Origin of the sequence: Flavobacterium tegetincola DSM 22377 (assembly GCF_000425485.1) — a bacterium.
Lineage (GTDB): Bacteria > Bacteroidota > Bacteroidia > Flavobacteriales > Flavobacteriaceae > Flavobacterium > Flavobacterium tegetincola.
In genome coordinates this window covers 115,344-156,379 of sequence record NZ_KE384387.1, presented here as the reverse complement: position 1 = coordinate 156,379, position 41,036 = coordinate 115,344, and the positions used below count along the sequence as shown (strand labels likewise).

The 41,036-nt window shown below is 36.7% G+C and carries 24 protein-coding genes and 1 pseudogene (1 of these 25 only partly in view); 22 read left to right on the top strand and 3 right to left on the bottom strand.

Going from position 1 to position 41,036, the window contains the following annotated elements; all coding sequences use genetic code 11:
• The first annotated feature begins 94 nt into the window (after positions 1-94).
• The 17 genes from H602_RS0115780 to H602_RS19020 all read left to right on the top strand — a co-directional run bounded on the left by H602_RS0115780 (position 95) and on the right by H602_RS19020 (position 24,149).
• Positions 95-1,933 (top strand): glycoside hydrolase family 13 protein, encoded by a 1,839-nt coding sequence (locus H602_RS0115780; RefSeq protein ID WP_026978886.1) that lies wholly within the window; start codon positions 95-97, stop codon positions 1,931-1,933.
• A 99-nt stretch (positions 1,934-2,032) separates the two neighbouring features.
• Complete coding sequence (locus H602_RS0115775) at positions 2,033-3,445, top strand: alpha-amylase family glycosyl hydrolase (RefSeq protein WP_026978885.1); 1,413 nt, start codon at positions 2,033-2,035, stop codon at positions 3,443-3,445.
• Between the two features lie 667 nt (positions 3,446-4,112).
• Positions 4,113-4,739, top strand: a complete 627-nt coding sequence (locus H602_RS0115770; RefSeq protein ID WP_026978884.1) for a hypothetical protein — start codon at positions 4,113-4,115, stop codon at positions 4,737-4,739.
• Between the two features lie 317 nt (positions 4,740-5,056).
• Positions 5,057-6,358 (top strand): DUF11 domain-containing protein, encoded by a 1,302-nt coding sequence (locus H602_RS20430; protein ID WP_157505116.1) that lies wholly within the window; start codon positions 5,057-5,059, stop codon positions 6,356-6,358.
• Between the two features lie 10 nt (positions 6,359-6,368).
• The gene (locus H602_RS0115760) at positions 6,369-9,389 is read left to right on the top strand and encodes a DUF11 domain-containing protein (RefSeq protein WP_026978883.1); all 3,021 of its coding nucleotides are present in this window, start codon (positions 6,369-6,371) and stop codon (positions 9,387-9,389) included.
• 79 nt (positions 9,390-9,468) lie between these two features.
• A complete protein-coding gene (locus tag H602_RS0115755; RefSeq protein WP_026978882.1) occupies positions 9,469-9,981 on the top strand; it encodes a hypothetical protein in 513 nt (170 codons plus the stop codon).
• A 496-nt stretch (positions 9,982-10,477) separates the two neighbouring features.
• Positions 10,478-11,161, top strand: a complete 684-nt coding sequence (locus H602_RS0115750) for a hypothetical protein (protein WP_157505114.1) — start codon at positions 10,478-10,480, stop codon at positions 11,159-11,161.
• A gap of 209 nt (positions 11,162-11,370) precedes the next feature.
• Complete coding sequence (locus H602_RS0115745; protein ID WP_157505113.1) at positions 11,371-15,360, top strand: beta strand repeat-containing protein; 3,990 nt, start codon at positions 11,371-11,373, stop codon at positions 15,358-15,360.
• Between the two features lie 80 nt (positions 15,361-15,440).
• The gene (locus H602_RS0115740; protein ID WP_026978879.1) at positions 15,441-15,953 is read left to right on the top strand and encodes a hypothetical protein; all 513 of its coding nucleotides are present in this window, start codon (positions 15,441-15,443) and stop codon (positions 15,951-15,953) included.
• 733 nt (positions 15,954-16,686) lie between these two features.
• Positions 16,687-17,355, top strand: coding sequence for a hypothetical protein (locus tag H602_RS0115730; protein WP_157505111.1), 669 nt, complete (start codon positions 16,687-16,689; stop codon positions 17,353-17,355).
• A gap of 258 nt (positions 17,356-17,613) precedes the next feature.
• On the top strand, positions 17,614-19,335 hold the full coding sequence (locus H602_RS0115725; RefSeq protein WP_026978877.1) for an autotransporter outer membrane beta-barrel domain-containing protein: 1,722 nt from the start codon (positions 17,614-17,616) through the stop codon (positions 19,333-19,335).
• A 76-nt stretch (positions 19,336-19,411) separates the two neighbouring features.
• Complete coding sequence (locus H602_RS0115720) at positions 19,412-19,924, top strand: hypothetical protein (RefSeq protein WP_026978876.1); 513 nt, start codon at positions 19,412-19,414, stop codon at positions 19,922-19,924.
• 253 nt (positions 19,925-20,177) lie between these two features.
• On the top strand, positions 20,178-21,191 hold the full coding sequence (locus tag H602_RS0115715) for an SPFH domain-containing protein (RefSeq protein ID WP_026978875.1): 1,014 nt from the start codon (positions 20,178-20,180) through the stop codon (positions 21,189-21,191).
• The gene (locus H602_RS0115710) at positions 21,188-22,111 is read left to right on the top strand and encodes an NAD(+)/NADH kinase (RefSeq protein WP_026978874.1); all 924 of its coding nucleotides are present in this window, start codon (positions 21,188-21,190) and stop codon (positions 22,109-22,111) included. Before H602_RS0115715 ends, H602_RS0115710 begins: the two co-directional genes overlap by 4 nt.
• A 56-nt stretch (positions 22,112-22,167) precedes the next feature.
• Entirely contained in the window at positions 22,168-22,506 is a 339-nt protein-coding gene (locus H602_RS0115705; protein WP_157505109.1) for a hypothetical protein, read from the top strand.
• 35 nt (positions 22,507-22,541) lie between these two features.
• Positions 22,542-22,985 carry a hypothetical protein gene (locus H602_RS0115700; RefSeq protein WP_026978872.1) on the top strand — a complete coding sequence of 148 codons (444 nt, stop codon included), beginning with the start codon at positions 22,542-22,544 and terminating at the stop codon, positions 22,983-22,985.
• 21 nt (positions 22,986-23,006) lie between these two features.
• Positions 23,007-24,149 carry a T9SS type A sorting domain-containing protein gene (locus H602_RS19020; protein WP_051224598.1) on the top strand — a complete coding sequence of 381 codons (1,143 nt, stop codon included), beginning with the start codon at positions 23,007-23,009 and terminating at the stop codon, positions 24,147-24,149.
• Between the two features lie 34 nt (positions 24,150-24,183).
• On the opposite strand, the pseudogene H602_RS20580 reads toward H602_RS19020, so the two are convergent.
• Positions 24,184-24,324: pseudogene (locus H602_RS20580) on the bottom strand (VapC50 family PIN domain-containing toxin); the annotation flags it as partial.
• 71 nt (positions 24,325-24,395) lie between these two features.
• Between H602_RS20580 and H602_RS0115685 the strand changes: the two are divergent.
• The 5 genes from H602_RS0115685 (at position 24,396) to H602_RS0115660 (ending at position 38,094) form a co-directional block, all read left to right on the top strand.
• Positions 24,396-25,082, top strand: coding sequence for a glycerophosphodiester phosphodiesterase (locus tag H602_RS0115685; RefSeq protein ID WP_035759842.1), 687 nt, complete (start codon positions 24,396-24,398; stop codon positions 25,080-25,082).
• Positions 25,079-26,290 (top strand): BaiN/RdsA family NAD(P)/FAD-dependent oxidoreductase, encoded by a 1,212-nt coding sequence (locus H602_RS0115680; RefSeq protein ID WP_026978870.1) that lies wholly within the window; start codon positions 25,079-25,081, stop codon positions 26,288-26,290. The genes H602_RS0115685 and H602_RS0115680 overlap by 4 nt, the downstream gene beginning before the upstream one ends.
• Positions 26,291-26,610: 320 nt before the next feature.
• Positions 26,611-32,781, top strand: coding sequence for a DUF7619 domain-containing protein (locus H602_RS0115670; RefSeq protein WP_026978869.1), 6,171 nt, complete (start codon positions 26,611-26,613; stop codon positions 32,779-32,781).
• Positions 32,782-32,932: 151 nt separating this feature from the next.
• Positions 32,933-36,943 (top strand): choice-of-anchor L domain-containing protein, encoded by a 4,011-nt coding sequence (locus H602_RS0115665; RefSeq protein ID WP_026978868.1) that lies wholly within the window; start codon positions 32,933-32,935, stop codon positions 36,941-36,943.
• Positions 36,944-37,104: 161 nt separating this feature from the next.
• Positions 37,105-38,094 carry an LLM class flavin-dependent oxidoreductase gene (locus H602_RS0115660; protein WP_026978867.1) on the top strand — a complete coding sequence of 330 codons (990 nt, stop codon included), beginning with the start codon at positions 37,105-37,107 and terminating at the stop codon, positions 38,092-38,094.
• Positions 38,095-38,304: 210 nt separating this feature from the next.
• On the opposite strand, the gene H602_RS0115655 is transcribed toward H602_RS0115660, so the two are convergent.
• A complete protein-coding gene (locus H602_RS0115655; protein ID WP_026978866.1) occupies positions 38,305-39,672 on the bottom strand; it encodes an NADH-quinone oxidoreductase subunit N in 1,368 nt (455 codons plus the stop codon).
• 15 nt (positions 39,673-39,687) lie between these two features.
• Positions 39,688-41,036: the 3' portion of a complex I subunit 4 family protein gene (locus tag H602_RS0115650; protein ID WP_026978865.1), read on the bottom strand. Its footprint extends 88 nt past the window's final position; 1,349 of the gene's 1,437 nt are visible here — the last part of the coding sequence; its start codon lies beyond the right edge, outside the window; it ends in the stop codon at positions 39,688-39,690.

The following is a 41,036-nucleotide window of genomic DNA, read 5'->3' as shown; positions in this document are numbered from 1 at the left end:
TTTAAGCATAAAAAAAGCAACTACTAAAGCATCTAGCCGTATGAAAGTTCAGCTGAATTTTCTTAATAGCTTAATGGTTCAAAAAAATAAATATATGAAAAAGACACTCCTATTTCTGCTTATTTCCCTTTCCTCTTTCGCACAGATTGACAAAATGGAGCCGCCGTTCTGGTATGCAGGAATGCACAATCCTGAATTGCAAATCATGTTCTACGGAAAGAACATAGCGCAATATCAAGCTTCGGTTTCGAATAACGTAATTATTAAAAACGTGGTCAAAACTGAAAACCCTAACTATATTTTTATCACCATTGACACGCGAAATCTTCCCGCTTCGGAATTTGTTTTTTCGTTTAAAAACAAAAACAAAAACAAAGTAGCCTTTACAAAAAAGTATGCGTTGAAAGAAAGAAGAGCCAACTCGGCCCAGCGAAAAAGTTTTGATGCTTCAGATATGATGTATCTCATCATGCCCGACCGTTTTGCCAATGGAAACCCAAAGAACGACAGCAATGCCGAATTAAACGAAAAAGCAGACCGAAGTTTGCCTGGAGGTCGTCACGGTGGCGACATTCAAGGAATCGAGAATCACTTGGATTATTTGCAGGAATTAGGCGTTACCGCACTTTGGAGCACGCCACTTTGTGAGGACAACGATAAAGGATATTCCTATCATACCTACGGACAATCGGATGTGTACCGGATTGACCCTCGCTACGGAACTAATGAAGAATACGTACATCTTTCTGCCGAAATGAAGAAACGCGGCATGAAGCTAATCAAGGATTATGTAACCAATCACTGGGGTTCCGAACACTGGATGTTTAAGGATTTGCCTTCGTACGATTGGTTTCATCAATTCCCGGGTTATGCCCAATCGAATTACAGAATGACCACACAGTTTGACACGAACGCCTCAGCAATTGACACGAGATACTGTATGGACGGCTGGTTTGTCCCTTCGATGCCCGATTTAAATCAGTCCAATCCGTTGGTGTTAAATTACATTACGCAAAACGCCATTTGGTGGATTGAATATGCCGATTTGGATGGTTTTAGAGTCGATACCTATTCGTATAACGATAAAGTAGCGATTGCTAAGTGGACGAAAGCCATTACCAATGAATATCCTTATTTCAACATCGTTGCAGAGGTGTGGATGCACGACCAAGCACAGATATCCTATTGGCAGAAGGACAGCCCCATCAGTGCAATCCAGAGCTATAACTCCCATGTGCCAAGTGTTATGGACTTTACGTTGCACGATGCTTTTGGCAATGTGTTCAACGAGGATAATGCTTCGTGGAACGACGGAATGATTAAGATATACGACAATTTTACGAACGACTTTCTCTATGCAAACCCAAATAACCTGCTAACTTTCGTCGAAAATCACGATACAGGTAGGTTCAATCAAAATTACCGCAACGATTTCAAAAAATACCAAATGGCGATGACCCTCTTGGCAACCGTTCGTGGAATTCCACAGTTGTATTATGGCTCCGAAATTGGTATGGCAGGTGATAAAGGCAAGGGCGATGCAGACATTCGTCAAGACTTTCCAGGTGGTTGGGACAGTGATGCAAATAATGCTTTCGCAAAATCAGGACGGACTGCCGAGCAAAGTAAATTCTTTGATTTCACAGCTAAGTTGTTTCAGTGGAGGAAAAATAAAGAGGTCCTGCACTTTGGAAAAATGACGCATTACATCCCAGAAGATAATGTGTACGTTTATTTTCGCCACAACGATAAGGAAACGGTGATGGTTGTCATTAATAATGCTGCTGAAGCAAAGACTATTAAAACCAGTCGTTTTCAAGAAAACATAAAGACATTCACTTCAGGTAAGGACATTCTTTCTGATAAGAAAATTGATTTGAAAGAAACGATTTCTTTAGATGGAAAATCAGTTTTGATTTTGGAATTGAAATAAAAAGTGAAACCATTAAGGTATTAAGGTTCATTAAGCGAAACTTAATTTTCTTAATATCTTAATGGTTCATAAAATAATTTAATATTGTAAATAATACCTATGAAAAAGATAGCCTTATTAGCACTAACGCTTACAATCTTAACCAGCTGTAAAACCGAAAAAGCACCCGAGAAACTCGCCGACTTCACTAACGCTTCCGCAGAAAACGCAGTCATTTACGAAGCCAACATACGCCAATACTCCCCAGAAGGAACCTTCGAAGCCTTCACTAAGGACATTCCTGAATTAAAGAAACTAGGCGTGAAAGTAATCTGGGTCATGCCCATCCAACCCATTTCGATGACCAAACGAAAAGCCACCGATGGTAGAATAGTCACTGAAATTCAAGACGAAAAAGAACGCGCCAAATACCTAGGAAGCTACTATTCCATTTCTGATTACAGAGGCATCAATCCAGACATGGGAACCAAAAGCGACTTCAAAGACCTCGTACAAACCGCTCACGACAACGGCATTTATGTAATCCTAGATTGGGTAGCAAACCACACCGGTTGGGACCACCCATGGATTCAAACCCATGCAGAGTACTACCACAAGAACAAAGACGGCGAAGTAACTGACCCACTAAACCCCGAAACCGGAGAATCATGGGGCTGGACAGATGTCGCACATCTAGACTACAGCAATCCCGAACTGCACGAAGTAATGAAAGAAGAAATGATGTACTGGGTCAAGGACCTCAACATTGACGGCTTCCGTTGCGACGTTGCAGATAATGTGCCTACCTCTTTCTGGGAATTTGCTGTTCCAAAACTCCGCCAAGAAAAGCCCCTTTTCATGTTAATGGAATCCAATAAAGAGTATCTACTCAAAAACAACCTCTTCGATATGGGATACGGCTGGGAGGCACACCACGTTATGAACGACATTCATAAAGGAACAAAATCGGTAGCTGATTTAGATTCTGTTTTTGCAAAAATCAAAAAGGACTACTCCTCAACCGCTTATTTCATGAACTTCACCTCTAACCACGATGAAAACTCTTGGAACGGAACCGAGTACGACCGCATGGGCGATGGAGTAGAAGCCTTCACCGCTTTAACCTACACCATGCCGGGAATGCCCTTAATTTACACCGGTCAGGAATATGAACTCAAGCACAAACTAAAGTTCTTCGAGAAAGACTCCATCCCAAAAACGAAAGGCAAAATGTTCGCACTCTATGAAAAACTAGGTGCCTTAAAAAACAATAATCCAGCGTTAAATGGAGCAAAGAAAGCCGCGTCATTCCAACGCATTGATACTACAAACGATTCAATCGTAATGGCTTTTACCCGAGAGAACAACAACCACAAAGTAATCTACATCGGTAATCTATCAAAGGCAAATGCCGTCTTTACCCTTCCGCTTGAAGGCACCTTTACTAACTACCTCACTAACGAGAAAGTCACCTTCACTAAAGGACAACAGCACACCTTAAAACCCTACCAGTACTATATATTACTACCGTAACCCCATTACTAAAAACACAAACTTATTCAGTTTGTGTTTAATCCATAAAATAATAGTATTCATATTGATTTTAGTTACTTGCTAAAGCTGCTTTACAATTTGTAAAGCAGCTTTTTTATTTGACCTGTAAACTCTTACTTAAAGTGTCAAATCTGAACTTTTACATACTGTGTTTTTTTCGTTGATCAATTTGGCTAATTTTTACCTAGATTGACTGATTTTTTATGTTAAGCAAAGCTATAATTGCCACTAAACTCCCTTTCAAAAGATATTTTCTACTGAAAATAATTCATTATTGTAAGTCGATTCGGACATATTCTAAAATTAGCTGACATTATTTTAAATATTTTAACATTTATTTCAACTTTTAAATGAACGTATGAGCGGTTAGTTTTAAATACACTACGTGCAGTTTCAATGTTTGAGCGGATAAAATTCTCAATAATTTTACTCGTAAATAGTTGACTTTCAAAGTTTTATAACAAAATAATTGAATATTTTTTAGATAAAATTAACAATTGTTTTTAACTTTGAAAACTCAAAGCCACATGTGATTGATGTTAAAATTTTATGTGACTTCTATTAGTAGTGATTCAATAAATTAAAACGCATTATCATTTTTAAACACCAGTTAACATATAACTTTCAATTACTAAAAGAGACAATAATGACCTCTTTTAAATCATTATTGTTGTTTGTGTTTGTAGGATATTCCTTTTTAAGTGCAGTTGCAGCTGCATGTGATCTTCCAGTAGAACCGCAAAAAGATATTATTTACGTTTCCCCTGGAGCACTACTCTCTGGACAAGAACATATTTTCACAAGCAATGTTGAAGTAGAAATACATGTTGCCGAAGGAACCATTATTTATGGTCAAAGTGAAATTTATAAAGCACAAAATATACAAGTTCCTGATGTAGCTGTAGTTCAGTCGGGAGATAGTGTTGAGACTCAACTCAACGCTGTTCAAGTAGAATATACCATCGAAAAAAAAATCGCAAGCAAAAGCGAAAAGAAACTACAGGAGAAAGTTGCGGAAAGAGTTAAGAATACTTTTTTTGCTTGTAAAAAGCAAAAGCAATCCACTTACTTATATCAAGATAAATACAGTAGCGGCATTGTTTCGAGTACTTCATCATTTGCATCTCATTCTTCATGTGCAGTTGTTGTGTTTAATACTGTAGTTTATGTATTGCAACGAGAAAGTCAACAATATTATACTTCACCACAGTTTTTAAATTGTATCAATTTAAATGCTTCTCCTCTTCGTGGACCGCCAATTTTAAAGGTCTAACGTTTGGAGTGAATTTTTCTTTATTTGGCATTTTCGGACAAATAGGTAAAATTCTCTTACACAAAAAGTATTAAAAGGAGCTGATTTTATAAAGTGGTACAAACAAATCTATTTGTTTGTTTTTTAACGCTATACGGAAGTGAGGCTGTCTACTTATGATTTTTAGTAACTCCTCCGATGTTATGCTTCTTCTAATTTTAAGTTTCAGAATGACTAATAGTGATAATCACCCCTTAAATGATGAAGGGAATTCTGCAATCTATTTTATTTTAATTAATTTAATTTTCACATACATGTTTAAACAATCCAATTTAATAATGCAACACGCATTATTTTCAAATTTGCTTTTCCTTAAAAGAGGAAAGGACCGTATTGTTCACTTCAAATTTGAGGAACAAGGCAACGTCAACTTGTTTTGCTCTAGAAGCAAAGCTATATGGACCTTGGTTTTTGCAATGAGTACTATTTTTGCATCTGCTCAAACAGGTACCAATACTATTACGTATCAAGCAACAGGTTCTGCACAAACATTTACAATTCCAGCGGGTGTCACATCTTTGACTGTAGAGGCTTGGGGTGGTGGTGGAGCTGGAGGTGGCGGAAATACCAATGTTGTTCGTGGCGGAGGTGGCGGAGGTGCCTATACAAAGTTTCCACTGACTGTAAGTTCGGGCCAAGTGTATACTATAAATGTGGGACAAGGTGGTTCAGGAGTTTCTAACCCAGGAGGAACTGGTGGTTCATCAAACATTTCACTAGGTAACGTCGTAAAAGTTAATGCAGCTGGTGGTGTTGGAGCAATAGGAACTAGCGGCAGTGCGGGAGGAAATATTAATGCAGCAGTACCAACTTCAGGAACTGGATTAGTACGTTTTTCTGGCGGAAACGGTGGAAGCGGAGACAGAAATGGTGGTGGTGGAGGCGGTTCTGCAGGAGCTGGTGGTAACGGTGGAAACGGTGGAAACGGCGATCCTGGATTTTTTGGCTTTGGTGCTAGTCCAGGAAGCGGTGGAAGTGCTGGTTCTGGGACAGGTGGCAATGCAGGTGCTTCAGGTGGAGAAGGGGGTAATAGACCCTCATTTGCTCAAGGTGAATCTGGAGACAGTGGAAGTATTCCTGGAGCAGGTGGTGGCGGTAGAGCATCTAATACTTCAATAAGTACTCTAAACGGGGGTGCTGGAGGTAACGGACGTATAATTATTAGTTACATAATTAATACAGCCGACTTAAGTATTACAAAAACAGCGAATACAAATGGTCCTGCTGTTGGTGAAACCGTGACATTTACAATTATTGCAAAAAATAATAGAACCAATACTGTCACAGATATTGTAGTAACTGATTTCTTGCCGTCAGGATATACCTTTCTGTCATCTAATATTGCAAGCTATAATAGCATGACTGGAAAGTGGATTGTTGGTACTTTAACTTCAAATGCTACCGCAACGTTAACTTTAACGGCTTTAGTTAAACCTTCTGGTGATTATAATAATACGGCAACTATTCTGTCAGAAACTATGCCTGATGATTCCACTGCTAATAATACGGCAACCGTCAATATTATAGTATGTAAAGCTGGTGCAACCGCACCACAAGTAAAAACTCCAGTTAATCCATAAAATAAAGAGAATGAAAAATATTATAAAAATTAAAAACTGGATTTATACGCTTTTACTCGTACTTCCGCTTACAGTTTTTGCTCAAGAAGGGACAAAGCAAATGTCTCCAGATATAAGTAAATTGTCAGGTCTTTTCTACAATCCTATTTCAAATCACGGATCTTATTTTAATGCTCCAGAAGAAAATCAGGTTAAATTTACGATTAGTAATTTCAATACGGAGAAATTTTATTTCGGATTCAGTTGGACTAATTATACATCAAATACACCTGGAGGAAGCAATGTTTTAAATTATTCAACACAGAACGAATTTATGTACTGCAGAATCTTAGATTCAGAAGGAACCGTTGTTGTTAATCCTACCTTACTACCCAGAGCAGCAAATTCTGCAGGGCAAATTAATTCGTATGCTCAAGCAGTGGCGGGTCCAAGAATTGGCAGTTTCAATACTTCAGGATATAGCCCACTGATTTTTACGCCCAATAAAAATGACGTTTACGTGATTGAGTATTGGAGAGGGACGAGTACAACGAACTCTACGCAAATAGCAGGTACGCGTGCAGTATCGCCTTTATTTGATTTTTCTGTAGCTACGTCTTCTGCTTTATTGCCCGGAAGAGTTTTTGCTACAAAATGGGGTTTGGCTACAACTACTGCTAATAACAGTACTATTCCTAGATACTTTACTTCTGCTACAACGTCAGTTGGGACTCCATCATTCTATGTTTATACAGATAAATTAAATGTCTTAAAATTAGATTTCCCCAATATTGTTCCACTTGCATACACTGTTGGAGCAAATAATTATGGGGTTGAGAATAGTGGAGACTTTTCGGTGGATAGAAAATCAGTTGATAACACTGACCCCACTCTAGCAGGTGGCTTCAATATATTTCTTAATGCACCTGATGCAACTATTTTTCCTTATAATAATAGTACTGCTGCTGCACCAACGTTTGCTAGTCCATTAATTAGTCCTGTTGGGGCGTGCAATGTTGCACCATTTAATATTAATTTTAATGTAATGGAAGCTGGAGATCATCGCATTGTTATTTCTGGATCAGGAATTGTTAGCAGAGTTATTTCGCTTTTTGATTTGACAGTAGGTAGCAAGCAAATTGTATGGGATGGTAAAGATGGCGCTGGAACGTTAATTCCTACAACTACAGCACTAAATTTTCAACTTTCATCGTTTTCAGACCGATTTAATATTCCTGTAGTTGACATTGAAGGTAATGTAGGAGGTATTAATGTAACAGCAATAGCACCGGCAGGATCAATTGTTTCTAATTTATTTTGGGATGATTCAACTATTGCATCAGGAACAAATAATTCAACAACAGGATTGTCTGCTCCTTCTCACGCTTGGTCAGTTGCTTCAAATTTTGGAGATGAACGCACCATTAATACTTGGGGTTATTCTGATCAGAAAACAATATCTGCAACCAGTACGCTCTTATGTGCTGATGTAACGCTGACTAAAACAGTAAACAATGCAACACCAGCAATTGGTTCAAATGTAACATTTACGATTGTGGCTAGCAATTTAACTGCTGGTTCTACTGCTACAGATGTAATAGTGAATGATGTTTTACCTGCAGGATATACTTTAGTGTCTGCAACACCGTCAATAGGAACGTGGAATAATCCTAATTGGTCAATTGGAAACTTGGTCAATGGATCTCCACGGACCTTAACAATTGTTGCAACAGTTAATGCAAGTACGAACTATACCAACGTTGCAACAATTTCTACTTCAAAACCAGAAACAAATCTTAATAATAATGCCGCATTTGCAAAAGTAAACCCAGCTGCGGGAAATGCTATAAGCGTTACCGGTTTATGTAATGAATCAGGAGCTAATCCTGGATACCAATTAAACAATGCACATTCTGGAGCTGTACCTCCAGGTGCGACTTTGGTCTGGTACAATAATACGGCTCGCACAGGTGCTGCAATTGCAAATTCATTAGCTACAGTTTCGGGAGATTATTATGCATTTTATTTTGACGCTGCTGGTAACTGTTACAGTTCAGCTTCTGCAAAAGTGACTGTTACAATACCGAGTTGCATAACTGCGGTTGCTGATAGTTTTACAGCATCAGGGAATATAGCTGTTATGGGCTCAACAAGTATTGGAAATGTTCTGAATAATGATACATTTAATAGTACGACAGCTGGAACAGCAACGACATCAAATGTTACTATATCAGTTACTACACCTGCCGCGGCTATTATTATAGGAAAGCCAGTTCCAACTTTAAATACAAGTACTGGTGCAGTTGCTATAGCGGCAGGAACACCTGCAGGATCATATACTATAGTCTATAAAATTTGTGAAAAATTTACGGGAACACCATGCGACATTGATACTGTCACAATTGTAGTTTCACCACCTGCAATTGTTGCTGTTACAGATACGTTTACCCTTAATGGTAATGGAAATACGACTACTTCAATTTTAGCGAATGACAAGTACAATGGTGGCGCTCCAGGTTCGGCAACAACCACAGTTATTACATTGACTAAAGTAAATACGTGGCCAAGCGGATTTACACTAAATGCAAACGGTACAATTACGGTAGCAGACGGAACTGTTTCAGGAATTTATCCATTGGAATATAGGATCTGCGACCAATTAAATCCGTTGAATTGTTCTACAGCATTTGCAACAATTACAATTACCGCATGTTACTTACCAGGTTCACTTAATCCTAACGCAGGAAGCACACTTGACACTTCTGTAGGGATTTCATCTTTAGATAGAGCAGGAGCGGCAAGTGCGTGGCCACAAGCTAGAAAAAGCGGATGGATTGCTATTGAAGCAAAAACAAAAGGCTTTGTACTGAATAGAGTGAAATTTACCAATAACGTTCCTGTTGCACAAGATGGAGTAACGCTAGTAATTACAACTCCAATTGAAGGTATGATGGTGTACGATACTACAAATAATTGTTTGAAAATGTACACTACCCTCAACGGAACTGATTTTGCATGGTTCTGTATGACCACTCAAACGTGTCCAGAATAATTTAAAAAAACAACTGAGATATAATAGAATGGAGTTGTTCTATACTATTTTGATTCTCTAAATATATAAATAAAGTAGTATGAAAAAAATATTTATAATAGCATTAACGGTCGTTTCTTCCGGAAGTTTTGCGCAAGTAGCTATCGGAAAAAGTTTGGTTTCCAATGCAAGTGTAAGTCTTGAATTTGGCGAAGCTAACAAAGGAATTATCTTACCGTGGGTCAATTCTGCAGCAGCAGTTACGGGTGCAGTTCCTGGAACAATCATTTTTGATGTGACGGATAAGAAAGTGAAGATGAAAAATGCATTGGGATGGCGCGACTTAAGCACACAATCAGGCGCCGTAGTTACAACTTTGCAAGACAATGTAGTTGAAAGCGGAAATGCCAAAGTAATTATTGGAAGCAATAAAACGGATCCTACACCAGGAATTTTAGTGCTTTCAGACACAGATAAGGCAATGATCTTGCCCAAGATGGAAAGTCCACATTTAAATATTAAAAATCCAGAGGCAGGAACAATGGCGTATGATACATTGACACACCAATTGGCAGTGTTCAACGGAAGTGTATGGACATTTTGGAAGCCATAAATTAAAATTAATTGAAGTTTTAAAAGCTGTTTTACAAATTGTAAAGCAGCTTTTTTTTTCCTTTTAAATAAGATTTATCACCGAATTTGGATAATTGTCCTTATAAAAACCAATCTAATCTAAAATTTGATCCATTTAGAGACAATTAATTGCCGTAAATTTTTATTTAAAGTGTGGTTGAAATTAAAGTTTAAGCGGTAGTTTCTGCTGCTTGAACGGTTAAATTGGTTGCTTTTTCGGTTTTTTCGCCATCGTTAAACAAAGGTTAAATGCGTGTTTTTCAGTTACTTAAGAGAAAATAAAATGCAAGTTTTAACAAAAACATAAGATTTAGTTGTAAATTTGTATCGTCAAAAAAAAATGCACTTGACAGTTTTTTTAGGGTCAGTTTTAAATTTCACTTAACCCTTAAATCATAGGTAGTATTTAAATAGCAATAAATTTTCACAGTCCATGAGTCATGGGCTTTATAAAAGTGTTCAAAAAGCCTCAGTACTTGAAGAAAAAATTTTACAATCAAAAAGCGTCTTTAAAAATAACGAATCAGTTTCTGATCAGTGCTGCAATGCTGTTTTTAATGCTTTTTTTATCTCCTTCTGTGGCTGCTTCCATAGTGATCAATTCCCATATTCCACCTCAAGAAAGTCATGATGTATTTTATTATTCTGCAAATACTGTTATTTCGGGCGCTGAACATATTTTTATAAAAAAAGCAGAGCAAATTATTTACATCACTCCGGGAACTCAAATTTATGGTGCAGGGGTTATAAATAATGCAATAGTAGTAGCTATCGTTGAGGATACGAAAGTGGAGTCGGACTCAAATGAGAATGAAATTGCATTTGTTCAAGAAAGAAGTTTTGACAAAAAGGAGTCGAAGAGAGAGCAACTTTTAAATGATAGAGGAGATGCTGCTAACGCGAAGGTTCTCGCTACTTTCTTTACTTCATCACAAGAAGAACAATCGCTGAGATTTGAAAAATTCAAAGCATTTCAAGTAGTAGGGTCTGGTAGTTATCACGTTAGTAATTTTGCAAACAAATTAAGTGAAATAGATGAAATAATCCCTATTCAAACTTATGAGCTGCCACTTGAAAAAATTGAAAGTACGGTAAAAAAATTACAATTCTACAAATTAAATAGTTTATCACTTCGAGGGCCACCTCAGCCACTTGTTTAAATTGTAAGAAACCAATCTAGGTTGCAATTTGTTAGTAATACCTCTTAAGATCGAACTATTAAAAGGTTTTGATGATTTTGAAAATGTATGTATTGTCAAGGTCTATTTCTCGAAGTTCGTTCAAAATCAACAATTCACTTGGCATTATTTTACAGTTTGTAAATGAAGCAATTTCATTATGTGAATTACAAAAAAAAATATCTAAAAGAATGATACAATTAAAGAAAAGGTCAATTTCATTGGCTTTCACTATTGCTGCAATTTTTATGTTCGGTAGTAATTTATTAGCACAGAATTCAGCTAATACCGATTTTGCTAATTATTATACAATATCAGGTAAATTTGACTATACAGTCATTGGTAATTCCGAGATCACTGAAGCTTCTGGCAATGGTATTTGCGGTAATGATGCTGCATCTTCACGAACCTTAACATTACCTGCTGGTGCTACCGTAGTTAAGGCTTATGTACATTGGTACGGCATGGTGAGGAATACCTACAATGCTGCGGTCCGATCGTCCAGCACTTATCAGCCTTTAGGCAATATAACATTTCAAGGTCCCTCTGGAGTTGCACAATCTTTAAATGCAACCGCTAGACCAGCATGGAGTCAAATAGGTACTATTGGTTCACTATGGTACGAGTCCAAAAAGGCAGATGTAACCTCTATAATGCAAGGATTTACTAATCCCTCTGGTACGTATACCATAGATGTCACAGGTGCTCACCCTACAGTATGTGGTGCAGCACTGGCTAATGTTAGAGCTTGGACATTAACAGTAGTGTATACTAATGCATCAAGTCCAGCTCAGAAAATTTACTTATATGATGGTTTTAAAAGTATTTATCAGACTACTAATGTAACGACGGTAAGTGGATACAAAGTACCTACTGGAACAGTTGCTGAGAGAACGGGTAATTTGACGTCTGTATTTTTGCAAGGGGATTCCACTATCGCTGGTGAATCATGTCTTACCTCGGACTCAGCCTTTCCAAATTATCCAACTGGCTTTGCAAACGGTTCAAGTGGTGGAGCTTTAGATATAGACGTACTTTCGGGTCCTTTCACTGCTAATTCAACTAGCTTAAATATTACAACAAGTACTACTGGTGATCTTATAGTTTTAGGGGAACATGTAATTAAAATTCCTAGTATTTGTTTTGCAGGAAATACTGCACCTATATTATCAGCTACAACTAGAACAAACAGTTGTCCGTCTTTAACTACCAGTTTAACTACTATCACTGCTAGTAATTTACCATCAAATACATCTTTGACTTTTCACAGTGAAACGATAGCAAACGATGATAATAAATTAACAGTTTCTGAAGCGGGAGCAATTTCAGAATCAGGACTATACTATGCAGCAATATTTGATACAAATGGATTGTGTTACAGTCCCACAACTAAAATTACAGTCACAATAAACCCTTGCTTGGTCGCAAAAGCTGATACTTTCGCAGCAAACGCTACCGTAGCTGTCAGTGGAAATACCAATATAGGTTCTATATTAACCAATGATACGTTCAACGGAGTTGCAGCTACAATTAGCAATGTCGATATCTCGGTCAATACCGCAGCAACATCTATCAATGGTGGACCAGTTCCAAGTATAAATACTGGCAATGGTCGAGTTAGTGTTCCAAGTGGTACACCTGCAGGACAATATATTATTAATTATAGTATTTGTCCTGATGGCTCAACAAGTAATTGTGCAACTGCTAATCTTACTGTTAATGTAGCGACACCAGCAATTAATGCTGTTGCCGACTCGTTTACTTTAACAGCAGACGGAGGAACTAGCGCTTCTGTTTTTGCAAATGACACTTACAATGGAGGCGCTGCAGGATCTGCAAATGCAACCAATACAACTGCATCACAAGTGGGAACTTGGCCAACAGGATTAACTTTAAATGCGAATGGAACAATCACAGTAGCTGCAGGAACTGCACCTTCAAGTTATTCTGTACAGTATAAAATTTGCGACAAGATTAATCCAAACAATTGTTCTACTGTAACCTCAACAGTAGTAGTCGCTCCATCAATACAAGCAGTGGCAGATAGTTTTTCAGCAACCGCAAGTCAAGCGATCGCAGGAGCTACTACCGTAGGAAATATATTGACCAATGATAAATTAAATGGAGCTTCAGCAACAACTGCTAATACTACAATTACTTTACAAACTGCAGCAGTACCAGCTTATTCAGGAGCTTCAGTACCAACATTGAGTACTTCAACAGGTGTAATTTCGATTCCGGCAGGAACACCAGCAGGAACATATACAATAAATTATAAAATCTGTGGTAAAGTAGCAACAACAACGTGTGATACAGAAACTGCAACAATTACAGTAGCAACACCAGCTATTAATGCTATAACTGAAACGTTCAATATCAGTTCAGCAGGAAGTACAACAACATCAATATTGGCAAATGACACGTTCAACGGTGAATCTGCAACAACAGACAATGTAAATCTTACAGCGGTAGGAACATTGCCAACAGGATTAACTTTAAATGCGAATGGAACAATCACAGTAGCTGCAGGAACAGCACCTTCAAGCTATTCTGTACAGTATAAAATTTGCGACAAGATTAATTCAAACAATTGTTCTACAGTAACTTCAACAGTAGTTGTAGCACCAAGCATCAATGTTTTGGCGGATACGTTTACATCTACAACAACACAAGGAATAAACGGAGCAAGTAATGTAGTAAATGTTTTGGCAAATGATAAAGTAAATGGATTAAGTGCAACAAGTGCAAATAGTACCATCACAATCACTACAGCAGCAACATCAATTAATGCAGGTCCGGTTCCAACTTTAAGTTCAAGTAATGGAAACGTTTCAATTCCAGCGGGAACACCAGCAGGAACATACACGATCTCTTATAAGTTGTGTGCCTTAAATTCAACCGCAAATTGCGACAGCAACACCGTAACTATTACAGTTCCTACACCAGCAATTGATGCAGTGAATGATACTTTAAATACAACATCAAACGGAGGTACAACAACTTCGGTATTTGGAAATGATAGGTACAATGGAGCAACTGCAACTGCAACTACCGTGACTTTAAGTACAACAGGAGTTGTGCCAACGGGTCTAACATTAAATACTACAACGGGAGTTATCACTGTAGCAGCAGGAACCCCACCCGCAACTTATACATTGAATTATCAAATATGTGATAAAATCAATACAAGCAATTGCGATCCAGCAGTTGCAACAGTAGTAGTAGCACCAAGCATCAAAGTTTTGGCGGATACGTTTACATCTACAACAACACAAGGAATAAACGGAGCAAGTAATGTAGTAAATGTTTTGGCAAATGATAAAGTAAATGGATTAAGTGCAACAAGTGCAAATAGTACCATCACAATCACTACAGCAGCAACATCAATTAATGCAGGTCCGGTTTCAACTTTAAGTTCAAGTAATGGAAACGTTTCAATTCCAGCGGGAACACCAGCAGGAACATACACGATCTCTTATAAGTTGTGTGCCTTAAATTCAACCGCAAATTGCGACAGCAACACCGTAACTATTACGGTTCCAAAACCAGCTATTAATGCGGTTGCGGATAACTTTAATTTTAGCGGAGATGGAAACACGACAACGTCAATATTAGCCAATGACACATACAATGGTGGTGCTTCAGGTTCGGCAACAACTACGGCTGTTACATTAGCAAAAGTCGGCACTTGGCCAGCGGCATTTACGTTAAATACCAACGGTACAGTTACCATCGCAAATGGAATGGCATCAGGTATTTATGAATTGGAGTACAGAATTTGCGACAAAATCAATCCGTCAAATTGTGCTACAGCATTTACAACCATTACTATTACCGCTTGTTACTTGCCAGGTATTTTAAATCCTAATGCAGGAGCTACTTTGGATACATCAGTAGGAATTTCATCTTTAGATAGAGCAGGAGCGGTAAGTGCATGGCCACAAGCAAGAAAAAGCGGATGGATTGCGCTTGAAGCAAAAACAAAAGGATTTGTAGTCAATAGAGTCAAATTTGCCAACAACGTTCCTGTTGCACAAGATGGAGTAACGCTAGTAATTACAACTCCAATCGAAGGTATGATGGTGTATGACACTACAAACAATTGTTTGAAAATGTACACTACCACTAACGGAACTGATTTTGCTTGGTTCTGTATGACAACGCAAACGTGTCCTGAATAATTTTAAAAAAAATAATAGAGATCAAGTAGAATAGAAATAAACTATTCTACTTGAAATTTCTAAAACATAAAAATAATAGCATGAAAATAATATTTATCGTAGCATTAACAGCCATTTCTAGTTTAAGTTTTGCTCAAGTAGCAATTGGCAAGAATGCAGTAACCAATGGAAATGTAAGTCTTGAATTTGGCGAAGCAAATAAAGGTATCATCTTACCGTGGGTCAACTCTGCAGCTGCAGTGACGGGTGCCGTTCCTGGAACCATTATTTTTGACACGACAGACAAGAAAGTAAAAGTCAAAAATGCATCGGGATGGCGTGACTTAAGCACACAATCAGGTACCGTAGTTACAACTTTACAAGACAATGTGGTTGAAAGCGGAAATGCCAAAGTAATTATTGGAAGCAATAAAGCGGATCCTACACCAGGAATTTTAGTGCTTTCAGATACAGATAAGGCAATGATTTTACCGAAGATGGAAAGTCCACATTTAAACATTAAAAATCCAGAAGCAGGAACAATGGCGTATGATACTTTGACACACCAATTGGCCGTTTTTAACGGAAGCGTTTGGACATTTTGGAAACCATAAATTTTTAAAAAAAATTAAATTGGAAGGCTGTTTTACAAATTGTAAATCAGCCTTTTTTTTATTAATTGCTTACCAACGTACTTGTAAGTACAGATTATATTAAAGTTGAGCTTTTGGGTGGGAATTACTTTGAAATTGATAATTGGAAGTTGCCAGAAAATCAATTTTATCGCTTCCGTAAAAATAAGATTTGATGTAGATTCAGCGTAAAATGCGTAAATAGCTTAAAATTCACGATACAATTTGCTCAAAAAAATGTTTTATTTTAAGGCAAATAGTTATTAATTACCCTTTTGTGTTATAAAAATATTTGATCATAAAATTACATAACAAATTTTTTTTGTGATAAATATTCTTACAATAGAATCTATGCTAATTCTTCATGTGTCCTCTCGGTGAACTTTCGGTCACCTTCAAATCACTACCGTGTTAAATGAGTGTTTAAGCGGTTTTGTGCGATCTCCTTAAAAATCATAATAAATTGATTTGCTGATTGTTAACTGTGATTTTTTAGTTAAAAATCTACAATTTAGTCTTGAAAATTAATTCTTTGTATGTACTTTTACTCTGCTGAAAAACGAGGTATAATCGTTTCTAATTTACCATTGTGTAGTGCAGAATCATTTAGTAAAGTAATCGCCTTGATAAATATTTTTTAACATCATCAGTGCCTGTGCAGCCAGAATTTGACAACATACATTCAATTAGATAACAATAGTAAATAGTTTCATCCTTGAAATCAATAAAAATAAATAATCTTCATTCATTAATAAAGGCGAAATCACTTTTGCTCTTTATTTTGACGGTTACTATGATTTTCATTGGGCCCATTTCCACAGCAGCAAATGGTGATAAAAATGCAAATTCAACTTCGAAAAACGAAGATAAATTGATTTTTATTTCTGGAGGTGCCATAGTCTCGGGTGTCGATAACTTATATATATCAAAAGAGGTTTCAGGACTTTATATCGCTCCAAATACAATTATTTACGGTGCAGAAAACTTGTTTGCATCCAGTAGAATTACAAAAAAATCAATTGCTCGAAAAAAGGATGAAATTACGTCTAATCCAAAAATTAGTAAAGAAATCGTTAAGATTGACAATAAATCAGTAGAACGAATTCAAAAGCAGTCAAAAAAAGAAATTAATGCTCCGGTTTATACCTCGAAATCGAATCGAAGATATGATAAATGGAGAGAAGCAATCTTATCAAAACAACTTCTTCCAAGCTGTGATTCTTCAAATTATACTAACGCTGTAGTTTGTAGTATTTACAACAAAGATGCATTTAAGATACAAAAAATAGTAAAGCACAAGCGGTACACTTCTTTCACGTATTTAGATTTCCCAATATTGAGAAATGGTGTGCTTCGCGGTCCTCCCTGTTACCAAACTTTGTAAAATATAAAATTATTGCTCAATAGAATGTAGCTCAGGTTGTTAAATCTGGTACACAAAAACTATTGTAAAGGGTCTTTATGCTCTATTGACAAAGAAATTATTCCTAACAGCAATGCATTTTATACTTCAGTGAGCTTTGTCATTGATGCCTTTTTTACGGACTTGCTTCACTGACATTACCAACTGGTTCTTAAACCAGTTCATTTTTCTAAAGATCATCTATATCCTCAAAACAAATTAATTTTTAAAATTTTTAAAATGAATATTAAACATATAATCGTAAACCTTTTCTTTCTATTTTTTGTAGTGAATGCTGTGCAATCGCAAACAATTAATTGCACTAGAGAGTTGAGTTCAGTAGCTCCTACGGACTTAAATAACAGTAACTGGGTTGTTCCAGCAACAGGAACAACATGCGTAAGTACAGACCTTTCCATTGCACGTTTAGAAATACTTGACGGTGGAACTTTGATTATTAAACCAGGAGTTACTTTGACCATCACGAATAGCATTCAGCCAGATAATGCTGCTTTGCGAAATAGTACGATAGATGTATATGGTGAATTGAAATTTTCACAATCCAGTACAATACCAATGAGTACCACCTTAACGGTGTACAGCACAGGAAAAGTTAGGGTTGGAACTAACGGTACGAGCAATTTGAATTTAAAGGGAAATACCACGAAAATTGTAAACAACGGAACTTTCAATGTAGGAACTGTTGATTTTTCAAATAATTCATCTGTAAATACAATTGATAATCAAGGTTCCTTAACTATTTCAGGAAACATGAATATTAAGGGTAATACTTCATTTAGAAACGCAGGAAATCTAACCATTAATTTGAGTTTTAATAACAATTCAAACTCAGTTTATGTAAATTGTGGGACTTTTAATACGCACGGCTTCAATTTATCAGGTGGAAAAATTTATAATTCTGGCACATTCACAGCAACAGGAGCCATTAATTTTGGTAATAGCAGTGCGTTTTTTGAAAATTATGGCACTTTTAACGGTACCGAAATTCAGCTTGGCGGCGGCGGATCCTATGTTTATAATAGTGGAAATTTTACCTTGTCAAACAATTTTCAGAATGACGGAATGCTAAAGGGTCCTGCTTCTGGATCCAACTTCGGGAAATTCACTTTGAAAAATAAAGCCAGTGTAAATAACGGAGGTATAACGGGAAACTTAACTTTTATCAACAGTCATGGAGTTTCAAGTGCTTCAAACATGTTTAATAATTCATATTCAATTGCTTCCACAGTAGTTTTTGGAAACTGCTCAACATGCTCAGTAGTTACAAGCGGAATAGCTTGTCTCAGTCCTAACGGTACACCTGTAACAGTACTAGGTGCAGTTGCGGATCATTTTACGCTGAGTTGTGATGAAAGCACCACTACTGCATTGCTTGCAAATGATACTTATAATAATGGCGCTCCAGGTTCAGCAACAACTGAGAATGTTAGTTTGACAAAAGTTGGCACTTGGCCAGCAGCATTTACGTTAAATGCCAACGGTACAATTACAATTGCGAGTGGAACGGTAGCAGGTGAATATGAGTTAGAATATAGAATCTGTGATAATTTAAATTCGTCCAATTGCGATAATGCGGTTGCAACTGTTACAATTGCGGCATTTTATTTCCCCCGTGTCTTAGATCCTCATGCAGGAGCTTCTCAAAATACTTCTATGGGGATTTCTTCTTTAGATAGAGCAGGTGCAGTAAGTGCTTGGCCACAAGCAAGAAAAAGTGGATGGATTGCTCTTGAAGCAAAAACAAAAGGATTTGTTCTCAACAGAGTAAAATTTGCTAACAATGTTCCAGTGGCACAAGATGGCGTAACACTTGTAATTACAAACCCAATTGAAGGAATGATGGTGTATGATACCACTAACGATTGTTTAAAAGTATATACAACGAGTAATGCAATTGATTTTGCTTGGTCTTGCATGACTACGCAAACGTGTCCACAATAATTTCAAATATAAAGGTAGAAGTGTAGATTGTAACTTTTTCGATCAACTTCAGGTCTCTAACAATAAAAATATAGTTATGAAAAAAATATTCATAGTAGCATTAACAGCAGTTTCTTCTTTTAGTTTTGCACAAGTAGCCATTGGTAAAAGTTCGGTGTCCAATGGAAATGTAAGTCTTGAATTTGGCGAAGCAAATAAAGGCATTATCTTACCGTGGGTCAATGCTGCAGCAGCAGTAACAGGTGCGGTTCCTGGAACTATCATTTTTGACACAACAGACAAGAAAGTAAAAGTAAAAAATGAATCGGGATGGCGCGATTTAAGTACACAATCAGGTACGGTAGTTACTACTTTGCAAGACAATGTAGTTGAAAGTGGAAACGCTAAAGTAATTATTGGAAGCAATAAAGCGGATCCAACACCAGGAATTTTAGTGCTTTCAGACACAGATAAAGCGATGATTTTACCAAAGATGGAAAGTCCACATTTAAACATTAAAAATCCAGAAGCAGGTACAATGGCTTATGATACTTTGAAACACCAATTGGCTGTTTTTAACGGAAGTGTTTGGACATTTTGGAAACCATAATTAAATAAGAACTCAAGTTTTTAAGGCTGTTTTACAATTTGTAAAGCAGCCTTTTTTCTTTTACTATTTAAAAACTGCTTCGTAAAAACAAAATGAAACGTCAATGGATAGATTTTATAATTAAAATCTCTATAACTTTTACATATATTTACGCTGAAATATTGAATTGATTTTCAAAAGAGAGAAGTAATGTATTTCTTTTCTACAGCTAAAAAATTCAAAATTTGACCCGTTATTAATTAAGACAGAAACTATGTTTGGAATCAATTTTATAAAGTTTGACTCAATGACCTATGTCATTAAATTTCAGAATGGACAAGTGGTTAAAGAAGGTAGAGGACTTTCGTTCTTTTACTATTCGCCAACGACTTCTATTTCTGCGGTTCCGATGGGAAGTAATAACCTGCCTTTCATTTTTAGCGAAACGACAAAGGATTATCAAACCGTAATTATTCAAGGTCAAATTACTTACAAGATTGGCAACCCAAAACAGTTGGCAGATGTTTTGGATTTTACAGTCAACGGAAATGGAGTATATAAAAAAGACGACACCGAAAAGCTGAATCAAACTATTGTCAATGAAGCACAAACTGCTACTTCTTCGTTCATCCACCAATTGGGATTGAAGGAAGCCATTCGTGCAGCAAAAACAATTGAAATTAAAATCACCGAAGGACTTTCCAATTCGCAAGCCATAAAATTATTGGGTATTGAGATTTTAAGCATCAATATTTTGGCAATCAAAGCCACGCCAGAAATGGAACGCGCTTTGGAAACCGAAACCAGAGAAGGTTTGCAGCAAGAAGCCGATCAAGCGATTTACACCCGTAGAAACTTTGCCGTAGAGCAAGAACGAAAAATAAAAGAAAGTGAATTGAATACCGAAATTGCAATCGAAGAAAAGAACAAGCAAATTGCCGAAAAGAAAGCCGAAACCGAAGTTCAGAAAGCGGAAAGCGAATTGAAATTAAGGGAAATGCAAGTTCAAGCTGATATTGCCATTGAAAATCAAAGGAAAATTTTATTGGAACAAAAAACGGCAAATCAAATTAAAGAAGCCGATACTCAAGGCTATGTTTTGGAAACTACGTTGAAACCCTACAAAGAGTTAGATTGGAAAATTCTAACCGCATTGAACAACAATCCCGATCCAAAATTCAACATTTCGTTGGCTTTTAGAGAATTGGCAGAAAATGCAGGAAAGATTGGAAACCTAAACATCAGTCCAGAATTACTGGATACTTTATTGAACGACAAGCGAAAATGAGTATCGAATACGCCATCATTATCAAGAACAAAACCCGACTTGAAGCCTTAATTGAACGTTTCAATACCAAGGCACAAGCCAAGTTTTACATTGAAAGTTCAGGTGGGGATTTTAGTGATTATGAGTTGGAAAACGAAATTTTTCACCAGTCCTTATCCGCGGTTCAAAGAAATTTGTCCACCGTTTTAAAAAATAAAATTGTAGAACGAAATTTTTTGCCATCTTTTATTTTTAATACCAATCAAGTGGTTATTACTGTTGGACAAGACGGTTTGGTAGCCAATACGGCTAAATATGTAAAACAAATTCCCATTATCGCCGTAAATCCAGATCCTGAAAGATTTGATGGTGTATTGTTGCCTTTTACTGCGGATGATTTTGTACCAAGTATTGAAAAAGTAATTACACAAAAATACAACTCAAAACTCACCTCTTTTGCGGAAGCAACATTAAATGATGGGCAACGATTGTTGGCCTTTAACGACTTATTTATTGGGGCAACTTCCCACGTTTCTGCACGATATAAAATTACACATAACAATAAAACCGAAGAACAATCGTCGTCGGGAATCATTGTTTCCACGCAAGCAGGTTCAACGGGTTGGTTGAGTTCCATTTTCAATATGAGTTTTGGAATTCATAAGTTTATTGAAAAAGACCAATCCAAAAAGAAATACGCAAAACTAAAAGACAACCAATTGATGTTTGCTGTTCGCGAACCTTTTGCCAGCAAACGTACACAAGTCGAAACAACAGCCGGAATTATTACAGAAAGATCAAAATTGGTGATTCAATCATTTATGCCCAACAACGGATTGATTTTTTCGGATGGTATAGAAACCGACTTTTTAAAGTTCAATTCGGGCGCTGTAGCAACCATTGGTATTGCAGCAGAGAAGGCAAATTTAGTATTGAGGTAACTGTTTAAATCCACTTATTGACAAATCTATTTTTGAGATTTCAAAAAATAGCAACAATGAAAAGAGTCCTAAAATACAGTTTTAATTGTGCGATATTGGTCTATTTTGTTACCTTCATTTATGTTTCGTACGCAATGATTGTCAGTGTTGCAAGTGAAGAAATACTGATGAAAGTAATTAACGCGCAAGTAGAAGAATTAAGTTTAATTGCAATTTACTTCATTATAACGGTCACAATTGCAAATTACATTTTTCAGACCAAGATCGAAAAAAGAAAAAATGGAGACGAATATCTGTGGCTTTCGCTAATTCATTTCATTTTAATTACTTTAGCCATTGCTTATTCTTCGTATGATTTTTATCGCGCATATAAATTACACCCTGAATATTTTTAGAAATCAAAAGCATTATTAATTCTAATTCACATTTGATGAAAAAATTACTACTAGTATTAGCATTTGTAACAACAATTTGCAACGCCCAAAAGTCAAATCAAACTGTTGTTGGCGAATGGATTACCAAGGATTTCGATGGCAATGAAAGTGTGATGGTTTTTACGGCAGATCATTTTATTTCGATGAATATAGGTGCAGAGTTTATAGATGGAAAGGACTTAATGGTAAAAGGTGGGCCTAATGACGGTCAAAAGGGACTGCTGAAATATGAATTAGACGCCACTTCTTTTCCCATAAAAATTGATGTCATTGCTTATGAAATTAAAAACGGCGTTCCAACTGAAAAAGGCAGACTTCAAGGAATCCTAGAATATTTAAACGAATCGGAAATGCGCATAAACTTGAACTTTGCAAACAGTAGAGAATTTGAATTTACGGAATCCAACGCAATCAGTACTTTAAATTTAAAGCGTAAATAAATTTGTATTAAAATAAAACTCATGAAAAATACCATTACACTACTTCTGCTGTTCATCGGTTTTATTTCAAGTAAAGCACAAACTGCAACTTCGATAACCAATTTGCAAACGCCGACGATTGACGAAACTTCGGGACTGATTTTTTACAATAACAAATTAATCACCCATACCGACAGCGGTGGAGAGGCCAAGTTGTATGAAATAAATACCATAACGGGTGCGATTACCAGAATAGTTTCAATTGCAAATGCCACCAATTTTGATTGGGAAGATATTGCGCAAGACGCCACACATATTTACATCGGTGATATTGGAAACAACGGCGGAAACCGAACGAATCTCAAAGTGTATAAAATTTCAAAAGCCGACTATAATGATGCAGATAATACGGCTACGGCTGAAATTATTTCGTACTCGTATGCCAATCAAACCGATTTTACAGAAAATGTAAACAATAACAATTGGGATGCGGAAGCTTTGATTTCATACAATAATAAGTTACTGATATTTACCAAAAACTGGGCAAATAGTAGTACAAATGTGTATTCCATTCCGAAAACAAGTGGAACGTATTCGGCAGTTTTAGAAAGCAGTTATAATGTAAATGGACTACTAACTGGAGCCGATACTTCAGCCGACGAAAGTGTTGTTTTTTTGACGGGATACAGCACTTCGGCAGCGCCATTTCTGTACACCATCCATAACATTCCTGCCAATAGTTTTGATGTGTTTTCGGGAACAGTTTCGCCTAAAATAGCCAATATTGTTTCATTTGGTAATCAAGTGGAGGCTTTGGCACTTTTTCAAACCACAGCAAATCAATATAAATTGTATCTTTCTAACGAAAGGTTCAGCACGTTTGTGGGGCCAATTCCTTTTGTTTTTCCTGCAAAATTGTGGAGTATGGACATTGATGCTTCCACTTTAGGAATTTCAGATCCTACTTCCGATTTTACTATAAGGCTTTATCCAAATCCTGTGGAAGATGTACTAAAATTGAGTAGGATAGTGGACGAAATAACTATTTATGATTTTTGGGGCAGGAAAATCACTACAAAATATTTTACCGAAGAGCTTGGTTTGGGAAACTTGAATTCCGGCATTTATAGGACTGAGATAAGAATAGGAAATTGGACGACGATTAAAAAAGTTGTGAAGCGATAAATAGTTACGCTTTTTTGTAATCCTTTATATTTTGCTAAAGTAATCCAAGTAAATAATCTGCAGCGTTCAGTAATCCATTTTTACGCAAATTATCCAAAATTTGAAATGCATCTAAATCTGAATTTCTCTTATTTAAAACCAATTTTCGAAAGGCATCAATCGCTTTTTCAGGGTTTAAATCAAAAGTTTAAAACGATTCGATCAAAAAATGAAGCTTTGTACAAAAAATGAAACCTTACAATTAATATGACCAAAATCCTCAACATTGGACACCGCGGTGCCAAGGCCTACGAACCTGAAAACACGATTCCCTCTTTTCAAAAGGCGATGCAATTAAATGCCAACGGAATTGAGTTGGATGTGCATGTGTGCAAATCGGGAGAATTGGTGGTCATTCATGATTTTACAGTAGACCGTACGACGAATGGAACAGGAGCAATTTCGGATTTAACGTTATCCGAACTGAAACAATTGCGAATCAATGGTTGCATAGAAATTCCAACATTAGATGAAGTCTTAACCCTTTTCGATAAAAAGCATTTGATTAATATCGAATTAAAGGGATCAGATACCGCTGAATTGGTTTGTGATTGCATCGATAAAAATGTGCGAGAAGATAAATTTTACTACAAGAATTTTATTGTTTCCAGTTTTCAAAGGGAAGAATTGGCGCGCGTTGCCAATTATAATGTAAAAGTGCCGCTTGGAATTTTAACGCAAGCCAGTGTCGAACAAGCATTGGAATGGGCAGAAGAATTTTCGGCAATAGCAATTCATCCGCATTTTAGTTTATTAACCACAGAAAATGTAGCTTTGACCCGCCAAAAAGGCTACCAAATTTTTACGTGGACGGTAAACGAATTCGAGGATATTGAACGGGTAAAGAGCTTTGGTGTAAACGGAATAATAACTGATTTTTCAGATCGAATATGAGTCAACATTTTGATGTAATATGTGTAGGGGGTGGTGCAGCGGGATTTTTTACGGCAATCAATATTGCAGAGAAAAATCCGGAATTAAGAATCGCGATTTTAGAACGTGGCAAGGAAGTTTTGACGAAAGTCAGAATCTCCGGAGGCGGAAGATGCAATGTAACGCACGCTTGTTTTGAACCGAACGAGTTGGTTAAATTTTATCCGCGTGGCGAAAAAGAATTGAAGGGTCCTTTCAATCAATTTTGCTCGGGTGATACCATCGAATGGTTTGAAAAACACGGCGTGGAATTGAAAATTGAAGAAGACGGACGCATGTTTCCCGTAACTGATTCTTCGGAAACCATTATTGACTGTTTTATGAATGCTTCCGCAAAAGCGGGAATCAAAATTATAACCGGGCAAAGTGTGCAATCATTATATCAAGCCGAAGAATTCTGGAAAATCGATACGCAACACGATAAATTTACTGCTACAAAATTGGTTTTGACAACGGGAAGTAATCCTAAAATGTGGGACATGATTGCAGGTTTGGGACATTCAATTGTGGCTCCAGTACCGTCTTTATTTACCTTTAATATTACCGATAAACGCATTAAGGAATTGCCAGGTGTTTCGGCATTGGCAACGGTTAAAGTAAAAAACACAAAGTTAGAAGCAACTGGACCATTATTGGTTACGCATTGGGGAATGAGTGGTCCGGCGATTTTGAAGTTGTCCGCTTGGGGCGCTCCAATTTTGGCAGAAAAAAAGTATCAATTTGCTATTTCCGTAAACTGGTTGAACGACTTGGATTTGGCGGAAGCCGAAACCGCTTTGAAAGAAATCAAACAGGAAAACAGTAAGAAAATCGTTTCTAAGAAATCGCCATTTGAGTTCCCGAATCGTCTGTGGGAAAAACTAGTAGTAGCCGCTGAAGTAAGTGAAGAAACAAAATGGGCCGACTTATCCAACAAACACATCCGCCTTCTCGCTGAGCAATTGACGGAAGGAACCTATCAAGTTAGCGGAAAAAGCACTTATAAAGATGAATTTGTAACCGCGGGCGGAATTGATCTAAAAGAAATAAACTTCAAAACGATGCAGAGTAAATTGCATTCCAATCTTTACTTTGCAGGAGAAATTGTCAACATTGATGCTATTACTGGAGGTTTTAACTTCCAGAATGCTTGGACCAGTGGGTTTATTGTGGGGAATTCAATTTCCTAGTTTTATGTACACTTCGCATTTTTTTGGAACGAGATCACTTTCAAAATTTGAAATTGACATTTATAGTACATTTTTTTTAATGCAATTGCTGTTCAAAATCCTTGAAGGAAAAGGGAAGCGTCAAAAATAAATATCTTCTAAATACTATCCCAACCGTTTATAGCAGTTGGGATTTTTGTTGCAGTCACTTTTGATTTTGAAAAAGTATTACAAAACATTTAGTAATTGTTTAATGAAATTCGTACAAATTAAGTTAACAGATTGGAAATCATTGTATATTTGAGAACCAAAAAACTCCATTAACCAAAAGAAGACCCTTTATGAAGAAAATTTTACTTTTATTACTCATTGTTTTTTATTGTTGTACTGGATTTGCTCAGTTTCCTCAGGATTTTGAAAATGAAAATGTAACCGTGCCCGATGGGTTTCCTCCAGGATGGTTAGTAACGGATAATGGAATTGGAACTACTACAAATTGGACAATTCAAAGTGCTGCATCGGTTGTTATCAACGGTACAAAATCAGCCTACATGAACCGTCAAGAGATTGGACAAGGAAACACTTCTGAAGATTGGCTGATCAGTCCGGCAACTGTAGTTCCTGTAAATGGACAATTACGCTTTTTTACAAAGCAAACTCTGGCCGGTGATAACGGAACCATTTATCAAGTGCGAATTTCTACGGGTGCTGCACAGGCTAATTTGGCTTCTTACACGGTTTTACAACAATGGACAGAAAATCAATTGAACCAAGTATATAATGTAGCAGAAGAAAAATTAGTAGATCTTCCGATTTCAACAATAGGGTCCACTGTGTACATTGCCTTTGTACGGGTCTACACGCAACCAACAACAGTACAAGGCGGAGACCGCTGGATTATTGACGATATCAATGTCAAATCAAAATGTTTGACTCCCATAAACTTAATGGTATTAAATACTGGCGCGACAATGGCAACATTAGGATGGTCGGATTTAGCGGGGTCAAGTGGGTATGAAGTAGAATTTTTGCCATCAAATATGCAACCTACTGGAGTGTCAACTGGAATTTCGTCAACTAATTCTTTCGTGGTAACTAATTTAATACCTTCAACTTGTTACAAGTATTATGTACGTTCTACCTGTTCCAATGGAGAATCTAGTGCATGGGCTGGACCTTATAATTTCTGCACATTATCAATTGGATCTAATTGCACTGAACCTATTGTAATTTCTAATTTGCCGTATCAAACTACCGATCATACCAATAACTATAGCAATACTTTGATAGGACCGCAAGTTTCAAGTTGTATTCCAGTATCAGTAAATTACCAATCTGGGAATGACGTGTTTTACAGTTATACTGCTACAGAAAATACAACTTTAAGTTTTACATTAAATTCGACTCAAACCAGGTCGTCTCTGTTTATTTATCCAAGTTGTGCAGGAACTACTGGACCTTGCTTAGCAGGAACTGGAAATACCACTAATACGCCTAGAATTTTAAATTATGAAGTAGCTGCGGGAAGTACCTACATTATAATGATTTCTTCTGCTACTCCAGTTTCTACAATTGCCTATGATTTATTAATACAAAATGAAGCTTGTGCTTCAAAACCAACGACTTTAGCAACTACGAACACGACTCAAACGACAGCTACTTTAGCGTGGAACGCACCTTCAAGTTCCGTGCTTGGATACCAAATTGCAGTGCAATCTCCAGGAAGTTCAGTTCCAATCGATTCAGGTCAATTTACAGCTGCAACGCCTACTTTTTCTGTCAATAATTTAACTCCGGGAAACACCTATCAATTTTGGGTTCGTTCGGAATGTAGTTCAGGAGTTTTCAGTTCATGGGTTGGACCTGTCACATTTACTACCCAAGTTTGTGCTCCAGCCGATCAATGTTCTTATATTTTTAGAATGACGGACACGGCGAATAATGGGTGGAACGGGGCAAGAATGGACATTCGTCAAAACGGAGTTGTCGTGCAAACTATTGGTAGTACATATAGCACTGGAGCGGGTCCAGTAGATGTTTCTGTGGCACTTTGCAATAATGTTCCCTTTGATATTTTTTGGAGCATTGCCGGAACGCAACCACAACAATGTGTTGTTTCTGTAGTTAACTCTTTTGGGCAAACCATTGCAACAATTAATGGAAGTTCGGTAGCAACAAATAATATAATTTATAATGGTGTATCAAATTGTGTCACTCCATTATGTACTGTGGCACCCACAAATGTGACTGTAAGCAACATCACTTTTAACGGAGGAACAATCAATTGGAATGCAGTAGCTACTGAAAATCTAGGTTTTGATATTTACATCGCTCCAACAGGTAGTCCTCAACCCAATGGTTCAACAACGCCAACCTATTCTGGCGTTAATGGAAGTTCGGGACCTTTTTCATACATGATTCCGACGCCAAATAGTTTATTAGCAGAAACTTTTTACGATGTTTATGTAAGAGTACAATGTGAACCAAATGACTCACCTTGGTCAGCGGTTCAAAGTTTTAAAACTGCTATTTCTTGTCCGCAACCCACAAATCAAACTGTAGCAGCAATTGGTTTAAATTCAGCAACTTTAGGATGGACAGAAGCTGCCTCAGCGACTCAATGGGATGTTCTGATTTTAGCAGGTTCAAATGGAGTTGTACCTGAATCGACTTTAGCAATACCGGTAGTTGGAGCAAATGACTTTTATCTTACCAATTTGACAGGAATTACTACTACAATAACTACTTTGCAATCAGCCACAATGTACTATTATTATGTTCGTTCAATTTGTCAATCTGAAAATGATAAAAGTCAATGGACGGGACCTTTTATGTTTAATACAAATACTTGTATTGCTCCAGCGGCTATTGGTATTTATCAAACAACCTTGACCACTGCTAATCCGATTTGGATTCCAGCACTTCTTTCACACAATGCATGGGAGATTTTAGTAATGCCTTTGCCAAGCGCTAACGTTCCTGCAACGCTTCCTTCGGCAAATCCCGTGTTGGAAAACGGAGCGTATATTCTTCCAGTTTCTGGAAATCCGTCCATTGTACTTTCGGGACTAACAAGTGCCACAAATTATATTTGTTACGTTAGAACAGTTTGCAACAGCACATCAAAAAGCGAATGGCTTGCTTCGGAATTATTCAGCACTTTAATATGCAGCGAGTCGCAGAAATGTACTTATAAATTTCTATTAACTAATGAAACCAATAGCAATTGGTATAATGGAAGAATTCAAGTGCGTCAAAATGGAGTTGTTGTAGCTACTTTAGGCACGGGTGGCGTTAACAATTCAAACGGTATATCTGTTGCTTTGTGCAATAATGTTCCCTTTGATTTGTATTGGAGTGTAGCAGGAGAGTTGCCGCAAGAAATTGGAGTAACAGCAATCAATGCATTTGGTGATATTATATACACAAAAGCGCCGGGAGAAGGAACTCCTTTAACCGTTTTGTTCTCAGATACCACATTAGGAAATTGTGCGCCACCAACTTGTCCAAAATCATCTGATCTCATAGCAGTTGCTTCACAAACTTCAGCTCAATTAAGTTGGACAGAAACAGGTTCTGCAAACCAATGGGAAGTTTGCGTCATTCCGGCAGGCGGATCTCCACCTGTAAATGGAACTCCATTGAATACAGGAATTGAAGGATTTTATTTAGCCAGTACCAATTCAAATTTTGTGGTTAACGGATTAACCGCTGCTACACAATACAAGTACTATGTTCGACCGATTTGTTCGGGAACGGATATTGGCAATTGGAATATTTTAACTCCAGAATCATTTATTACGACACCTTTAAATGATGAATGTAATGATGCAATTTCTGTTCCTATTAATCCAAATCAAGAGTACTTCGTAACTGTTCAAGGAAGTACGCTAGGAGGAACCACCTCTGTAGAAAGTTCCACTTGTCCTGGAAATGAAAATGATGATGTATGGTTTAGTTTTGTGGCTACAAATAATATTCACATTGTAAAACTGCTCAATATAATTGGAACGACAACAAATTTAAGATTTGCAATATATTCAGGTGAGAATTGCGCAACGATGACCCAAATGTTTTGTAGCGCAACAGGTAATAACACCGCAGTTTTAGCTAATTTAATGGTGGGCTATACCTATAAAATTAGAGTATATACCAATGGAAATAATCCAACACAACATGCGACTTTTAATGTTGGAATCGGGACGCCACCCCCTCCAGGGACAAATGATGAATGTGTAAATGCAATTCCTTTAACCGTTAATTATCTTTCAGAATGTCTTTATGTAACTCCCGGAAATTTAATTGGTGCAACTGCGTCAATTGGATTACCAGCTGCTTGTACAGGAAGTGAGGATGATGATGTTTGGTTTAGTTTTATTGCAACTTCAAATACTAATATTATCAATTTACTAAATATTGAAGGTACTACTAGCAACCTAAATCATGCTGTTTTCAGTGGAACTTGCGAAAACCTTACACAGTTTTATTGTGCTCCAGCCAATACGTTAAGTAGTACTGATTTTAACTTTGTAGTGGGGCAAACATATTATGTAAGAATTTGGTCAAACGGTTCGTCGAGTGAGGTTGTTACCTTTGACGTTTGTGTGAAGCCTATTTCAACTTGTAGTACTGCAGCACCGTTTTGCAGCAGTAGTGCCGGTGCTCCTTATGTATTTCCAAATACTATTGGAGTGCCAAACTCTACTCAAATTGCTTGTTTGGCATCTGTTCCAAATCCAACGTATTATACAATAAATGTAAATCAATCAGGACCTTTAAATTTTACGATTTTTCAAAACTCTAATATTAGCCCTACGGGTGAATTGCTTGGTACTAATTTAGATGTCGATTTTGTGGCTTGGGGTCCATTTGCTTCTCCTGAGAGTTGTGATGAAATTGTATTTGCCGATTGTCCTTCTTGTCCAAACAATACTACTAATCCAAATTTCTATCCGTTAGGAAATATCGTTGATTGCAGTTATGATGCTAGTTCTACAGAGACAGTATCAATTCCTAATGCACAAGCGGGCGAATATTACATTATTTTAATTACTAATTTTAATGGCTCAGCAGGTTTTATTAGTATGTTTCAAAACAATTACGATGAACCTAATGCGGGACAAACCTCTTGTGGTGATATCATTCAATTGGTTGCTTTTGTTGATGCTAATAGTAATGGTATAAAAGAGGAATCAGAGACTAATTTCACCTATGGTTCTTTTACTTTCCAAAAAAATAATGTTGGAAACACGTATCATATTTCTAATCCCTTAGGTGTTCAAAACATCTTTGATCAAAATACCGCAAATACCTATGATTTTAATTATGAAATCAATTCGGAATATGAAGCTTACTATGCAGAAACGCCTACTAACTTCAATGATTTAAGTATTCAATATGGAAGTGGTGTTCAATCACTATTCTTTCCAATTACTATTACACAAACCTATAGCGATGTTGATGTTGTTATTATTCCAACAGGTGTGCCGCGTCCTGGATTTACGTATACTCAGAAAATTGTGTACAGAAATTTGGGAGTTATTCCTACTTCTGGAACTTTAAACTATTCAAAGGGAAATGCAAATATTACAATAACAAATAATTCAATAACTCCTACTACAACTACTTCAAATGGTTTTACGCTTGATTATGTTGATTTGGCTCCTGGAGAAACGCGTTATATAAACTTGACGATGACGGTACCGTCCATTCCTATTGTAAATTTAGGCGATTTGGCTACATGTTCAACGTCAATTACTTCAGTGGAAAATGATATTAATGTCGTTAATAACACCTTTGTGATTGCCCAAGCAGTAGTCGCTTCTTATGATCCAAATGATAAAAATGAAGCAAGAGGTACAGCTATTGATATCAACCAATTCAGCCAAGACGACTATCTGTTTTACACCATTCGCTTTCAAAATACAGGAACAGCAAGTGCCGAAACTGTTCGAATTGAAGATCTTTTAGCATCTGAATTTGATTTTGCAAGCATCCGAATGATTAGTGCGAGTCATCATTATTCAATGGAGCGAATCAATAACAAGTTGGTTTGGACTTTTAACAACATCAATCTTCCGGGAGCTTTTCAAAGTGAAGTATTTAGCCAAGGCTATGTAACCTTTAAAATCAAACTAAACCCAGGTTTTGCAGTTGGAGATGTAATTGATAATACGGCTGAAATTTATTTCGATACCAATCCTGCGATTATTACCAATACATTTCAATCCACCTTTATGGAGAGTTTAGGTGTAAAAGGTTTTACAAGCACGAACATTTTGTTGTATCCAAATCCTACAAATTCTATGTTGCATATAAATCTTCAAAACACAAATGAAAGTCTAAAAAACATTATAGTTTACGACATGATTGGAAAAACAATCAAAACCATTTCTGGAAATACTACCCAACAAGCGAGTGTATCTGTTGGCGATTTAGCAAAAGGTGTTTATATGATAGAAATCACAACGGATAAGAATTTGAAACAAGTTCGTAAGTTTATAGTAAATTAGATTTTTACACCGTTAGTTAATTTGAAGGATCCCGATTGCAGTTTTGTAATCGGGATTTTTTTATGCTCTTATTTTTCAAATGTATTCCTACAAATATTATGTATTAAGCTGAAAATCATTGTATATTTGGTCACTTAAAACTCAAGATTCGATGAAAAAACAATTACTTTTTTCTTTTATATTCCTATTTATAGGTTTGCAAATAGTTCATGCGAATAAAGACAGTGTTCTTTCTAAAACAAATTTCCCCTCAAATCTTACATTTGCTTGCAATGCACCTTTTGATCTTTCTGTATCGCAAATCACTACTTCGTCGGCAAAACTGATGTGGTTTGCACCGTCACAAACGACCAACTCATGGGAAATATTGATGATTCCCACTCTTTCTCCCAATATTCCTGATACGCCACCAACTGCTAACCCTATTTTGGATAATGGTTCGGTTTTATTTTCAGTAACAGGAAATAATCCTTTCACAACGGCTAATGATTTGCAAGCTTCTACCTATTATATTTGGTATGTAAGAACCGTTTGCACAAGTTCTCAAAAAAGCAGTTGGAGTCAAGCAAAACTATTTAATACATTACTATGTTCTAATTCCGAAAGTTGTACCTACACCTTCTACCAAATAGAAAATTCAGCTTCAACAATATGGAACGGCGGCGAGGTTGAAGTGAGGCAAAGCGGAATAGTGTTGACAACTTTAGGTATTGACGGAGGCATTCCTGCAGAGGGTGTTGATGTTTTAATATGTAATGATGAAGCATTTGATTTATACTGGAGTAATGCTGGAAATATGCCGCAAACTGTTAGTTTTATGGTTGTAGATCCAAATAATGATATTGTTTTTTCGAAAATGCCCGGAGAGGGTATTCCATTAACCGTTTTATATTCTTCGATAAATAATTGTTCGACGCCTACTTGTCCAAAACCAATTGATTTGCTAGCAACTGATTTAACTCAAACTACAGCAACATTGAGTTGGACAGAAACTGGCGATGCTACGCAATGGGAGGTTTATGTTGCAATTGATGGAGCACCAAAACCAATTAATGGAACACCGCTTAACGAAAATGTCGCGTCTTATTATACCACAAATTCAAACACGAATTTTCTAGTTTCAAATTTGAATTTGCTGACAAAGTACACCTTTTATGTTAGATCCATTTGTAACTCATCTACTATTGGCAATTGGACTATTTTAAATGCTGCAACTTTTAAAACTACTCCCGTAAATAATAATTGCTCTGCTGCTATTTCTGTACCGGTGAATCCCGGTTCCGGTTGTCTTCAGTGGGTTGTAGGAAGTACGTATGGAGCAACTCCTTCCGCAAACAATACATGTTCAGGAGCCCAATCGGGCGATGTTTGGTATAGTTTTGTGGCTACAAATACGATGCATGCTGTTTCGCTTTCGACAGATTTAATAAGTTGGTTTGATTATTTTCAGTTCACTGCTTATTCAGGTGCAGATTGTGGTAATTTGACCCAATTGATTTGCAGCAACGATGGGACAGTGATGTCAAATCTAGTTGTAGGTGCTACTTACAAAATTGCAGTTTCACTGAAAAATGCAAACTGGAACAATCCAAATGGTAATTTTGAAGTCTGCATTACGACATTGCCTCAACCATTCGTGGCAAATGACGATTGTCAAAATGCGATAGAAATCCCTGTGAGCAACCTTAATGTAGAAACGGCGTATGTTTCTGGTACTACTACTGGAGCTACATTTTCACCGCAAATTAATACTTGTGATGGAGTAGCTGATGACGATATTTGGTATAAATTTACCGCAACTAGCAGCAAGCATTTTATAAATCTTAAAGAAGAATACACTGATTTAATGCATGCAGTTTTTGAAAATGGAGACTGCGAAAATATAGTTTTGAAATATTGCAGTGACGATAACTTTAGTACTGCGGAAAATTTAACGATTGGTCAAAAGTATAAAATCAGAGTATGGTCAAAAACGGCAAATTACACTTTAAATGAATTGCAAATTACGGTATTGGCCGCTTTTACGCCACTTGAAGCAAATTCAACAGAATTTTCCACCGCAGAACTTGTAAACAATGTTTTAGTCAATAGTCCTTGTATGAATATTTCAAATATTACTTCAAGCACAGGAACAACTTCGCAAACAAACGGGATAGGTTATTTCACGAATACAAATCCACTTTTTCCACTTCAATCTGGTATTGTTTTATCTACGGGAAAGGCAGCAGATGTTGGAGGTCCAAATGGTACTACGCTTAATGCTGGTGGAGCGGGAGGTGATGCAGAATTGGAAGCAGTCATTCTTGCAGCAACAGGTCAATCTATGTCTTCGACAAATGCTACAAAAGTGGAATTTGATTTTACAAGTCAGAATGAATTTATGAGTTTTAATTTCCTATTTGCATCTGAAGAATATGGCGTTTATCAATGTGGGTATGCCGATGCATTTGCATTTTTATTGACGGATTTAACTACAGGCCAAACTAAAAATTTAGCTGTTGTTCCTGGAACTAATTTACCTATATCGGTTGTAACGATCAGAAATAATGAAAATAATTCAAGTTGCGCTTCTAGTAATTCAAATCTCTTCGATCATTTCTATGATGGTCTCGACCAACAAGTTGCCCCGATAAACTTTAATGGTCAAACTAAAGTAATGTCGGCTTCAAGTGTCATTATTCCAAACAATCCGTATCATATTAAACTAGTGATAGCTGACAGACAAGATTCGGGTTTTGACTCAGCAGTTTTCATTCAAGCAGGAAGTTTTTCTGCTGGACCGCCACAATGTTCGGATAAAATAGAATTAATTTCGTTCATAGACTCCAATAATAATGGAATTAGAGAGGCTTCAGAAGCTAGTTTTACTAATGGATCATTTGTTTACCAACTAAATGATACAGGCGAAAATATAATTAGCTCTTCCTCTACTGGGACTCATATAATTTACGATGAAAATCCCTTAAATAGTTATGATATTTCCTATAATATCCAACCCGAATTTGCCAGTTATTATTCTATAGCAACTTCTTTTGAAAACATATCAATTCCAGTGGGAAGTGGTACTCAAACTTTGTATTTCCCAATTACCGAAATTCAAGGTTTTAGTGATTTATCAGTTACCATTATTCCAATTGGACAACCTGTTGCTGGTTCCAGTTATGCCAATAAAGTAGTGTATAAAAACGTAGGGACTAGTGCCGCTTCTGGCGTAATCAATTATACAAAAGCTGCCTCGGCAACCATTTCTACAACTGAAAGTGGAGTTGAATTGACTCCAACTGGATTCACCTATAATTTTAGTAATCTAGCTCCTTTTGAAACGCGTTCTTTCATTATTCAAATTAATGTTCCTGCGGCAAAACAGACGAACGAAAATAGTACTTTATCAAGCAACATCTCCATCTCGTCATCGACTGGGGACACAAATTCTAGTAACGACTCGCTTCAAATTTCGCAAGCGGTAGTCAATGAAGCTAATTTTATCTATAAAATAGAAGCGCACGGAACTAAATTGAACACCAATACGTTTACTCAAGAGGAATATTTGTATTATACCATTTACTTTGAAAACAAAGCAACGGTAAGTGTGAATAATATTCGTGTGCAAGATATATTAGATGCTCAATTGGATGAAGAAAGTGTAAGAATGGTAAGTGCAAGTCACAATTATACGATGGAACGAATTGGAAATCAGTTGATTTGGAATTTTGATTTCATTTATTTGCCAAGTGATTTAGAAAGTGCTGATTTAAGTAAAGGTTATTTAACGTTCAAAGTAAAAGTAAAATCAGGTTTTCAAGGAGGAGATGTCATTCCGAATTTTGCAAAAATCTACTTCGATTTGAATCCAATGGTGGTTACTAATACTTTTTTATCTGAATTTGAAATTGATTTAGGAACGCAAGATTTTTCATCAAACAATATTTTGTTGTATCCAAATCCAACCAGTTCGATGTTGAATATCAATCTTCAAGGCACGAATGAAAATGTATCAAAAATCGTGGTTTATGATGTAATTGGAAAAACAGTTTTAAGGCTTTCAGCAAATAATACGCAGCAAACCAGTATTAATGTAGGAAGTTTGGCAAAAGGAATGTACCTTATTGAAATCACAAGGGATACGAATTTGAAACAAGTTCGTAAGTTTATTGTGGATTAATATACAGTACTAGATTATTTAGGATCCCGATTGCAGTTTTGTAATCGGGATTTTCTTTGTAATCTATATGTATCTATTGAAATTGTCATTGTTATTGCCATTGCATTCACTTTAGCAATCTCTTAAGACACAAACATTGTTTTGTTGCTTAATTTTGTAAAATGAAAAAGATACCCCTTTCAATATTAGATTTAGTTGTAGTAAAACAAGGTGGAACGGCAACGACAGCGATTGAAGAAACGGTCCGGTTTGCACAGAAAGCGGAAGAATTAGGTTTTGAACGCTTTTGGATGTCGGAACACCACAATATGGCTAACATAGCAAGTGCCGCAACTTCGGTTTTAATTGGTCATGTGGCTGGAAAAACAAATAGTATTAGAGTAGGTTCGGGCGGAATCATGTTGCCCAATCACAGTCCGCTTGTTATTGCGGAACAATTTGGAACTTTGGAAACACTTTACCCTAACCGAATAGATTTGGGTTTAGGACGCGCTCCTGGAACCGACCAAAATACCGCTATGGCATTACGCAGAAATGCACAAGATGTGTCGATGGCGTTTCCATCAGATGTAAAACAGTTGCAAAAGTATTTCAGTAGTGAAAACAGTACAGCTGCCGTTCGTGCTTTTCCCGCAGAAGGTTTAGATATTCCGTTGTGGATTTTAGGTTCAAGTACGGATAGTGCTTATTTGGCTGCTCAATTGGGATTGCCTTATGCGTTTGCGGCTCATTTCGCTCCAGCACAATTCCGACCTGCGATTGCCATTTACAGAAACAATTTCCGACCGTCAGAGCAATTGGCAAAACCGCATGTAATGGCTTGCGTCAATGTTATTGGTGGAGAAACCAATGATGAAGCCAATTTCAACGCGACGAGTTTAGTGAGAATGTTTACCGGAATTGTGACTAATTCAAGAAGTCCGCTTCAACCTGCGGGAGAATTACCGGATTCGTATCAAATTCCAGAAGTTCGTGCGATGGTGGAGAATATGTTGGCTTGCACATTTATCGGAGACAAAGAACGTTTACGAGAAAATTTAGGAGGTTTTATTGAAGATTCCAACATTGATGAATTAATGGTAACGAATTATTTTTATGATGAGGTGGCGAAGATGAGGTCATTGGAAATTTTGAAAGAAGCGCTTAGATAAAAATCTTAAAAAATTAATATTTACTTTTGAACCATTAAGATATTAAGGTTGTTAAGACTTAATATTTCTTAATATCTAAATGGTTTATTTTTATTTATATCTTTCAATAAATAGACTTTTGTGAATTGTAATTTGAACTATTGGATTAACACTATAAAAAAGTAAAAGCCATTCGAAAGAATGGCTTTTACTTTTTATATAATTCAAATCTTACATTAAATCCATGATCAATGAAGGGAAGAAACCTATTGCAATATTTAATAGAATTGCAATTACAGCAACTGCATAATATAGGACTGGAGTTGCAGTACGTTCTTCATTTGGTTCTTTTCCGTACATTGCTAGAATCAATTTGAAGTAGTATCCAATACTAATGATGGAGTTGATTACAGCAATGATTACCAAGAATAAATAGCCAGATTCAATGGTATTGCTGAACAAGAATAGTTTAGCAAAAAATCCAGAGAATATTGGAATACCACCCATTGATAATAAAGCTCCAGTTAATACTGCTGCTAAAACAGGATTTGTTTTACCTAAACCGTGGAAATTGACGATGTCTTCGTTTTCATTGTGTCTGCAAACATAAAGAATTACAGCAAACGCAGCAATTCCGGCTAAAGAGTACGCTGCAGTATAATACAATAGCGTTCCTGCTGCTGTACTTAATGATAATAATGTCATCAACATAAATCCAGCGTGCGAAACTCCAGAGAAAGCCAACATTCTTTTTACGTTATTTTGGCGCAAAGCCATAATATTTCCGACAGTCATCGATGCGATAGAAAGTACTACAATTACCATTTGAAACGCGTAAGTCATTTCAGCATTTAAGACTACAAGTAATTTGAAAAGTGTTGCCATTGCTACCACTTTTACCAATGTACTCATTGTTGCCGTAGTTAAAGCCGGTGAACCTTCATACACATCGGGAGCCCAAAAATGGAAAGGAACCGCTGCAACTTTAAACAACATTCCAATAACGATCATTACTACTCCGATGAAAAACCAAGCTGGTAATTCGGCAGAACGGGATAACGATGCAATTTCAGCTACGTCAAAACTTCCCATTGCTCCGTAAACCAAACAAATTCCGAATAAAACAATACCAGAAGCAAAAGCACCCATTAAAAAGTACTTCATACCAGCTTCGTTACTTCTTAGACTCAAACGCTCGCTCGCTGCTAAAACATATAATCCGATGGATAAAATTTCTAATCCTAGGAAATACATTGCTAAATTCCCAAAAGAAACCATTGCAATTGCACCCGCAAGGATGAATATTTTGATGGCAATAAAATCGGATATTTTTGTCGGATGATTGCTGTAAAAATTGTGACTCATCGCTACAATAAACGTAGTCAAGATGATAAACAAACTTGAAAAAGTTACAGAAAAGTTGTTTACCACAATCATGTTGTTGTAGTAGGAAGCTTCCGTTCCGTATTCCGACATTGTTAGCCCTAACGTGGCCAATAATCCAATAATTGTTACGGGAATAATTCCTTTTCTTAAATTGAAAATTTCAAATATTAGGCATAAAACCCCTAAACCTGTAATTGCTATTAATGTTGTCATTTTTGAATTTAAGGATTATCGATTTATTTGTAATAAAATTGTTTCTAAAGAAGGCGTAATCAAATCAGTCAATGGTTTCGGATAGAATCCGAAAAACATAATTACTCCGATAATGGATACCATTACTAGTCCTTCGCTAAAAGTTACGTCTTTGAAAATTTTAGTATTTGTTTCGCCTAACATGGAATGTTGGTATAATTTCAACATGTAATACGCTCCCAAAATAATGGTCAAACCACCAAGAATCGCAAACCACATATCCACTTGGAACAATGCATAAAGTACTGTGAATTCACCAATAAAGTTGAATGTAGATGGCAATGAAATTGATGCGAAAACTAAAATCATAAACATCGAAGCAAATGCTGGTGCTTGAGTTCTAATTCCACCCATTTCTGAAATAATTCTTGTGTCTAATCTTCGGTAGATGATTTCAGCAGCAAAGAATAAACCTACTACTACAAATCCGTGTGCCATCATTTGCAAAACTGCTCCACGAAATCCGTCCAAATTCAAAGCATACGTTCCCGCTGCAATTAATCCAACGTGTGCCAACGAAGAGTAAGCTAATAATTTCTTGATGTCTCTTTGGCGTAAAGCCACAATCGAACCGTAAATAACTCCAGCAATTCCTAATCCGATGAAGATATTCATATATTCTTTCGCCGCCATTGGAGCGATAGGCAGTTGCCAACGGATTACGCTGTACAATCCCATTTTCAACATGATTCCTGATAAAAGCATGGTTCCAACAGTTGGTGCTTTTTGGTATACATTTGCTTGCCAAGTATGGAAAGGGATTAATGGAATTTTCACTGCATAAGCAAAGAAGAATGCCAAGAAAATCCATAATTGTTCGTCTGCCGAAAGGTCTAAATTGTATAATGCTTCAAGTTGGAAACTTCCCGCTTTACTGTAAAGGTAAATGAAAGCCGTTAGCATGAACAATGAACCTGCTAATGTATAAATGAAGAATTTGACTACTGCTTTTTTGCGTTCTTCAGCATCTCCATTACCCCAAATTAATGCAATAAAGTAAATCGGTATTAATGCCAATTCCCAGAAGATGTAGTATAAAAGTCCGTCTGACGCCAAGAAGGTTCCCGCCATAGCAAACGACATGAATAAAATTAATGCGTAGAAATTTTTAGCATTTTTAACTTCATTTCCAAAAGAGGAAAGAATGATGATTGGTGTTAAAATTCCGTTCAATAATAACATTGCAAATGCTAAACCGTCTGCTTTTAATGAAAAAGAGATAACTGGTTTTGTAATCCAAGCCATCGTAAGGTCAAGGTTTTGTCCAGCATTGAAAAGGCTCAATAAGTAAAGTGTACACCCTAAAGAAACCAGACCGAAGAACA

Bases quoted from the DNA above. Each gene is read 5' to 3' on its own strand.
- H602_RS0115780 (WP_026978886.1), top strand. From the start codon at position 95: ATGAAAAAGACACTCCTATTTCTGCTTATTTCCCTTTCCTCTTTCGCA.
- H602_RS0115775 (WP_026978885.1), top strand. From the start codon at position 2,033: ATGAAAAAGATAGCCTTATTAGCACTAACGCTTACAATCTTAACCAGC.
- H602_RS0115770 (WP_026978884.1), top strand. From the start codon at position 4,113: ATGACCTCTTTTAAATCATTATTGTTGTTTGTGTTTGTAGGATATTCC.
- H602_RS20430 (WP_157505116.1), top strand. From the start codon at position 5,057: ATGCAACACGCATTATTTTCAAATTTGCTTTTCCTTAAAAGAGGAAAG.
- H602_RS0115760 (WP_026978883.1), top strand. From the start codon at position 6,369: ATGAAAAATATTATAAAAATTAAAAACTGGATTTATACGCTTTTACTC.
- H602_RS0115755 (WP_026978882.1), top strand. From the start codon at position 9,469: ATGAAAAAAATATTTATAATAGCATTAACGGTCGTTTCTTCCGGAAGT.
- H602_RS0115745 (WP_157505113.1), top strand. From the start codon at position 11,371: ATGATACAATTAAAGAAAAGGTCAATTTCATTGGCTTTCACTATTGCT.
- H602_RS0115740 (WP_026978879.1), top strand. From the start codon at position 15,441: ATGAAAATAATATTTATCGTAGCATTAACAGCCATTTCTAGTTTAAGT.
- H602_RS0115725 (WP_026978877.1), top strand. From the start codon at position 17,614: ATGAATATTAAACATATAATCGTAAACCTTTTCTTTCTATTTTTTGTA.
- H602_RS0115720 (WP_026978876.1), top strand. From the start codon at position 19,412: ATGAAAAAAATATTCATAGTAGCATTAACAGCAGTTTCTTCTTTTAGT.
- H602_RS0115715 (WP_026978875.1), top strand. From the start codon at position 20,178: ATGTTTGGAATCAATTTTATAAAGTTTGACTCAATGACCTATGTCATT.
- H602_RS0115710 (WP_026978874.1), top strand. From the start codon at position 21,188: ATGAGTATCGAATACGCCATCATTATCAAGAACAAAACCCGACTTGAA.
- H602_RS0115705 (WP_157505109.1), top strand. From the start codon at position 22,168: ATGAAAAGAGTCCTAAAATACAGTTTTAATTGTGCGATATTGGTCTAT.
- H602_RS0115700 (WP_026978872.1), top strand. From the start codon at position 22,542: ATGAAAAAATTACTACTAGTATTAGCATTTGTAACAACAATTTGCAAC.
- H602_RS19020 (WP_051224598.1), top strand. From the start codon at position 23,007: ATGAAAAATACCATTACACTACTTCTGCTGTTCATCGGTTTTATTTCA.
- H602_RS0115685 (WP_035759842.1), top strand. From the start codon at position 24,396: ATGACCAAAATCCTCAACATTGGACACCGCGGTGCCAAGGCCTACGAA.
- H602_RS0115680 (WP_026978870.1), top strand. From the start codon at position 25,079: ATGAGTCAACATTTTGATGTAATATGTGTAGGGGGTGGTGCAGCGGGA.
- H602_RS0115670 (WP_026978869.1), top strand. From the start codon at position 26,611: ATGAAGAAAATTTTACTTTTATTACTCATTGTTTTTTATTGTTGTACT.
- H602_RS0115665 (WP_026978868.1), top strand. From the start codon at position 32,933: ATGAAAAAACAATTACTTTTTTCTTTTATATTCCTATTTATAGGTTTG.
- H602_RS0115660 (WP_026978867.1), top strand. From the start codon at position 37,105: ATGAAAAAGATACCCCTTTCAATATTAGATTTAGTTGTAGTAAAACAA.
- H602_RS0115655 (WP_026978866.1), bottom strand. From the start codon at position 39,672: ATGACAACATTAATAGCAATTACAGGTTTAGGGGTTTTATGCCTAATA.